Raw genomic sequence first — 56051 nt, 5'->3', positions numbered from 1 at the left:
CGCACCGCTGGCTCTATGCCCGCCCGGCCGGCAACCATGAATGGGGCGCCCTGGCCGATGCCGACCTGGGCCTGTATGCCTGTGGCGACTGGTGCTTGTCCGGCCGCGTCGAAGGCGCCTGGCTCAGTGGCCAGGAAGCCGCCAGGCGGCTGCTGGAGCATCTGGAGTGAACGCGCCTTTACAGGCCTGAGCCAAGCACCGCAGCGGCGGTGCTCGCGCTCGAATGGCCAGTCACGGCGCGCCCTGCCTAAAAATCGCTTGCATAACCCCGCTGCTGTGTTGAAATCGACTTGTACAAAAAAATACACATGTACAGGTTTTATGGATGCAGCGATGAAGGATGCAGACAACCAAGCCATCACCCCCTTCCAAGCCCAGGCACATGCGCAATGGCAGCACCTGCTTGCCGAAGGCCTGAGCCGTGGCGCACTGGTGCGCTTCCACTCCCGCTACAAGTACCTGGTAATGGCCTGCAGCCCCAAGGCCTACCGTGAACTGGGGCGCCTACTGGGCAGCATGTCCGGTGATGACGATCCGCAGCGGGTCGGCGCGAATTATTTCAGCCAGTTGCAGCAAGCCCTGCAGCACACGCCCAGCCGAGGCACCCACACCAATGTGCTGCAGCACCTGAGTGGTTACCTGCGCCCCGTGCTGGCACAGCACGAGCGCAGCCAATTGCAGGAAACCATCCGCCACTACCAACAAGGCAGTGTGGCGCTGACGGTTCCCCTGGCACTGCTCAGGCACTACTTGCAGGAACATCCTGACCCTTACCTGCTGCAGCAGGTCTATCTGCAACCCGCCCTCCATTCCCCAGCTGCCGCATAACCCGACGAGGCGCTTCACCATGCAATTGATCTGGCTGCGCACCGACCTGCGCGTCGAGGACAACCACGCGTTGAGCGCCGCCTGCGCGCACGGGCCAACCATCGCCTTGTGGCTGGCCAGCCCCGGCCAATGGCAGGCCCATGACGATGCCGCCTGCAAGGTCGACTTCTGGCTGCGTAATTTGCAGGCCTTGCGCCAGTCGCTGGAGCGGCTCGACATACCGCTATTGATCCGTCAGGTCGACACCTGGCAGCAAGCGCCCCAGGCGGTGCTGGAGGTATGCCGGCACTATAAGGTGCAAGGCGTGCACTGGAACGAGGAATATGGCGTCAACGAACAGCAGCGCGACGCACGCACCCAGGCGTTGCTAAACGAGGCCGGCATCGCAGCCCAGGGCTATCTCGACCAACTGTTGCTGCGCCCAGGCGCGGTACTGACCCGCAGTGGCCATTACTTCCAGGTGTTCGGCCAGTTTCGCAAGGCATGCCTGGAACACCTGCGCCTGAGCCTGCCGCCCCTGGCCCCGCGCGTGAGGAGGCAGGCGCCGACCGGCATCGCCAGCGATCCGATCCCCCAAGGGTTCCCCGGCTTTGCCGCTCCAATGCGAAGCCTGCGCGAGCATTGGCCGGCGGGTGAAAACGAAGCGCAGCGCCGCCTCACCCGTTTCATCGATGAAACCGTCGAGGACTATCCGCGCCTGCGCGACCTGCCCGCCAGAACCGGTACCAGCCAACTCTCGCCTTATCTCGCCGCCGGCGTGATCTCGCCACGCCACTGCCTGCACGCAGCCCTGCTCAGCAACCAGGGCGAGCTGGACAGCGGCAACGCCGGCATACAAACCTGGATCAATGAGCTGCTCTGGCGGGAGTTCTACAAGCACATCCTGGTGGGTTATCCACAGGTCGCCCGGCATCGGGCGTTCCGCGCCCACACCGAGGCCTTACCCTGGCGAGACGCCCCCGAGGACCTGGAGGCCTGGAAGGCCGGGCGTACCGGCTTTCCGCTGATCGACGCGGCCATGCGCCAGCTGCTGCATACCGGCTGGATGCACAACCGCCTGCGCATGGTGGTCGCCATGTTCCTGAGCAAGAACCTGCTGATCGACTGGCGCCTGGGCGAGCGCCACTTCATGCGCCACCTGATCGACGGCGACCTGGCCGCCAACAACGGCGGCTGGCAGTGGAGCGCGTCCACCGGGACCGATGCGGTGCCGTACTTCCGGATCTTCAACCCGATCAGCCAGTCGCGTCGCTTCGATCCACAAGGGCAGTTCATCCGGCACTGGCTGCCGGAGCTGGAGGGGTTGGATGACAAGGCGGTGCATGAGCCCGGAGGCAGCGGCGACCTGTTCGCGGCGCCCTACCCGCGGCCGATCGTCGACTTGGGCAACAGCCGGGCGCGGGCCTTGGCGGCGTTTCAGGCCCTGAAAGGTTGAGCCAGGCGCGCAAGGCCGCATTCCTGTAGGAGCGGCCTTGTGCCGCGAAAGGGCAGCACAGCAGCCCCTTCACCGAGGGAAAGAATGAACCGGCCCGGCCCCACCCCAGAGCAGCGGCAGCACTGTGCCCAATGACTGCGGCTGCGCGCTGGTCCAGAATACGGCCCCGCGCGCCGGCCCCTCGGCCAACAGGTTTCGCGCGGCCAGCAGGCGCTGCAGCTGTCGCGCCACGGCTGCGCCGGTATCGATGATCGCCACGTCCGAGGGCACCAGCTGCGCCAGCAGCGGGCGCAGGAAGGGATAGTGGGTACAACCGAGGATGACGGTATCGCACCCGGCCGCCAGCAAAGGCTGCACATAGCCCAAGAGCAGCTGGCGCAGCTCGGGGCTGTCGAGGTCGCCGGCTTCGATACGTTCGACCAGCCCAGGGCACGGCTGGGTCACCACCTGCACATCACTGGCGAAACGGTCGAGCAAGGCCGCGAACTTGGCACTCTGCAAGGTGCCAGTGGTGGCCAGGACACCGACCACGCCCGAACGGGTGGCCAACGCCGCCGGCTTGACCGCCGGCTCCATGCCCACCAGGGGCCAATCTGGGTACAGCTCGCGCAGGTCGGCAACCGCGGCCACCGTGGCGGTGTTGCAGGCCAGCACCATGGCCTTGGCGCCCTGCTCGCGGAAGAACTCGGCAATGTGACGCAGGCGCTGGCGGATGTAGTCCGGGGACTTCTCGCCGTAGGGCACGTGGCCGCTGTCGGCGACATACAGCAGCGACTCGTTGGGCAGCAGGCGCTGGATCTCGGCGAGCACCGACAGGCCGCCGACTCCCGAGTCCATCACGCCTACCGGCGCCGAGCGCTCAGCCATGCCGGCTGCCACACACCGGGCACGCCGGGTCGCGCTTGACCCGCAGTTCGCGCATGCGCGTGCCGAGGGCATCGATCAGCAGCAGGCGGCCGACCAGGGGGTCACCGAAACCGGCCAGCAGCTTCATCGCCTCCAGGGCCTGCAAGCTGCCGACCAGGCCAACCAACGGCCCGAGCACGCCGGCTTCGCTGCAGGTCAGCTCGGCTTCGCTGCCATGGCCGTAGAGGCAGTGGTAGCAAGGGCTGTGGTCCCGACGCGGGTCGAACACCGACAACTGCCCTTCCAGGCGAATCGCCGCGCCACTGACCAGCGGCTTGCCGGCAGCGAAGCACGCGGCGTTGACCGCCTCGCGGGTGGAAAAGTTGTCGGAGCAGTCCAGCACTACATCGACCGCTGCTACGGCCGCGGCGAGCGAATCTTCGTCCAGTGCCTGGCGATGGGCGACCAGGGTGATCTCGGGGTTGATCGCCTGCAGGCGCTTGAGTGCCGAGTCGACCTTGCTCATGCCCACGCTGTCGCTGTCATGGATGACCTGGCGCTGCAGGTTGGTCAGGTCGACGGTGTCGAAATCGGCCAGGTGCAGCTCACCCACGCCGGCAGCGGCCAGGTACAAGGCCACCGGCGAGCCGAGCCCACCCAGGCCGACCACCAGCGCCTTGCTGCGCTTGAGCCGCAACTGGCCGTCGATGTCCACCTGGGCCAGCAGAATCTGCCGGCTGTAACGCAACAGTTCCTGATCGCTCAGCATGGCAGTCGCCCCATGGTAATACGTTCGTGGTCGGCCAGGTCGCGCTGGCTGGCCACCTCGCCAAAGCCGTGGCTGGCCAGCAGTTCGCGCACCGCCGCCGCCTGGTCATAGCCGTGCTCGAGCAACAGCCAGCCGCCGGGCAGCAGGTGCTCGGGCGCCTGGGCGATGATCACGCGCAGGTCGTCCAGCCCGTCGGCGCCCGCCACCAGCGCGCTGCTGGGCTCGAAACGCACATCGCCGGCCACCAGGTGCGGGTCGTCTGTCGCGATATAAGGCGGGTTGCTGAGGATCAGGTCGAAGCGCTCGCCGGCCACGGCGTCGTACCAGTTGCTCAGGCGCACCTGGACATTGCCCAGGCCAAGGCGCTCACGGTTGCGTTCGGCCAAGGCCACGGCCTCCGGGACGCGGTCCAGCGCCGTCACCTGCCAGGCCGGGCATTCACTGGCCAAGGCCAGGGCGATGGCGCCGGTGCCGGTGCCAAGGTCGAGCACACGCGCAGGGCGAGCCGGTACTCGGGCCAGGGCCGCTTCCACTAGCAGTTCGGTCTCCGGGCGCGGGATCAATGTGTGCGGTGCCACTTCCAGGTCCAGCTTCCAGAAGCCTTGCTGGCCGAGGATATAGGCCACCGGCTCACCGGCACGGCGACGCGCCAGGTAGCCGGCGAACGTCTCGGCCGCCTCGCTGTCGACGATGCGCTCAGGCCAGGTGTGCAGGTAGCTGCGCGACTTGCCCAGGGCCGCGGCGAGCAACAGCTCGGCATCCAGGCGCGCGGTCGGGGAATCCGGCAGCTGCGCATTGTGCAGCAGGCTGGCGATGATGGTCATTCAATCCCCCAGGGCGGCCAGCTGGTCGGCCTGGTACTCGGCCAGCAGGGGCTCGATCACGGCATCGACACCGCCGGCCAGGATATCGTCGAGCGAATACAGGGTCAGGTTGATGCGGTGGTCGGTCACCCGGCCCTGTGGATAATTGTAGGTGCGGATGCGCTCGGAGCGGTCGCCCGAGCCCACCAGCAGCTTGCGCTCGCTGGCGATGGCATTCTGCGCGGCGCTGGTCTGCATGTCGTTGAGCTTGGCCGACAACCACGACATGGCCCGGGCGCGGTTCTTGTGCTGGGACCGCTCCTCCTGGCACTCGACCACGATACCGGTGGGCAAGTGAGTGATGCGGATCGCCGAGTCGGTCTTGTTGACGTGCTGACCACCGGCACCGGAGGCGCGGTAGGTGTCGACCCGCAGGTCGGCCGGGTTGATCTCGATGGCGACCTGCTCGTCCGGCTCGGGCAGCACGGCCACGGTGCACGCGGAGGTGTGGATACGGCCCTGGGATTCGGTCTCCGGCACCCGCTGCACGCGGTGCGCGCCGGACTCGAACTTGAGCTTGCCGTACACGCTCTCGCCCTCGACCCGGGCGATGATTTCCTTGTAGCCGCCGTGCTCGCCTTCGTTCTCCGAGAGAATCTCCAGGCGCCAACCACGTTTCTCGGCATAGCGCGAATACATACGGAACAGGTCGCCAGAGAAAATCGCCGCCTCGTCGCCGCCGGTACCGGCGCGGATTTCGAGGAACACGTTGCGACCGTCGTTGGGGTCCTTGGGCAGCAGCATACGCTGCAGCTGCGACTCCAGGCCGACCAACTGTTCCTTGGCCTCGCGGACCTCCTCGACGGCCATCTCGCGCAGGTCTGGGTCACTGTCCTTGAGCAGCGCCTGGGCACCTTCCAGATCGTCCTGGACCTTGCGCCACTCTTTATAGGCGTCGATCACCGGCTCGACTTCGGCGTACTCGCGCGAATAGGCGCGAAAACGCGTCTGGTCGGTGATGACTTCAGCATCGCCCAGCAGGGCGGTGAGTTCCTCGAAGCGGTCCTGGAGCGTGTCCAGTTTATTGAGCAGCGACGCTTTCATTGCGGGGTCTTGTCCGTCGAGCCCTCGTTGAGGGCAAAGAGTTCCTGGGCCATGGCCAGCGCATCGAGGCGGCCTTCGGCGGAGAGCTTTTTCAGTTGCACGCTGGGCGCATGCAGGAGTTTGTTGGTCAACCCACGCGCCAGCTGGGCCAGCACCTCTTCGGGGTTGCCGCCATTGGCCAGCAGGCGCTGGGCCTTTTGCAGTTCTTCGTCGCGCAGGCGCTCGCTTTGCTGGCGGTAGGCCTTGAGCACATCCACGGCAGCCAGCTCGCGCAGGCGCACCATGAAGTCCTCGGCGCCCACCGACACCAGTTCCTCGGCGGCCTGGGCTGCGCCCTGGCGGCTCTTGAGGTTTTCCGCGACCACTTCGTGCAGGTCGTCGACGGTATAGAGGTAGACGTCGTCCAGCTCGCCGACCTGCGGCTCGATATCCCGCGGCACGGCGATGTCGACCATGAAGATCGGCTTGTGCCGACGCTGCTTCAGCGCGCTTTCCACTGCGCCCTTGCCGAGGATCGGCAATTGGCTTGCCGTGGAGCTGATGACGATGTCGCTGTTGGCGAGCTCCTGGGGAATGTCGGACAACAGCACCGCATGGGCCCCGAACTGCTCGGCCAGTGTGCTGGCCCGTTCGAGGGTGCGATTGGCCACGACGATCCGGCGCACCCCCTGCTCGTGCAAGTGGCGGGCGACCAGGGTGATGGTCTCGCCGGCACCGATCAACAGCGCCTGGCTGCGCCCCAGGTCGCTGAAGATCTGCTTGGCCAGGCTGACGGCGGCGAAGGCCACCGAAACCGGGTTTTCGCCGATGGCGGTGTCAGTGCGCACTTGCTTGGCGGCACTGAAGGTGGCCTGGAACAGGCGCCCCAGCAGCGGGCCGATGGTGCCGGCTTCGCGGGCGACAGCGTAGGCGGACTTCATCTGACCGAGAATCTGTGGCTCGCCGAGCACCAGGGAATCCAGGCCGGAAGCGACGCGCATCATGTGCTTGACAGCATCGTGCTCCTCATGGATGTAGGCGCTGGCGCGCAGCTCGTCGAGGCTCAGCTGGTGGTACTCGGCCAGCCATTGCAGCACCGCGTCGGCGGCCAGGTGGTCCTGCTCTATATAGAGCTCGCTGCGGTTGCAGGTCGACAGGATCGCGGCCTCGCGGCTGGCGGTCAGTCGGCAGAGCTGCTGCAGGGCATCGACCAGCTGCTCTGGCGTAAACGCCACGCGCTCGCGTACGTCTACCGAGGCAGTCTTATGGTTGATACCAAGTGCAAGAAAGGCCATGCAAGGTCGCTGGTTGTGACGAGAAGCCGATAATTGTCCTACTTCGCAGGTTCCAGAACAACCACCGTTCGCTATTGTCGTGATAGCAGGGGTGCATGCCTGGGGATGGCTGCATGAGGACAGCTATCGCGGAACCCTCCTCCCCCCAGAAGGTCGCAGTTAACCAGACACCGCACTGGTGGGTTTGCCCTCGCGCTTGTGTCATCATGCTCCGACCGCCGGTAAGTCCTTCTTAAGCCCCTTTATATGAACAGACCTTACGCATTGCTGCTTGCCTTCGCCCTGCTCCAGGGCTGCCAGAGCCTGGCCCCGCAAACGGCCGAGCCACCCGTGGCCGAGGCCGGCAAAGGCGAACCGGAAAAGCCCGTGGTGTATGGATCGTTCAAGCAGGAAACGCTGTACAGCCTGCTGGTGGCCGAACTCGCCGGCCAGCGCAACCGCTTCGACATCGCCCTGGCCAATTATGTCGACCAGGCCGAGAAGACCCAGGACCCAGCGGTCTCCGAGCGCGCCTACCGCATCGCCGAGTACCTGGGTGCCGACGAGCCGTCCCTGGATACCGCCCTGATCTGGGCCCGCAACGATGCGCAAAACCTCGACGCCCAACGCGCCGCCGCCATCCAGTTGGCCCGCGCCGGGCGCTACGACGAATCCATGACCTACATGGAAAAAGTCCTCCAGGGCAAAGGCGACACCCATTTCGACTTCCTCGCCCTGTCGGCCGCCGAAACCGACCAGAACACCCGCGACGGCCTGCTGCAAAGCTTCGACCGCCTGCTGGTCAAGCACCCGGACAACGGCCAGCTGGTATTCGGCAAGGCCCTGCTGCTCAACCAGGACGGCAAGACCCAGCAAGCCCTCGACCTGCTCGAGGCGCACCCTCCACAGAACGGCGAAGTGGCCCCGGTGCTGTTGCGCGCACGCCTGCTCCAGGCCCTGGACCGCGGCCCGGAAGCCCTGCCGCTGCTGCGCGGGGCCATACGCGACAACCCCGACGACAAGCGCCTGCGCCTGACCTATGCCCGCACCCTGGTCGAACAGGACCGCATGGCCGATGCCAAGGCCGAGTTCGAAAGCCTGCTGCAGCAGTACCCCGAGGATGACGAGCTGCGCTATTCGCTCGCCCTGGTGTGCATGGAGAACAAAAGCTGGGACGAAGCCGAAGGCTACCTGCAGGAACTGGTCGAGCGCGACAGCAATGTCGATGCCGCGCACCTGAACCTGGGCCGCATCCGCGAGGAGCGCAGCGACCCTGAAGCTGCCCTGCGCGAGTACGCCCTGGTCGGCCCGGGCCCCGACTACCTGCCGGCGCAGCTGCGCCAGGCCGACATCCTCATCGCCAACGGCCGTGCCACCGAGGCCTCGCGCCTGCTCGCCGAGGCGCGCGAAGCCCAGCCCGACTACGCCATCCAGCTGTACCTGATCGAAGCCGAGAGCTACGGCAATAACAGCAAGGACGCCCAGGCCGAGCAGGTCCTGGCCCAGGCCATCAAGCGTTACCCGGACGACCTCAACCTGCTCTACACCCGCGCCATGTTGGCCGAAAAGCGCGATGACCTGCCGCAGATGGAAAAAGACCTGCGCGCCATCATCGAGCGCGAGCCGGAAAACGCCATGGCCCTGAACGCCCTCGGCTATACCCTGGCCGACCGCACCACCCGCTACGCCGAAGCCAAGGCGCTGATCGAAAAAGCCCACCAGCTCACTCCGGACGACCCGGCAGTGCTCGACAGCCTGGGCTGGGTGAATTATCGCCTGGGCAACCTCGACGAGGCCGAACGCCTGCTGCGCCAGGCCTTGGAACGCTTCCCCGACCACGAAGTGGCCGCCCACCTGGGCGAAGTCCTCTGGGCCAACGGCAAGCGCCGTGAAGCCCGCCAGGTCTGGGCCAAAGCCTTCGAAGGCCAGCCCGACAGTCCCATCCTGCGCAAGACCCTCCTGCGCCTGACCGGATCAGAGACCCTGTAGATATGTTCCTGCGTCATTGCATTACCTTCACCCTGATCGCCCTGCTCGCCGGCTGCGCCGGTTTCACCAGCCGCGAAGCCTTGCACGGTCAAGGCGACCCGCAGCAGTGGCGTGCCCATAAAACGCAGTTGAGCACCCTCGACGGTTGGCAAATCAATGGCAAGGTCGGTATCCGCGCCCCACGCGACTCCGGCAGCGGCACCCTGTTCTGGCTGCAACGCCAGGACTACTACGACATTCGCCTGGCCGGCCCCTTGGGCCGTGGCGCCGCCCGCCTGACCGGACGCCCCGGCGGCGTGGTACTGGAGGTGGCCAACCAGGGCCGCTACGAAGCGCCAAGCCCTGAAGCCCTGCTCGAAGAGCAGCTCGGCTGGCAGTTGCCGGTCTCGCACCTGGTGTGGTGGGTTCGCGGCCTGCCCGCGCCCGACAGCAAGAGCCAGCTGACCCTGGACGGCGACAGCCGCCTGGCCAGCCTGAAGCAGGACGGCTGGCAGGTCGAGTACCTGAGCTACACCCAGCAGAACGGCTATTGGCTGCCCGAGCGCCTGAAGCTGCACGGCCAGGACCTGGACGTCACCCTGGTGGTCAAGGACTGGCAACCCCGCCAGCTGGGGCGCTGATCCATGGGCACGCTGACCCTGCCGGCCCCGGCCAAGCTCAACCTGTGGCTGCACATCACCGGCCGCCGCCCGGACGGCTATCACGAGCTGGAAACCGTGTTCCAGTTCCTCGACCACGGCGACGAGCTCAGCTTCGCCCTGCGTGACGACGGCCAGATCCGCCTACACACCGAGATCGAAGCGGTCCCCCACGACAGCAACCTGATCGTGCGCGCAGCCCGCATGCTGCAGGCACAATCCGGCACCTCGCTGGGCGCCGACATCTGGCTGGACAAAGTCCTGCCCATGGGTGGCGGCATCGGTGGCGGCAGCTCCGATGCCGCCACCACCCTGCTGGCGCTGGCACACCTGTGGCAACTGGACTGGGACGAAGACCGCCTGGCCGCCCTGGGCCTAGCCCTCGGCGCCGACGTGCCGGTGTTCGTGCGTGGCCATGCCGCCTTCGCCCAGGGGGTGGGCGAGCAACTGACCCCGGTCGACCCCGAAGAGCCCTGGTACGTCGTGCTGGTGCCGCAAGTGTCTGTCAGCACAGCGGAAATTTTTTCGCATCCAGAGTTGACACGTGATTCCCTCCCCCTTAAGATGCGCCCCGTTCCCGAGGGAAACAGTCGAAATGACTGCCAACCGGTGGTCGAGCAACGTTATCCAGAAGTTCGCAATGCGTTGAATTCCCTGGGTAAATATACGGAAGCTCGAATGACCGGCACTGGAAGTTGCGTGTTTGGGGCCTTCCCAAGCAAAGCCGAAGCTGATAAAGTTCTGGCCCTTCTTTCAGAGACCCAAACAGGGTTTGTGGCAAAGGGAAGCAATATTTCGATGTTGCATCGCAAGCTGCAAAGTCTGATCAAGAAGTCGAGTGCCTAGCGCTCGCAGCAACAGATACAGGGGCGTCGCCAAGCGGTAAGGCAGCAGGTTTTGATCCTGCCATGCGTTGGTTCGAATCCAGCCGCCCCTGCCATTTTCCTTATACTCATCCAGGTTACCCTCAGCCTTCAGGTACTGCGCGTGTCCAAGATGATGGTCTTCACGGGGAATGCCAACCCCGATCTGGCTCGGCGTGTTGTACGTCAGCTGCATATTCCACTGGGTGATGTTTCTGTCGGTAAATTCTCCGACGGCGAAATCAGTGCTGAGATCAATGAAAATGTTCGTGGTAAGGACGTCTTCATCATCCAGCCAACCTGTGCTCCTACCAATGACAATCTGATGGAACTGGTGGTGATGGCCGACGCCTTCCGCCGCTCCTCAGCGTCTCGAATCACCGCCGTGATTCCCTACTTCGGATACGCCCGCCAGGACCGTCGTCCGCGTTCGGCACGTGTAGCCATCAGCGCCAAAGTCGTCGCTGACATGCTCACTGTCGTGGGTATCGACCGTGTACTCACCGTCGACCTGCACGCTGACCAGATCCAGGGCTTCTTCGATATCCCCGTCGACAACATCTACGGCTCGCCCGTACTGGTCGACGATATCGAAGACCAGCGTTTCGAGAACCTGATGATCGTCTCCCCGGACATCGGTGGCGTGGTACGTGCGCGTGCCGTGGCCAAGTCCCTGGGCGTCGACCTCGGGATCATCGACAAACGCCGCGAAAAGGCCAACCATTCCGAGGTCATGCACATCATCGGCGATGTCGAGGGGCGCACTTGCATCCTGGTAGACGACATGGTCGATACCGCCGGCACCCTGTGCCACGCGGCCAAGGCCCTGAAAGAACACGGTGCTGCCAAGGTTTACGCCTACTGCACACACCCTGTCCTGTCGGGCCGTGCGATCGAGAACATCGAGAAGTCGGTACTGGACGAGCTGGTGGTGACCAACACCGTCCCGCTGTCCGCCGCTGCTCAAGCCTGTGACCGTATCCGCCAGCTGGATATCGCACCGGTTGTCGCTGAAGCGGTACGTCGCATCAGCAACGAAGAATCGATCAGCGCGATGTTCCGCTAAGCGGAACAGACGCTGACGAAAAGCGCCCCGCCCCGACACTGGTTGTCGGGGCGGGGCTTTTTTGCCATCCCCGTTGGCGCTGGTCGCAAACGCCCTCGGGAGGCTATTTTGGAGAAACAAAATGACTGACTTCACCCTGAACGCCCAAGCGCGTACTGACCTGGGGAAAGGTGCGAGCCGCCGCCTGCGTCATTCCGCCAGCATCCCTGCCGTTGTTTACGGTGGTGATAAAGAAGCCCAATCCCTGACCATCGTGGCCAAGGAAATCGCCAAGCTGTTCGAAAACGAGGCTGCCTTCAGCCACGTTCTGGAACTGAATGTCGACGGCGCCAAGCAGAACGTCGTGGTCAAGGCCCTGCAGCGTCACCCGGCCAAAGGCTTCATCATGCACGCCGACTTCGTTCGCGTCGTTGCTGGCCAGAAGCTGACTGCCAAGGTACCGGTTCACTTCATCAACGAAGAAGCCCCGGTCAAGAAAGGCGGCGAGATCTCCCACGTCGAGTCCGAGATCGAAGTGTCCTGCGAAGCCAAGGACCTGCCTGAATTCATCGAGGTCGACCTGGCCAACGCTGAAATCGGCACCATCATCCACCTGTCGGACCTGAAAGCTCCGAAAGGCGTAGAGTTCGTCGCTCTGGCCCACGGTGATGACAAAGCTGTTGCCAACGTCCACGCCCCGCGCGTTGCCGCTGAAGCTGCTGAAGGCGCTGCCGAGTAATCCACTCGCGCGCCGGCGTTGATCGGGTTACAGTGCCGCGCGCACCGTAACCCACCAACTCCAAGGAAGAGCCCCTGACGTGACCGCCATCCAGTTGATCGTCGGCCTGGGTAACCCCGGCCCCGAATACGAACAGACCCGGCATAACGCAGGGGCTCTTTTCGTAGAACGCCTTGCCAGCGCCCAGCGCGTTTCGCTGTCCGCTGACAAAAAATATTTCGGCCTGACGGCGAAGTTCAGCCATCAGGGCAACGATGTTCGCCTGCTGATCCCCACCACCTACATGAATCGCAGCGGCCAGTCCGTAGCGGCCTTGGCCAATTTCTTCCGCATCAAGCCGGAAGCGATCCTGGTGGCGCATGACGAACTCGACCTGCCTCCGGGCGTCGCCAAACTCAAGAAGGGCGGCGGCCATGGTGGGCACAACGGCCTGCGCGACATCATCGCGCAGCTCGGCAACCAGAACGACTTCCACCGCCTGCGGCTTGGCATCGGCCACCCGGGCGACGCCAAACTGGTCTCCAACTTCGTCCTGGGCCGCGCACCGCGCGCCGAGCAGGAGAAGCTCGACGCCAGCATCGATTTTGCCCTCGGCGTGATGCCGGACGTCCTCGCCGGCGACTTCGCCAAGGCGATGCGCGAACTGCACAGCCAGAAGGCCTGATTTCCTAGAGAGGGGAATACCCATGGGTTTCAATTGCGGCATCGTCGGCCTGCCCAACGTCGGCAAGTCCACCCTGTTCAACGCCCTGACCAAGTCCGGCATCGCGGCAGAGAACTTCCCCTTCTGCACCATCGAGCCGAACAGCGGCATCGTGCCGATGCCCGACGCACGCCTGGACGCCCTGGCCGCGATCGTCAAGCCTGAACGCGTGCTGCCCACCACCATGGAATTCGTCGACATCGCCGGCCTGGTCGCTGGCGCTTCGAAAGGTGAAGGCCTGGGCAACAAGTTCCTCGCCAACATCCGCGAGACCGACGCCATCGCCCATGTGGTGCGCTGCTTCGAAGACGAGAACGTGATCCACGTCTCCAACAGCGTCGACCCCAAGCGTGACATCGAGATCATCGACCTGGAACTGATCTTCGCCGACCTCGACAGCTGCGAGAAGCAACTGCAGAAGGTCGCGCGCAACGCCAAGGGCGGCGACAAGGACGCCTTGGCACAGAAGGCTCTGCTGGAAAAACTCATCGCCCACTTCACCGACGGCAAGCCGGCCCGCAGCCTGATGAAGGACATGAGCGCCGAAGAGAAGGCCGTTATCCGCGGCTTCCACCTGCTGACCAGCAAGCCGGTGATGTACATCGCCAACGTTGCCGAGGACGGCTTCGAGAACAACCCGCACCTGGACGTGGTCAAGGCCATCGCCGAGGAAGAAGGCGCGATCGTGGTGCCGGTGTGCAACAAGATCGAAGCCGAGATCGCCGAGCTGGAAGAAGGTGAAGAGAAGGACATGTTCCTCGAGGCCCTGGGCCTGGAAGAGCCTGGCCTGAACCGCGTGATCCGCGCCGGTTACAGCCTGCTCAACCTGCAGACCTACTTCACCGCCGGCGTGAAGGAAGTCCGCGCCTGGACCGTACGCGTCGGCGCCACCGCCCCGCAAGCCGCTGCCGTTATCCACACCGACTTCGAGAAAGGCTTCATCCGCGCCGAAGTGGTGGCCTACGACGACTTCATCCAGTTCAAGGGTGAGGGCGGCGCCAAGGAAGCCGGCAAATGGCGCCTGGAAGGCAAGGACTACATCGTCAAGGACGGCGATGTGATGCACTTCCGCTTCAACGTGTGATAACCATACGTTAGAAAAAACCCCTTGAGGACAGGCGCCTCAAGGGGTTTTTCTTTTGGCGCCTGCCCTTGTAGGAGCGACGGTGCGGCGGTCCGACTTGTCCCGCGATCAAGAGCGAAGCCCTTGCCAGGCGACGGTGATATGACAAGCCCGCTCCTTGTGACTGGTGCTGCTGGCCAGGCGAACCAGGCAGCGACGGCCCACTCAAACACTATTCAAGAATGGTGACCGTCGCGGTAGTGCCCGCGCGCAGTGGTGGCGCATCGGCCGCGCGCTCCAGGCGCAGACGCACCGGGATGCGCTGGGCCAGCTTGACCCAGGTGTAGCTCGGGTTGACGTTGGCCAGCAGGCGGTTGCCCGGCTGGTTCTCCCGGTCGGTGATCGCATAGGCGATGCTTTCCACGGTGCCTTGCAGCCGCTCGCCGCTCATCAATTCGATGCGTGCCCGGCTGCCGATCTTGATCTTCGGCAGCTTGGTTTCCTCGAAGTAACCGCTGACATGGAACGACTCGCTGTCCACCAGGGCCAGCAGCGGCGCGCCGGGCTGGGCGAAGTCGCCCTGACGGGTCAGCAAGTTGGTCACGTAGCCATTGACCGGGGCGCTCACGCGGGTGTGTTCAAGATCCAGGCGCGCCTGCTTGAGCGTGGCTTCGGCGAGTTTCACATTGGCCTGCGCCAGCCCCAGGTTGGATTGCTCGCGCAGCAGGTCCGCCTGGGCCACGGCGACATCGGTGCCGGACTTTTCCCATTCTTCGGCAGAAATCGCCGACATCGATTGCAGCTTGCGGCGCCGTTGCTCCTCGCTGCGCCGCTGCTTGAGCAACGCCTCGCTGGCGACGATGGCGGCCTGTGATTGCCCCAGGGTGGCTCGGGCCACCTCGACTGCGCGCTCGGCATGCAGCACGGCCAGTTCGTAGCGGGCAGGGTCGATCTGCAACAGCAAGTCGCCGCGGTGGACGAACTGGTTGTCCTGCACAGGTAGCGCGATGATGCGCCCGGCGACTTCCGCCGACAAGGTCACCACATCCGCGCGTACCCGCGCATCGCGGGTCCAGGGCGCGCGGGTGTAGTAGTCCCAGGCGAGCCAGACCAGGCCGACGGCAATTGCCAACACCACCAAGGTCAAGGCCTTGGCCACAACAGGTTTCAACGCAGGCATTTCAGACGCTCGCTCCCATCGACAATACGAGGGCCGCGCAGATCGCGGCATACAGGGCTCCCTGGAACAGCGCCGGGTGCCAGACCCGCGCCAACACGCCAACCCGACGCAGCACGGCATCGGCGATCAGGAACAATGGCAGCCCCAACAGCAGGGCCTGGGCAATGGGCGGCAGGTAGACACCGCCAAATTCGAAATCAATGGGCATGGGCGCCCTCCTGTTCAGGTAGCGGCGGAGGCCCCGCCAGGACCGACCGATAGCGCTGCAGCAACTGACTGGCAACCGCGAGCGCCACGCGCAGGATGAACAAGCGCCGCAGCGCTTCCCGATCAGCGTCCAGGTGCGCCTCGTGCAACGCATCCAGGGCCTGGCCGACCCGTTCGGCCTCCTGCAACAGCCCGTCGATGTCCACCGGGCGTTGCCCGCCGATGACCTCGGCCATCCCCTGCAACACTAGGCCTAAACGAGCTTTCGTGCCTTCTGGCAGCGCCACGCTGGTCACGCACTGGGTACGCGCCTGGCCCAGGGCAATGGCCAATGCCGGGCAAACCAGGCTGCAATCGAACAGCGCCCGGGAACGCGGGTCGGTCGCCGCCGGCAGCAAGCCGATCATCGCGGACAGGCGGTCGAGCGTACGGCTTTCGAAGTCGAACTGGTGGGTCAACCCGTTGCCCTCGGTCACCTGCCGGTACACATCGTCACGGGTCAGGCGGAACAGCCGGGCCATGCGTTTTGGCGCATTGAATGGAAAGACCAAGGCGAACACCACCATGGCCAGCACCCCGGCGACCACGTAGCCACCCGCGAACTCGAACCACTGGATGGCACTGTTGTGGTAGGCGCCGACGTTCTGCGGCCCGATCATCAACAGGCTGATCAGGCCGATGCCCATGCCGATGCCGGCGGTCATCGGGTTTGCCAGGCCAACGGCTGCCAGGTAGAGCAACGGCGCCAGGCACAGGGCAAGCATTTCGAAATCGGTGAAGATCGGCAGCAGCGCAAACTGGTACAACGCCGACAGCACCAGCGCCACCAGCAGGCCGCGGTTGTAGTTCTGGCTCGCCAGCAAGGGCCTTGGCAGGGTCGCCATCAGCGAACACATCACGCCGATCAGGATCACCCCGGAGCGCGCGCCGTCCCAGGCCGTTTCGATCCATAGCCAGCCGGCCAGGAACAAGGCCAGGAATGCCCGCACGGCATTCATGCCAGCCAGGCGAAAATCCAGGTGCAGGGCACTGAACCGCCCCTGGTCATGAGGGCAGCTGGCCGCCCTGCCCTGCTGGATCGCCTCGTTGAGCTCGATCAGCTCATCGAGTTGCTGCAACAGGCGCGCCTGCTCCCAGCGCAGGGCCCAGGCCAGCGAACGCATGCGCGGCGGCAAGGGCTCGTTGAGAAACTCGGCGCGGTCGGCAGCCTGGTCGAAGCCCTGGTGCAGGCTGCGGATCGCCTTGCGCCCGCTCGCCGACAACGCCACACCGTCGCGGGCCAGCGCGTCCAGGCTGTCCAGCTCGGCCAGGCGCAGCAGCTGAATGTCGGCCGGCAGCGGCCCTTGCCAATGCTGCTTGATCAGCTCGCGTTGCTGGCGCAGCACCAACAGACGCGACACCAGCAGCACCAACTGGTTGGCCAGCAGTTGCACCAGCCCGTCGGCGCTGCGCAGGTGCGGCGCATCGAAATACAGATGCCGGCGCAGGCCTTCCAGCGCGCTGATCTCAGCGATCAGCTGCGCCTGGCGTTGACTGAACGCCGCCTCGTCTTCTTCGGTACGGACCACTTCGGCCGCGTGACGGGCGATCAGCTTGACCAGACTATCGACCTTGCTGAAATACCCCTGCGCCACCGCCTGGGGGCGAGCGGTCAACAGGCTGACCACGGCCACGCAGACCACGGCCAGCAGGGTTTCGGTCAGCCGGGTGATGGCCAGCAGGAAAATACCGTCCGGCTCCGGGACCGCCAGCATCGCCACCACCACGGCAGTGAACCCACTCAGGACGAAGGCGTGGGAATCGGTGTAGCGCAACAAGGTCCCCCCGGCCGTGCAGAAGGCCAGCCAGAGGGACAGGCAGACGATGAAAGGCATCGGCGCCTGGGGGAACAGCGCCATGATCGCCACCGCCACGGCTGCGCCCGCCGCTGTGCCGAGCACCTGGGCGAAGCTGCGCTTGAGGGTCATGCCGGCCAGCGGCAGGCTGATGATGATCACGGTCATCAGCGCCCACTTCGGTTGTTCCAGGTCGAAGATGAACGCCAGGTACAGGCACAGGAGGCCTGCGACGAGGGTGCGCAGCGCGAACAACAGCACCCCGCGCCCGGGGTTCAAGGCCAGCTTGAAATAGGCAATCAGTGGACCCATTCGGTACCTCGAGACACGGACGGGGAACCCTGCGCCAAGGCATGGCTTCCCGAGCCAGGTTATTTCATCAGCAGGTTGCAGCTGGTACAGACACAACGTTAGTTCGATAAACGGCCTGTCGGTAGAGGCCGAATTCGCCCCCCTGCGTTCCATTTGGTGAACGCTTTTGCCTGAGTGCCAGCACTGATCCTGTAGGGTGCGTGCGGACATGGAATTGGTTCACAAATTTCTGAACTGATTATTTATCCCCAGCGATTTTTCCCTCCGTCGCCCCTCACCAGAATCGCTTCACCAACAATCACAATAATCGTGAGGCCACGCCCGTGGACCAGACCCTCCAGGTAAGGCAAGCCGCCGCCGACCTCGTCGACGCCTTCGCCAGCAACGACACCGCCCGCTACTTCGCCTGCTTCAGCGAAGACGCCACGTTCCTCTTCCACACCTTGCCGCACCCGCTGCTCTCGCGCCGTGCCTATGAAACGCTGTGGGCGCAATGGCAGGCCGAAGGCTTTGCCGTGCTGGCATGCCAGTCCAGCAACGCGCAGGTGAGCTTGCAAGGTGAGGTGGCGATCTTCATGCACGACGTGGCCACGCACATTCGCATCGCAGGCCAAGAGCACCGGCTGGCCGAGCGCGAGACCATCGTCTTCAAGCGCCAGGGCGAACGTTGGCTGGCCTGCCACGAACACCTGTCGGTCGTCTCCGACACCTGATGTTTCGCGGCCCTGCCGCACTGCCAACGCACCACAAGAAAATCCGCGCATCGCGCCGACTCACAACAACCGCGCTGGAGCCTTGCCATGAGCCACTCGACCGGTATCGAGACCAATGGCGTCGAACAGATCCCCGATGATCAACGCGACGCGACCCCACTGGACCTGTTCCGCCTGATCTTCGGCGGTGCCAACACCTTCGCCACCGCCGTGCTGGGCAGCTTCCCGGTGCTGTTCGGCCTGTCGTTCCAGGCCGGGCTATGGGCCATCCTGCTCGGCGTCGGGGTGGGCGCCTTGATCCTCGCCCCCATGGGCCTGTTCGGTGCGCTCAATGGCACCAACAATGCGGTATCGTCCGGCGCGCACTTCGGCGTGCATGGGCGCATCGTCGGTTCGTTCTTGTCGTTGCTCACCGCCGTGGCGTTCTTCTCGCTGTCGGTTTGGAGTTCAGGCGACGCCCTGGTCGGTGGCGCCAAACGCCTGGCCGGGCTTCCGGAAACCGACCTGACCCTGGGCCTGGCCTACGGCCTGTTCGCGGTGCTGGTGCTGGTGGTGTGCATCTTTGGCTTCCGCTTCATGCTGTGGGTCAACAAGATCGCGGTATGGGCCTCGAGCCTGCTGTTCCTGCTGGGCATCCTGGCCTTCGCCGGCCCCTTCGACGTGCACTTCGCCGGTAGCGTCAACCTCGGCCAACCCGGTTTCTGGGCCGCCTTCGTCGGTGCGGCGATCCTGGCCATGAGCAACCCGGTCTCGTTCGGCGCATTCCTCGGCGACTGGTCGCGCTACATCCCGCGTCAGACGCCCAAGGCACGCATCATGCTGGCTGTGATCGCCGCCCAGGCGGCGACCCTGATCCCGTTCCTGTTCGGCCTGTGCACCGCGACCCTGGTGGCCACCCAGGCCCCGGACTACATCGCGGCCAACAACTACGTCGGCGGCCTGCTGGCGATCTCGCCGGGCTGGTTCTTCCTACCGGTGTGTCTGATCGCGGTGATCGGCGGCATGTCCACCGGCACCACCTCGCTGTATGGCACCGGCCTGGACATGTCCAGCGTGTTCCCGCGCCTGCTCAGCCGCGCCGGCGCGACCCTGCTGATCGGCGTCGCCGCCATCGCCTTCATCTTCATCGGCCGCTTCACCTTCAACCTGGTGCAGAGCGTGTCCACCTTCGCCGTGCTGATCATCACCTGCACCAGCCCCTGGATGGTGATCATGATCCTCGGCCTGGTCACCCGTCGCGGCTTCTACCATGCCGACGACCTGCAGGTGTTCACCCGTGGCCAGCGTGGCGGGCACTATTGGTTCACCCATGGCTGGAACTGGCGCGGCATGGGCGCCTGGATTCCCAGCGCGGCGGTGGGCCTGTGCTTCGTCAACCTGCCGGGGCAGTTCGTCGGCCCGCTGGGCGAGCTGGCCGGCGGAATCGACCTGAGCCTGCCGGTCACCCTGGGCATGGCTGGCCTGCTGTATATCGCCCTGCTCAATCTGTTCCCTGAACCCGCCAGCGTCTATGGCCCCCAGGGCCCGCGTTGGGTGCGCTGCAAAAGCGCCCCGCGCACGCCGGTGACCACCGCCGAATCCGCCTGACTGGAACCCGACCATGACCAACCCCCACTACATCGACGGCCGCTGGGTCGAAGGCCAAGGCAACGATTGCATCACCGTGCATGACCCCGCATTGGGCCAGCCATTCGCCGAGCTGATGTCCGCCAGCACTGCCCAGGTCGACCAAGCCGTGGCCGCCGCCCGTCGTGCCCTTCCCGCCTGGAAAGCCACTGCCCCGGGCGAGCGTGCCGCGCTGCTGCGTGGCTTCGCCGAACAACTTGGCCAGCGCCGCGAAGCCCTGATCACCCTGCAAATGCGCAACAACGGCAAGCCCCGCCACGAAGCCGAGATCGACCTGGACGATGCCGTGGCCACGTTCGGCTACTACGCCGACCTTGCCGAGCAGTTGCCTGGCAAGAATGCCGAGGTCCCCCTGGCCGCCCCCGGCTTCACAGCCCGTACGCGCCTAGAGCCGGTGGGCGTGGTCGGCTTGATCGTGCCGTGGAACTTCCCCCTGGTGACCAGCGCGTGGAAGCTCGCCCCGGCCCTGGCCGCCGGTTGCACCGTGGTGCTCAAGCCTTCGGAGGTCACCCCGCTGATTGAACAGGCCTACGGCCAGATCGCCGAGGCGCTGAACCTTCCCGCCGGGGTGCTGAACATCGTCAACGGCAAGGCCGAGACCGGCGCCGCCCTGAGCAGCCACAACGGCCTGGACAAGCTGTCGTTCACCGGCAGCAACGGCGTAGGCAGCCAGGTCATGCGCGCTGCTGCAGCCCAGTGCCGCCCCGTGACCCTGGAGCTCGGTGGCAAATCGGCGATCGTGGTGTTCGATGACTGCGACGTGGACCAGGCCGTGGAATGGATCGTCGCCGGCATCACCTGGAACGCCGGGCAGATGTGCTCGGCCACCTCGCGCCTGCTGGTCCAGGACGGCATCGCCGACGCGCTGCTGCCACGCCTGAAGGCGGCCCTGGAACAGATGCAGGTGGGCAACCCGCTGGTCGAGGACGTGGCCATGGGCCCGCTGACCAGCCAGGCGCAATGGCTCAAGGTCGCCAGCTACTTCGCCATTGCTCGCGAAGAAGGCCTGCACTGCCTCACCGGTGGCCAGGTGCTGGACCGCGACGGCTGGTTCGTCAGCCCCACCGTTTACGTGGATGTGCCCGAGGGTAGCCGCCTGTGGAACGAGGAGATTTTCGGCCCCGTCTTGTGCGCCCGCCGCTTCGCCACCGAGGCGCAGGCCATCGCCCAGGCCAACGACAGCCGCTTCGGCCTGGTCGCCACCGTGTGCAGCGCCGATCTGGAGCGCGCCGAGCGTGTGGCCGACGCCCTGGAAGTCGGCCATGTGTGGATCAACTCGGTGCAGGCGGTATTCGTCGAGACCTCCTGGGGCGGGACCAAGGGCAGCGGCATCGGCCGCGAGCTCGGGCCATGGGGGCTGTCAGCGTACCAGTCGGTCAAGCATGTGACGCGTTGCCTGGGCTGATATCCGCTTGGGGGCGCCATGCGCCCCTTTTGCGGCACAAGGCCGCGCCTACAGAAAGCCGCCTCACACATAAAAGCCCGTGTCTCTGGTGACTTTTACCCCTCGCCGCAAAGTCCCACCCCTGGTAGCCCAACAATCACAACACCAGGCCAGACCTCCCATGCACCCGCAACGCACCGCCCTGCATAACGAGCTGCACGCCCGCCCGTCGCTGTACTTCGACGAGCCTGCCCATGTCCACCACCTGGCCCTGCTGGGCAATGACACCGCCTGCCTGGCCTTGCTGCAACGCTGCTGCCCGGACGCCGTCGACATGGAGGCCGCCCAGGGCATCACCCGGCTGGACGGCAACCCCTTCAAATGGGAGCGCCACGCCGAGTTCTTCACGCTGACCCTGGTAGTGCCCTGCGCCACCCACGATGCCGGCTGGCAGGCGCTGCCCCAGGTCCTGGCCGACGCCATCGCTCCCCAGGCAGACCAAGTGATCAATGCCGTGCAGGTGCTGGTGCGTGGCGAGCAGGACCTGGACCTGACCCGCTACGGCTTCAAGGACCCTTGTGGTTCCTGCGTCGGCGGCGGCGACGCGGTGGTGTGGAGCGATTTTCGCCTGACCGAAGACGGCACCAACCGCCTGCTGTTCGTCAATCGGCGCCTCAACGCTTACCGCCAGGGCCGAATGATCCGCCGTCTGCTGGAAATCGAGACCTACCGCATGATGGCCTCGCTGGCCCTGGCCACAGCCAAGACCCTGAGCCAGGAGCTGGACGCCTTCGACCGGACTCTGGTGAGCCTCTCTGAGCGCAGTGCCAGCGTCGACGGCCATGACTCCAAGGCCCTGCTCGAAGCCATCGCCCACCTCTCGCGCCAGGTGGTCAGCCGCACGGTGAAGACCCGCCACCGTTTTGGCGCCACCCAGGCCTATGCGCAGCTGGTGTTCGAACGTCTGGGCGAGCTGCGCGAAAGCCACGTGGGCGATTGCCAGCGCCTGGGGGTGTTCATCGAGCGACGCTTCAAGCCGACCGTGCGCTATTGCGCCGCCACCGAGCAGCGCCTGGAGCAACTGGCCAAGAATGTGGCCAACCTGGGCGACCTGCTGCAGGCGCGCGTGCAGGTGGAGATGGAAGAACAGAACGCCGGCATCCTGCGCAGCCTCAATGCCCGGGCCGATACCCAAGTGAAGATCCAGAAGGCCGTGGAAGGGCTGTCGATCATCGCCATCACCTACTACCTGCTGAACCTGTTCAAGCTGCTGTATGGCGGCCTGAATGTACTGGGTGCCGGGCTGACGGCGCGCGAGGCCTTGGTGGGGATGGCAGTGCCGGTGATGGTGGTGCTGGGAATGATCCTGCTACGCATCAGACGGGCGAAGCAGCACTGAACCAGGCACAAGGCACTCCCCCTGTAGGAGCGGCCTTGTGCCGCGAAAGGGCTGCACAGCAGCCCCAGGCCTTACCGCGCTTCGTCAGCCGGCCGTGCGCTGTCCTGCAACAACACCATGCTCTGCGGCGAAGACAGCGCGATACCTTCGTCACGCAACCGCCCCAGTACCGTGAACAGCAGGTCGCTGCGCGCACCCGACACCTGCCGTGGGCTGCTCACGTAACCGCTGACGTTGATCACCATCCCGCTGGCAGTGAGGTCCTTGAAGGTCACCGACGAGGCTGGCGCATCGAGGATCGACTCATGCTCGCGAAACGCCGCCAGCAGCAGCTCGCGCACTTTGTTCGCATCGGTGTCCAACGGCAGGGTCAGGGTGATGCCGACCACGCCCAGGGCATTGCCCATGGTCACGTTGCGCACGTTCTGGGAAATGAACTGCGAGTTGGGCACGATCACTGTGGAACGGTCGGACATCTGGATTTCCGTGGCACGCACGTTGATCCGGCGGATGTCGCCCTCCACCCCGGCCAGGCTCACCCAGTCGCCCACCTTGACCGGGCGCTCGGTGAGCAGGATCAGGCCGGAGATGAAGTTCTGCACGATCTGCTGCAGGCCGAAACCGATACCCACCGACAGCGCACTGACCACCCAGGTCAGGCTGGTGAGGTTGATGCGCAGGGTCGACATCACCAGCATGGCCAGGAACAGGAAGCCCAGGTAGCCGACCAGGGTCACCAGGGAGGCACGCATGCCGGCATCCATGTCGGTCTCCGGCAGCAGGCGCTCGCTCAGCCAACGCTTGACCACGCGGATGGCGAACAGCCCACCGAGGAACATGGCCATGGCCAGGAAGATGTCCTGCGGCACGATGTTCAGGTTGCCGAGCACCTTGCCGCCACTGCCGTCCCATTCCGCCAGGCTCAGCAGCAGCTCGCCGGGGCTGGTGCCCGAGGGCATGAGCACCAGCAGGCCGGCGACGAACAGCAGCACCGTGCGCCCGATACCGGCCAGTATGGTACTGGCCTGGGCCTGGTGGCGCGGCTGCAGCCCAAGCGCCGAGGACAATGCCAGGCCACTGGGCTGACGCGGCGACAACAGGGTTTCGCACAGGTCACCGAACACCGTGATGAGCAGGTAGGCGCAGGTTGCCACCACGCTGATCCACAGCAGCTTGGCGGTGAGGAAGTAGGCCAGGGTCAGGTAGCCGGTGAGCAGGGCCAACAGGATCAGCCCCACCCAGACCACGATCACGAACGGTATCAGCCCGGCCAACCCAGGCGGGCGCTCCAGCTGGTGCCGTGTGCGCGCGCGGCGGTAACAGACCAGGGCCGCAACGAAGATCAGCGACACCACCAGGGCGGTCAGGCCGTTGGTGGCCACGGTCAGCGCCAGGCTGGTGCCGATCACGCTGTTGATGCGTTCCTGGGTCAGCAGCACCATCAGCGCCAGGGCCAGAACCTGGGGGAACCAGCCCAGGGCGCTGGCCACTTCGTCCGGGATCGGCGGCAGGCGCCAGGAGGGGCGCTGCAGCATCAGCATGGCGCGGCCAAGGCCGGCGATGAAAGCGCTGAACACCACCAGGGTGAGGATATGGTTGGTCAGGCTGGCGATGTCGCTGCCCAGCTCGGCGCTGTTCTCCAAGCCCCAGCGCACCAGCGACACCGAGCCGCCGATGGTGCTCAGGGTCGCCAGGCTGACGCTCAAGGCCAAGGCACTGCGCCGCAGGCGGCCTTCGGGCAGCCAGCGGATCATGGCATCGGCCAGAAGCCGTTCGAGCACCTTGCGCACCAGCGTCCAGACCAGCAAGGCGGCCACCAGGCTGCTGACGAACAACCAGCGGTGCTCGGCGCTGAAGGCACTGGCCACGGCATCGGCCGCCTCGCCGCGCAAGTCGCGCAGGCGTGCCACGTCTTCGTCGGTCGGGCGGATCAGGCTCGACCAGAACGCCGGGCTCAGTGGGCTGGCGGCGCGGGTGGTGACCTGCGAATTGAATTGGCTGCGGCGCAGGTTGACGATCTGCGTGGCCAGGTCACGGGCCGACTGGGTCAGCTTCACCGCCTGCTGTTGTTCGGCCAGTACCGATTTCTTTTCATCGCTCAACTGCTTGCGCTGGCGGGTGATGCTGTCGGCTTCGTCGGGCAGCACCGGGCCGAGCACCTTGAGCTGGTCGTCCAGGCGCTCCACGTCGGAGGTGCGTTGCGTGCCCAGGGCGTCAGCCTGGCGTTGCACCTGCAAGGCGGCCTGACGCAGCTGGGACAGCAAGTCATCGTTGGCCTCGCTGGTAAGCCCCTGGCGGACCTGGTCCAGGCGGTCACTCAACTGCTCCAGGCTGGCGTTCTCGTCCAGCGTGGGCAGCTCACCCGCGCTCAACGGCCCGACCTGTGCCGACCAGGCCGGCGTGGCTACCCACAACAGCAGGGCAAGCGTTGCTACACAAAAACGGTAAAGGCTCAGGCGCCTCATCGAATTCCCCTATTTACACGCTCGATTGGGCGGGGATTCTACGCTGCTCGCGGCGCTCAGGTGAGTGCCGTTTCTCGCGTGAGCAATTGCCGTTTACGCTCCACGCCCCAACGGTAGCCGCTGAGGTCGCCATCACGGCGTACCACCCGGTGGCAGGGGATGGCCACGGCGAGGCAGTTGGCGGCGCAGGCCTGGGCGACGGCGCGCACGGCCTTGGGTGCACCGACGCGTTCGGCGATGTCGGTGTAGCTGACCGTGCTGCCCGCGGGAACCTCGCGCAGCGCCTGCCAGACGCGCTCCTGGAAGGCCGTGCCTTGCACGTCCAACGGCAACGCCAGCCCCAGGGCCGGTTGCTCGACGAAGCCCACCACCTCGGCGACCAGGCGTTCGAAACCGGCGTCGCCGCCGATCAGCCGAGCCTTGCTGAACTGGTCCTGCAGCTCCTCGAGCAAGCGCTCGGGGTCCTCGCCCAACAGGATGGCGCAGATGCCCCGTTCGCTCTGCGCCACCAGGATCGCGCCGAGCGAGCATTGGCCGATGGCGAAGTGAATGGTCGAGCCCGCGCCCTTGGCCCGATACTCCCTCGGGCGCATCCCCAAGCGTTGGCCGGCGCTCTCGTAGAAGCGGCTGTTGGAGTTGTAGCCGGCGTCATAGATGGCCTCGGTCACCGAGCTGGCGCGGTCGTCGAGCCGCTCACGCAGGCGCCGGGCGCGGTAGGCCGAGGCATAGGCCTTGGGCGTGAGCCCGGTCTCGGCCTTGAACACGCGGTGCAGGTGGAAGGGGCTGACGGCCAGCTGGGCACCGAGCTGGTCGAGGTTAGGCGCCGTCTCGCTGGCCTCGATCAACCGGCAGGCGCGGGCCACCAGCTCGGTGCGGCGCATCGACTGCAGGGCCTTGCCCTCGGTGCAGCGGCGACAGGCACGGTAACCGGCCGCTTCGGCGGCGTCGGCGTCGTCGAAGAACTCGACGTTCTCGCGCTTGGCCAGGCGCGACTTGCAGCCAGGCTGGCAGTAGACGCCCGTGGTGCGTACGGCGTAGACGAAATGACCACTGGCCGCCGTGTCGCGGCTTTGCACGGCAAACCAGCGGTCGGCGTCGGTGGCGTAGGCGGTGGCAGGCTTCATGAATTCTCTCCTGGCGGCTGATGGTTGCAAGCCTGACAGGCCGGGTTGGAACGGGCACTCCGTTTATTGCAGGGTAATCTGTGGTGCATTCATCGCCGGCAAGCCGGCTCCCACCTGTCCCGCGCTGTTTTCAGAGGCACCGCCGTACCAGCCGGCCGCCGATGAGACAGCGCCATACGTTCAGGCGCGCCACAGGTACCAGGACGCCACGGTCCGATACGGGCTCCAGCCGCCTCCCAGCGAACGCATCTGCGCCGGCGTCGGTGCCTTGTCCATGCCCTTGAGCCGACGATACCCCTCGCGCACGCCGAAGTCGTCCACCGGCAGGATATCGGAGCGCTCCAGGCAATAGATCAACAGCATCTCCACGGTCCAGCGCCCGACGCCACGCAGGCTCACCAGGCGCTCGATCAGCACATCGTCATGCAATGCCAGCGCTTGCTCGCGGCTGGGGACGATGCCGTCCAGACGCGCCTGGGCGATCCCCTGCACCGTTGCCAGCTTGCTCGCGGAAAAGCCACAGCCGCGCAGCATCTCGGGCGGCGTGGCCAGCAGTTGCTCGGGGCTTGGGAACGCGGCCCCCGGGTACAACGCCAGCAGACGCGCCAGGATCGCTTCGGCCGCCCGGGCGTGCAGCTGTTGGTAGGCCACCGCCCGCACCAGCGCTTCGAAGGGCTCGCGCTCAGGCACAGCGCTGTGCTGGCAGGGGCCGATGGCCGCGATGTGCCGGGCCCAGTCTGGGTCGAGCGCCGCGAGAAAGTCCGTGGCCTGGCGATAGGCCGAGGGCGAGAGGTCGGCGTGGATCATGCGCGATAGCCTCCGATGATCGGAAAAGGACCAGCTTAGACCAACCCTTGAACGACCGAACGACGGTTCTTGCGCAGGTAATTGCCGCGCCTCAGTCCGTAACGGCTCGCAGCTTCCCTGCCCGCCGGTACGACTGCCGGGCAAAGCACACGAACAACCCTGCCATCACGGCCAGCGCCATGGGCAGCCCGTGCGGTGCCACGTCCATCGCTGCCCCGCTGACCAGCGGCCCGACCAGGCTGCCGACGCCCCACAGCAAGCCCACGCTGGCATTGGCCGTCACCAGGTCCTGGCCCTTGAAGCGCTGGCCGATCAACACCAACGCCAGGGTATAGATACCGCCAGCCACGGCGCCCAGCACCACCAGCAGTGGCCACAGCAGCCAGCTCATCTGCAGCAGCCACGGCAGGCCGATGCCGATCGCCATGGCGACCACACCGCATACCAGGTGCAACCCGGTACGCTCGACCCGGTCGGCCAGCCAGCCCAGGGGCAGCTGGAAGATCATGTCGCCTGCGAACACCACGGTCACCATCAACGCCGCTGCACCCACTGCGAAACCATGGCTGGTGGCATATACCGGCAACAGCGACAGCACCACGGCATCGAAGAAAGAGAAGAACAACACCGCCACGCACAGCGCCGGCGCGACCCGGAAGAATCCGGCCAGGCCAAAGCTCTTCTCGCCTTCCTCGTGCTCGACATGGTCATTGGGAACGGTCAACAGGATGCACAGCAACGCCAGGCCGTAGCAGGCGGTGACCACACCGATGACCCACGGGCTGTTGGCGCCAAGCACCGCCAACATGGCCGGGCCCAGCACCTGGAAGCCGGTGAAGCTGGTAGCGTAGAGCGCCATGATCTTGCCGCGGTTGTGCTCCGGGCACAGCTCGTTGACCCACGACTCGCCAAGGATGATGGCGATGCCCATGCCGACACCCAGCGCCAGACGCAGCACCGCCAAGTACCAGATCGAGGTGAAGGCGCCTTCGAGCAACGCGATGCTCAGGGTGCACAAGCTGAAGCACAGCAAATAGATGGTGCGCCGGGTCAAGTGGCGGCAGCAGGCATCGACCATGAACGCCGAAAGCATCATGCCCGCCGCGGGGATGGCCGAGAGGATACCGATCTCAAGGGTGCCAGCCCCCGCCTCGTGCAGACGCAACGACACCAGCGGCAGACTCGCGCCCAGGCTGAACCCCACCACCGACACGGCGAACAACAGGCCCGCCAGCAAACGCATGTTCATTACCACTCCTTGCTCGCCGCCCGAAGGCACCCTGGGCCGGGGCGGCTGGAAAAACCACTGGAAAGATGTGCGAACGCAGCCGCCCGCAGCCACGCCGGCAGGCGGGCACGCAGGGGCGCAAGGATCAGTTCAGGGCAAGGTGTGGCGAGAAGGTGAAGGCGAACAGCACGCTGCGCCGACGCTTGAGCACCGTGTCGCTCGGCCACGCACGACGCACCGCCTGGACGACAGGCTGGTGGACAAGGCGAAGGCTCTGGGAACGGCGCATTGCATCGACTACGTGAATTGAAAGGAGGCGGCACTCTAGGCCAGAGGCCGGTGTTACGTCAATTGCGACACTGGCCGGTTCAGCGGGCCCGTAAAAGCGCTGGGACCGCGTCGCGCTCCAATCGCGGGGCAAGCCCGCTCTCATAGAACAACGCATAACTATTTGTTTTTGCGGGCCCTTTGTGGGAGCGGGCTTGTCCCGCGATTGGAGCGCAACGCGGTCCCAATACCGATCAACGCTTGCCGGTGGAAGGCAGGAATACTGCCAGCAAGCCAAACAGCGGCAGGAACGAGCACAACCCATATACGTATTCGATCCCTCGCAGGTCGGCCAGGTAGCCCAGCAGCGCCGCACCGATGCCACCGAAACCGAACATCAGGCCGAAGAAGATCCCGGCGATCATGCCCACGCTGCCCGGTACCAGCTCCTGGGCATAGACCACGATGGCCGAGAACGCCGAGGCCAGGATGAAGCCGATCACTACGCTGAGCACGCTGGTCCAGAACAGGTCGGCGTACGGCAGGGCCAGGGTGAACGGTGCCACGCCCAGGATCGAGAACCAGATCACCGCCTTGCGCCCGATTCGGTCACCGATCGGCCCGCCGAAGAAGGTGCCGGCTGCCACCGCGCCCAGGAACAGGAACAGGTGCAGCTGGGAGCTAGCCACCGAAACGCCAAACTTCTCGATCAGGTAGAAGGTGAAATAGCTGGTGAAGCTGGCCATGTAGAAATACTTGGAGAACACCAGCAGGCCCAGCACCACCAACGCCAGGATCACCCGCTGGCGCGAGATGCCATGGCTGGCCTGCACAGCCTTGCGGGCCTTGAACTGGTTGAGGTGGCCCTTGTACCAACCGCGCAGCAACAAGGTCACGGCGAAGAAGAACAGCCCGGCCAGGCCGAACCAGGCCACATGGCTCTGGCCGAAGGGAATGACGATGGCCGCCGCCAGCAGCGGACCGAGGGCGGAGCCGGCGTTGCCGCCAACCTGGAAGGTCGACTGGGCCAGGCCGAAGCGTCCTCCCGATGCCAGGCGGGCAATGCGCGAGGTCTCGGGGTGGAAGGTCGAGGAGCCGATGCCCACCAGCGCCGATGCCAACAGAATCATCGGGAAGCTGCCGACGAACGCCAGCATCACGATCCCCACCAGCGTGCACAACGTGCCCAGCGGCAACAGGTTCGGCGCCGGACGCCGGTCGGTGAAGAAACCGACCCAGGGTTGCAGCAGCGAGGCCGTGATCTGGAACGTCAGGGTGATCAGGCCGATCTGGGCGAAGCTCAGGTTGTAGTTGGCCTTGAGCATCGGGTAGATGGCCGGCAGCACTGCCTGGATCAAGTCATTGATCAGGTGTGCCAGGGCACAGAAGCCGATGATGCGCATCACCAGTGGGCTGGCCTGTGCAGCGGTGCTGGTGCCGGTGGAGGTCTGGGCGCTGGTGATGGCCATGGCTGTGTCCTTTCCGCGAATTTGGGATCCGATTATCAGGAAAGAACTAGATACTTAGCTACCTTTTTATGCGATCCGCCGCCCCGCGGCTCGACGGGCCAGGCCTGCATAGCGCGTTGTTTGCAGTTTGGAGTGTGCAGTGAGCGACTCCCCCAGCTAAGCGTTTGAAAGGCCGGAAATTTTTTTTACAACGAGTGTTGACAGAGCCGCGATTCGAGCTAATAATGCGCGCCAAGTCGGCTACATAGCTCAGTTGGTTAGAGCATAGCATTCATAATGCTGGGGTCCGGGGTTCAAGTCCCTGTGTAGCCACCACCTTCAAAAAAGGGCTTATCGAAAGATAAGCCCTTTTTTATTGCCTCGAAAAAACCGTCAACGCACGCCCGCCACTACCACGACCAGGCCCAGCCCGATCAAGGCCACGCCGATCACCCGGTTGACCACCCCTTGCCGCTCGATCATCGCCTGGCGCAGCGCGGCGCTCGAAAAGAACACCGCCACCAGGCTGAACCAGGCCCAATGGGCAAACGACATGAACACCCCATAGGCGAAGTCCAGCGCCAGCGGGCTGCCTGGCTGCACCACCTGGGTATAGGCACTGACCACGAACAGCATGGTCTTGGGGTTCAGCGCATTGGTCAGGAAACCCGTGCGCAGGCCTTGGAGCACGCCAGCCCGAGGGCTCTGACCGATGCCATCGAGCGAGATCCGCGAGGTGTTGGTCAACGACTTGTAGCCCAGGTAGACCAGATAACCGGCCCCCACCACCTTCATGGCCAGGAACAGCACCGGGCTCTGGCTGATGATCACGGCGATGCCGAGCACGGTGTACAACACATGTACCTGCACGCCCAGGGCGATCCCCAGGGCTGCGGCCAGGCCCGCCTTGCGCCCCTGGGCATAACTGTTGCGGGTGACCATGGCGAAATCGGCGCCCGGGCTGATGACGGCCAGCACGGTGAACAGGGCGACGGCGATCAGTTCATTCACGAAAAACTCCTCGATTGGCGATGAAAATGCACAGAGCGCTGATTATCGAGGGCTTATTCGTGGGGAAAAATCGATTTATAGTGCTGCAAACCTGCTAGTTTTTTTCACCGATAGACGAAAGCCTTGCTGGCCCAACCACGGGGCAAGCACGCTCCCCTATGGCTACACGGGTTCTCCCTTGTGGGAGCAGGCTTGCCCCGCGATGCGCCGGCACAGACGACACACGACCATGAAACTGCCCCCACTCACCGCCCTGCGTTATTTCGATGTCGCCGCGCGGACCGAAAGCTTCGTGCGCGCCGCCGAGCAGCTGCACGTGACCCACGGCGCTGTCAGCCGCCAGGTGCGTCTGCTGGAGGAAAGCCTGGGCCTGGAGCTGTTCGAGCGGCGCAACCGGGCTCTGTTCCTGACCCCGGCCGGTCGCAGCCTGCATGGCACCACCCAGTCGATCTTCGAACAACTCGAAGGCGCAGTGCAGCGCCTGCAAGCGCAGACGCAAGGCAATGTGCTGGTGGTGTCGTGCGAGCCGACCATCGCCATGCGCTGGCTGATCCCGCGCCTGCCCCGCTTCCATGCCACCCATCCAGACCTGCAGCTGCACCTTGTGGCAGCGGGCGGGCCGCTGGACTTCAGCCGTGCCGGGGTGGACCTGGCGCTGCGGCGCGACGACTTCCACTGGGACCGCACACTGCACAGCTTGAAGATTTGCGAGGAGTGGATCGGCCCGGTCGGCCAGCGAGGCCATGCTGCCAACCTCGACGGCCAGCGCCTGCTCCACAGCGCCACCCGGCCTGACGCCTGGAACACCTGGCAGCGCCTGGCCGGAGAGAAGGTACGCCACACCGAGCGCAGCGACTTCGAGCATTTCTACCTGTCGATCCAGGCCGCCAACGCGGGGCTTGGGCTGGCCATCGCGTCAGCGTTGATGGTCCGTGACGAACTGGACAGCGGGCAGCTGGTAGCACCCTTTGGCTTCCTGCGAGACGGCTCTGCCTACCACCTGCTCAGCCCCCTGCCCCTGGAGGACGGCGGCAAGCGCCAGCGCTTCGCCGAGTGGGTGATGGGCGAATGCCAGACGTGCCTCGCTCACCTGGGCCTGGTGCAGAACGACGAGCCCGAGCGGCCGTCGCCACCCCAGGTGCGATAGCCAGCCGTATCGAGGTGGATGCGCCCGGAAGGATAACGCCCCAGGCCCATGTTCCAGGCCTGGCCATGCTGCTGCCAGAACCGGCACAGCGGGTTGGGGTCGGCCCAGTCGGGCAGCAGCACGTCGACCGCGAAAGCCCGGGTATGGGCGCTGCCCACCGCACCGCCGGCACAGGCATTCAGGCGTGGGTCGCGGTAGGCCGAGACCACTTCGAACTGACGCAGGATGCCTTGTTCGTCGAGTGTCTTGAGCAACATCAAGGTGGCACGCACCTGTGGCCAATGAGTGGCCGGCGGCACGGCAAAGGGTGAGGCCCGGCACAGGCGCCAGTCCGAGGCCGAGCGCAGCAGCTGATGGATCGGTACCACGCCATAGAGACGGGCATCCACCAGCATCTGGCGAAAGGCACGGGTCGGGTGGTCGCCTGCCCATTGGGCGAACATCCAGACATCACGCTCATCGGCGTGGGCCATGCTTGCCAGGAACCCTGCCACGCATGCCAGCAGCTTCATGCCTTTCATTCTTCACTCCTGTGTAGCTACTACAGCGAGTAAAGCACGGGGCCGCTGCGCCGCCCAATCGCGGGACAAGCCCGCTCCCACAGGGGACCGGCGCTTGCCCCGCGATTGGGCTGCAGGGCAGCCGCGAAAACCTACTCCAAAGGCCGCAGGCGATACTGCGGCGGCAACTGGGCAAACCCGCTGATGGTGGTGTCCAGGCTCTTCCAGCGGCCATCCTTGATGCCATAGATGCAACCATGGATCGACAGTTCCTGGCCGCGATGCCAGGCATTCTGCACGATGCTGGTGTGGGCCACGTTGGCCACCTGCTGGATCACGTTCAGCTCGCACAGGCGGTCGACCTTGGCTTCTTCGGTATCGAGCTTGGCCAGCTCGCCGCGCTTTTCGTAGTACAGGTCGCGAATCGAACGCAGCCAGCCGTCGATCAGGCCCAGCTGGCGGTCCTGCATCGCGGCGCGCACACCACCGCAACCATAGTGGCCAGTGACCAGAATGTGCTTGACCTTGAGCACCTCCACCGCGTACTGGATCACCGACAGGCAGTTCAGGTCGGTGTGCAGCACCACATTGGCCACGTTGCGGTGCACGAACAGGTCGCCCGGCAGCATGCCGACGATCTCGTTGGCCGGCACGCGGGCATCGGAACAGCCGATCCAGAGGAATTCCGGGGTCTGCTGGCGAGCCAGCTTGGCGAAGAAGTCCGGGTCGCGCTGCTTGATCGCATCGGCCCAGCGTTCATTGTTGTCGATCAGTTCCTGCAGGTCATGCATGGTCGTTGCCTCATCAGGGTATGCCTGTGTGACTCGACCAGCCCCTGCGAGGTCACTCTTCGAACAGGGTGCAGGCCATCACCAGGGCATCTTCGCGTCCGCCGGCGACTGGGTAGTAGTCGCGCCGGCGGCCGATTTCGTTGAATCCGTAGCGCTCGTACAGGCGGTAGGCCGACTGGTTGCTGGCACGCACCTCCAGGAAGCACTCCCGGCCGTTGAGCTGGTAGGCACGGGCCATCAGGTGCTGCAACAGGCGCAGGCCCAGGCCGCGGCCCTGGTTCTCCGGCTTGACGGTGATATTGAGCAGGTGGGCCTCGTCGATGATCACATTGATCACGCCATGGCCGACCTGCTGCTGGCCGTCGAACATCAGCCAGACCTCATAGGACTTGAGCGCATCCTGGAAGATTCCGCGAGTCCACGGATGGCTGAACGCGGCATATTCGATTTTAAGCACGGCATCCAGATCCGCCTCGGTCATCGGGCGGAAACTGATCGAGTCACTCATTCAACGCTCTTCCAGCGCGCCATCAGCCGGCGCATCGCTTGCCAGACGTCCGCCTTGCGCTGCGGCTCGTCCATCAACAGTTCAAGGCCCGGCAAGGCCCAGGCGTCGCCAAGGCCCTCGACCTTCAGTTCTTGGTAGTAGGCCTGGTCATCGGCCTGGCCTGCGAAGCGCACGGCGGGCAGGCCGACCAGCCACAGGCAGGTGCAGGGCGCCTCTTCCAGGCGCGCTGCGATGAAGCCCTGAACGAAGTCGCGCGCCGCCTCCGGCCCCTGATCCATGTTGCCGCGCACCAGCAATGGCCAGCGCACCGGCTCGCCGATGATCTGCGGCGCGTCGGGCAAGCCGGCGGCGCGCAGCATGTCCTTGAGCAGCAGGTAGGAGGGATCACGGCTCTGGAACGGTTGCCCGGTGGCCAGCTCGACCAGCACCAGGCACCGACCTGCGCGCAGCAACTGCAGTGCGAAACGTGGCGGCGGTACCGGCGCCGGACGGGGCGCCGGGGCCTGCTCCTCGGCCTCGACCGGCTTGCTGGCGGGCTTGGGTGCGCTGCCCGGTCGGGGAATCTCGATCTTCGGGCGCTCGACGGTGCGAGCCTGGACGGCGGGGGTTTCGGCAGGTGCTGGCGCGCTCGGGCGCACCTCGACGGCAATGTCCTCGACCGGCGCCAATGGCAGCAGCAGTTCCGGGCGCGACGGTGCGGCGAACGGCAGTTCGGCGCGCGGCAGCCAGTGCACCACTTGCATGGCGGAAAGGTAGGCGCGGCGGCGGGGCTCGGTCAGCAAGGCACGGGGTCCGGGGTGAGGATTGGCGGGTATTCTAGCGCGTACGCCTTGGGTTTTGCAGGGGTTGTGAGACCGAGCGCCGCTCGCGATGCGCCGCGCGGGCGGCGCGCGATCTCATTACAGACCAAGGGGTGAAATCCTCCCCCCCGGATGCAGTACAATCGCCCCTTTTATTTGGCAACGAGTCGACCCGCCAATGATCGAACCCAAGCGCGTCCTGCGCGCCCTAGCCGAACACTGGGCCTTGATCGAGCCGCTGTGCGAGCGCTTCGACCAAGGCACCCTGAGCCTGGTCGAGCTGCGCCAGCAACTGGCCCGACAACAGGTGGAAAGCACGCCGCAGGACATCACCCAGCTGCTCGACGTGTGGATCCGCCTGGACATTCTGGTGCCGGTGGCCAAGAGCCCGAACCGCTTCGAGCTCAACGCCCAGATCCACGACTTCCTCGCCTACCTGCGCCGTGAGCACCGCCTGGGCCTGTGCCTGGAGATCGAGGCCTACCTGCGCCACCTGGAGCGCCTGGCCGGGCACATCCAGGACGCTTTCGACAACCGCGACAGCGACGACCTGGCGCGCCAGCTGCGTCTGCTCGACATGCGCGTGCGCGATGTCCTCAAGAAGCTCGACAACGATGAACAGGCGCTGGTCGCCGTGGCCGAACGGGCCAAGACCAGCAACCGCCAGATCCCCCTGCGCCAGCGCTACGCCGAAGTCCTGGCGACCTGGGACGAGTACGTCGAACCGATGATCCAGCTGGTCAATGCCGACGGCGCCTTCGAGCAAGGCGTGCGCAAGGTCGAGACCGTGCTGCTGCGCCTGCTGGGCGAGCAGGCGCGCCTGGGTCACCTGGTCGACGACGACATGCTGCTGCGCACCCATGCGCGCATCCTCGAGATGCAGACCAGCGCCCAGCTCACCCTGCGCCATGCCCGTGAACTGCTGCTGCCGCTGCGCGAAGAAGCACGCCGGCACAACGCCGTGACCCGCGGCGCCGCCCTGGCCCTGTCGGTGATCCGCAAGAAGGGCATCGATGCGGTGCCGCAAGCGGCCATGCCGATGTTCACCCGCCCGCAGAGCACCTTCCTCGGCAGTGCCAGCCAGGTCGAGGCGTACGTCTACGCCCTGGCCCGTTTCGAACCCAAGCCGGCGCGCTTCCCCAAGGCGCACAAGTCGCAGAAAGGCCCACTGCCCCGCGCCCCGCGCACGGTCAAGGAAATGCTCGAGCGCTGCGAAGACGCCCTGCCCCTGCCGGACCTGATGGTCTGGCTGCTGGAGCAAGAGCCCGAAGGCGCCACCGACGAACTGCTGTACTGGTTCTCGCGCCTGTCGCGGGAGAAGCGCTTCAGCCGCGAGCGCCTCGAACGCCAGGAATACACCACCCGCGAACACCTGGTCAGCCTGCGCTCCTTCGCCCTGACGTCCAGCCGCGAAGCCACGCCAACGACCACGTCCGACTCCAACGCGAGCCCAGCCAATGCATCTTGATCTTTCCGAACTGTCCCAGCTCGCGCCGATCTTCCGCGAGCTGTTCAAGGGCTTCCACATCAGCCGCCGCGACCCTGAGCTGTACGCCCAGCTGTCGAACTTCCAGGACCAATACCGCACCCTGTTCAAGGCCCTGGGCTTCGAGCTGGTGTGCGATACCCGCGGTTTCTACTACTTCGTGCCCGAGCAGGCCGCCGCTCAGGTCAACAAGACCGCGCAGCGCCTGTCGCTGTTCACCTTCATCCTGGTCGAGCACCTGGCCGACCAGGGCCGCGACCCGATGGCCGTGCTCGATGGCGGCAGCGTCGGCCGCGACGAGCTGCCGTCCTTGCTGGAAAAGTACCGTGACCTGTTCATCCAGGCCGAAGTGCAGACCGTGGAGGAACTGGAAGAGAAAATCCTGCGCCGCATGACCCAGCTGGGCTTTGCCCATGAAGAAGGCGGGATCTACCGCTTCCTGCCGCCGATGCACCGTTTCCTCGACGTGTGCCTGTCGGTCCAGCAGGACCGTGACCTGGCCGCCAGCCTGCACAGCGACCTGCCGCTGCCAACGCCGGTTCTGGTCGAGGAAGAGAGCCCGGAAGCCCTCAACCGCACCGACGACCCACTCGACCTCACTCCGTTCGACGACGAGGAAAGCGAGGAAGAAGCCCTGGCCCGGGCCATCCGCGAAGAGCAACAGGAGATTGACGCATGAGCCAGGAACGCTACGGTATTCGCCGCTTCGCACTGCTCAACACCGCCGGCTACAGCCTGGGCCTGTTCCCCCTGGAACACCCGCTGTCGGTCTACGGCGCCAACAACCTGGGCAAGTCCGCCTCGATCAACGCCCTGCAGTTCCCGATCCTGGCGCGCATGTCCGACATGAGCTTCGGCAAGTACAGCCTGGAGCAGTCGCGCCGGTTCTACTTCGCCAGCGACACCAGCTACATCCTCTGCGAACTGAACCTGCCCCACGGCCCTCACGTGATCGGCGTGGTCGGGCGCGGCCCGGGCGGCGGCTTCGGCCACCAGTTCTTCGCCTACCAGGGCCAGCTGGACCTGGCGCACTACCAGAAGAACGACACCTGCCTGCGCCAGAAGGAGCTGTTCACCAACCTCGAGCAGCACGGCCTGAAAGCCTATGAGCTAAAGCCCGACGAACTGCGTCGGCTGCTGGTCGGCGGCCACACCTCGGTGCCGCTGGACCTGACCCTGATCCCGCTGCGCTCGACCAGCGAGCAGAGCCTCAAGACCTTCCGCGCACTGTTCATCAACCTGCTGCACATGCGCGAGATCACCGCGGCCAAGCTCAAGCAGCTGTTCCTCGATGCCTTCGAACACAGCCTGCGCTCGGGCAGCGTCGACTACATCGCCGCCTGCGAAGAAGCTTTCCGTGACGTACGCCGCATGGAACAGGACTACAACGCCCTGGTCGCCGCCGGCCCCCTCGTCGAGGCCCTGGCCGGCGGAGTGGCCCAGCGCGACATCCTGCGCGGCAAGCTGCACCGCATCTCACCGTTGCTCGATAACCTGCTGGGCACCTGGCAGGAATACGCCATGGCGCGCAAGGAAGAGCTGGTCATCCAGTCCGAGCACTACCGCAGCGAGCAGGACCGCCTGCAGAACGACCAGCGCGGCGGTACCCAGGAGCTGATGCGCCTGGAGCGTGAGATCACCGGCATCCAGCGCTGGCTGGGCGAGCTGTCGGTGCTCAAGCACCGCTTTGCCCTGGTCAACGACGTGAAGACCCTGGAGCAGCAATTGCTGGCCGCCAAGGACGCCCACGACGAACTGGCCGGCGCCCTGGCCCAGTCGCGGCAGTTCTCGGCCGAGGACCTGGACGAGCGCGTTCGCGACCTGGAAAAACGCCTCAAGCAGGTCAAGCAGCAACTCGACCACGCCGACAACAACAGCTACGCCCGCCTGCGCGAGGAGTTCTCACAGCAGGACGTCGACCGCCTGATGCGCCTGTTCAACGGCGCACTGTTCAGCCTGCCGCTGGGCAACCGGGGCATCGAGCTGGACGACAGCGATGTCTGGGTGAAAACCCTGGAAGCCGTGCTCGACAGCTTCAAAGGCGAGCGTTTCGAGGCCCCGGGCCTGTCCATCGACCTGTCGCACATCGACCCGCCGGCGCTCCAGGCCCTGGCTGACCGCGCCGCCCTGCGCGACCAATCGGCGCGTCTGGAAAAGGAGCTCAAGCAGCTCAAGACCCAGCAGGCCGTCGCCGCCGACCGCACCGCCTCCAAGGCGCAGACCGAAGCCCTTTACCAACAGGTGCTCGATGCCCAGAAGGCCCTGGAAGACTATCGCCGCACCGAGACCCTGAGTGCCGAGGAGCCGGAGAAGCTGGAACAGCTCGCCCAGCTCGAAGCTGCCCAGGACGAACTCAAGCGCTCCAGCGACGCCTTCACCGAGCGCGTCCAGCAACTGTCGGCCAAATTGCAGCTGGTGGGCCGGCAGATCGCCGACCTGGAAGCCAAGCAGCGCACCCTGGAAGACGCCCTGCGCCGACGCCAGCTGCTGCCGGCCGACCTGCCGTTCGGCACGCCGTTCATGGAAGCGATCGACGATTCCATGGACAACCTGCTGCCGCTGCTCAACGACTATCAGGACAGCTGGCAGGCCCTGCAGCGCGTGGACAACCAGATCGAGGCGCTGTACGCCCAAGTGCGCCTCAAGGGTGTGGCCAAGTTCGACAGCGAAGACGACATGGAGCGCCGCCTGCAGCTGCTGATCAACGCCTACTCGCACCGCACCGAGGAAGCCCTGACCCTGGCCAAGGCACGTCGCGCGGCGGTCACCGACATCGCCCGCACCTTGCGCAACATCCGCAGCGACTACGACAGCCTCGAGCACCAGCTGGCCTTGTTCAACCGCGAGATCAACAAGCGCCAGGTGTCCAACCTGGAAAGCTTCCGCGTGGTCCTGGCACCGAACAAGGAAGCGCTCAAGCACATCGACCAGATCATCCACAGCGCCGGCCAGTACGAGGAAGGCGAGACCCTGTCGGTGTTCGACCTGACCCAGAGCGCCGAGCAGGACCACAAGAACGAAGAGGCCAAGGAGTACCTGGCACGGCTGGTGGCGGCCAACCACAACCAGCTGGGCCTGAAGGACCTGTTCGAGCTGGCCTTCGAGATCACCAAGATCAACGGCCAGCCGGTGATCCATGCCGACATCGACGGCGCCGCCTCCAACGGCACCACCATGACCATCAAGGCGCTGACCAACATGTACTTGTTGCTGCACCTGATGGACCGCGACCTGGCCGGGCGCATTCGTCTGCCCTACTACCTCGACGAGGCAGCGGACATCGACGAACGCAACCAGGCGGCATTGCTGGAGACCAGCCAGCAGCTGGGCTTCGTGCCGATCCTGGCGAGCGTGAAGCCGCAGGTGTCGGCGCGGGTGGCGATCGACCTGGAAGGCGGCAGTGGGCCGAACGGCATCTACATCGACGAGGCAGACTGGAAGTACATCAGCCGGATCGATGAGGTGAAGGCGATCGTGCGTGAGGATGAGACAGAGGAACTGGCCTGAGGTAATTGGGGCCGCTTTGCGCCCCATCGCCGGCAAGCCGGCTCCCACTGGGACTGCGCGACTCGTGAGGCCTGCGCTGTACCTGTAGGAGCCGGCTTGCCGGCGATGGGCTGCGTAGCAGCCCCATTAGCCAAATTCAGGAAGTTATTGCTGTGCCCAGGGCAGGATCGGAATCGCCGTCACCGCATTCTGCGGGCTGCCTTCGATCAGCCGGTCGCTGTATACCAGGTACACCAGCGTATTGCGCTTCTCGTCCAAAAAGCGCACCACCTGCATGGTCTTGAATACCAGCGAGGTGCGTTCCTTGAACACCTCCTCGCCGTCCTTCAATTCACCCTTGAAGTGGATCGGCCCCACCTGGCGGCAGGCGATCGACGCCTCGGCCCGGTCCTCGGCCAAGCCCAACCCACCCTTCACCCCGCCAGTCTTGGCCCGCGACAGGTAGCAGGTCACGCCCTCGACCTTGGGGTCATCGAACGCCTCGACCACGATGCGATCATTCGGCCCGAGGAACTTGAACACGGTGGAAACCTGGCCGATCTCCTCGGCCCCGGCCAGCATCGGCAGCACCAGCGCCGCCATGGCAATCATCCTTTTCAACACGTTCATTCCCTCAGACCAGCACCAGGTTGTCGCGGTGCACCAGCTCCGGCTCGGCGCTGTAACCCAGCAGGCTCTCGATGGCATCGGACGGCTGGCCGATGATCTTCTGCGCCTCCAGGGCACTGTAGTTGGCCAGGCCACGGGCCACCTCAAGGCCGTCCGGGCCGACGCACACCACCATCTCGCCACGGCGGAAGCTGCCCTGCACGGTCTTCACGCCCACCGGCAACAGGCTCTTGTTGGCCTGGCGCAAGGCCTGCACGGCGCCCGCGTCGAGCACCAGGGTGCCACGGGTCTGCAGGTGGCCGGCCAGCCACTGTTTGCGAGCGGCGAGCATACCGCGCTCCGGCGACAGCAACGTCCCCAGGCGTTCACCGGCCTTGAGTCGATCGAGCACGCGCTCGATACGGCCCCCGATGATGATCGTGTGGGCACCGGAACGGGCCGCCAGGCGCGCGGCGCGCAGCTTGGTCTGCATGCCGCCGCGCCCCAGGGCGCCACCCGTCCCGCCGGCCACGGCGTCCAGGGCCGGGTCGTCGGCGCGGGCTTCGTAGATCAACTGCGCTTCGGGGTTGTTGCGCGGGTCGGCATCGAACATGCCGTCACGGTCGGTGAGGATCACCAGCAGGTCGGCTTCCACCAGGTTGGCCACCAGGGCCGCCAGGGTGTCGTTGTCGCCGAAGCGGATCTCGTCGGTGACCACGGTGTCGTTCTCGTTGATCACCGGCACCACGCCCAGGTCGACCAGGGTGCGTAGGGTGCTGCGGGCGTTGAGGTAACGCTTGCGGTCGGAGAGGTCGTCATGGGTCAGAAGGATCTGCGCGGTGTGCTTGCCATGCTCGCCGAAGCTCGACTCCCAGGCCTGCACCAGGCGCATCTGGCCAAGGGCAGCGGCGGCCTGCAGCTCGTTCATCGCGCTCGGTCGCGAGGTCCAGCCCAGCTGGCTCATGCCTGCGGCCACGGCCCCGGAGGAGACCAGCACCAACTCCACGCCCGCTTCCCGCAGCGCGACCATCTGCTCGACCCAGACAGCCATGGCGCCGCGGTCGAGGCCCTTGCCATCCGCCGTCAGCAGGGCGCTGCCGATCTTCACGACCCAGCGCTTGGCGCCTGTCACCTTGCTTCGCATCTTCTCTTCCAACCTATGTCGAATCTGTAGATACCAAAACGCCGCTCATGGGAGCGGCGTGCCGTGAAAATGGTGGTGCCCTCAATCGCGGAACAAGCCCGCTCCCACAGGATCGCATCGGACCTGTGGGAGCGGGCTTGCCCCGCGATGAATTCAACGCCCAAGCCTGATCAACGGCACACTGCTCGCAGAGCGGCGTTTAGTGTACTGCAACCGATCAGTCGCGCACGTAAATGATTTCCGGACCGTCTTCATCGTCCTCGAAATCATCCCAGTCGTCATCATCGCCGATGTCGTGCACGCTCTTGACCCCGGTGCGACGCAGGGTACGGGCATCGTCCAGCGCCTGCAGCTGGGCACGGGCCTCGTCTTCGATGCGCTGGTCGAGCTCGGCCAGTTCCTCGGCGTAAGCCGGGTCGTTGGCCAGGCGGTCGGCACGGTCTTCGAGGTAGCGCATCAGGTCGTGGCTCAGCTGCTCGGTACCCTGCTTGGCGATGGCCGAGATCACGTACACCGGGCCGTCCCAGTTCAGGCGCTCGACCACTTCCTTGACGCGCTCGTCGCGCTCCTCGTCCATGATCATGTCGGCCTTGTTCAGCACCAGCCAGCGCTCACGGTCGACCAGTGCCGGGCTGAACTGGGCCAGCTCGTTGATGATCACCTCGGCGGCATCGGCCGGGCTGCTGCCGTCCAGCGGCGCCAGGTCGACCAAGTGCAGCAGTACGCGGGTACGCGCCAGGTGCTTGAGGAAGCGGATACCCAGGCCCGCCCCTTCGGAGGCGCCTTCGATCAGCCCGGGGATGTCGGCGATGACGAAGCTCTTCCAGCGGTCGACGCTGACCACGCCCAGGTTCGGCACCAGCGTGGTGAACGGGTAATCGGCGACCTTCGGCTTGGCGGCCGAGACCGAGCGGATGAAGGTGCTCTTGCCGGCATTCGGCAAGCCCAGCAAGCCGACATCGGCCAGCACCTTCAGCTCCATCTTCAGGTCGCGCTGCTCGCCTGGCTTGCCTGGCGTGGTCTGGCGCGGCGCGCGGTTGGTGCTGGACTTGAAGCGGGTGTTGCCCAGGCCGTGCCAGCCGCCCTGGGCAACCATCAGCTTCTGGCCAGGGGTGACCAGGTCACCGATCACTTCCTGGGTCGAGGCGTCGATCACGGTGGTGCCGACCGGCACGCGCAGGAACAGGTCTTCACCCTTCTTGCCGGTGCAATCGGTGCTGCCGCCGTTCTGGCCACGCTGGGCTTCGTGGTGACGGGTGTAGCGGTAGTCGACCAGGGTATTGAGGTTTTCGTCGGCCACCATGTACACCGAGCCACCGTCACCACCGTCACCACCGTTGGGGCCGCCGTTCTCGATGAACTTCTCGCGGCGGAAGCTCATGCAACCATTGCCGCCATCACCGGCCTTGACCCGGATCGATACTTCGTCAACAAACTTCATAAAAACCGCCTCTCGCCTTCCGGCGAGCTGAATAACTTGAACACATGAGGCTCTTGCAAAAATGAGCGCGGCGGCCCCGTACGACCGTAGAAACCCACGCCGGCAGCCCATACAAACAGCTTTGCAAGAGGCTCACCACAAACGAAAAAGCCCCGTCGCATGACGGGGCTTCTGGAGCGACGTCGCGATTAGGCTGCGACGATGCTCACGTAACGGCGGTTGAACTCGCCTTTCTTCTCGAACTTGATCACGCCTTCGATCTTGGCGAACAAGGTGTGGTCCTTGCCCATGCCAACGCCGTAGCCAGCGTGGAATTCGGTGCCGCGCTGACGGACGATGATGTTGCCCGGCTTGATAACCTGGCCGCCATACATCTTCACGCCAAGGCGTTTCGATTCTGAGTCGCGACCGTTACGAGTACTACCACCAGCCTTCTTGTGAGCCATGGTTCAATTCTCCAAATAAATTCAGGGGACCTAGGCGATTAAGCCTGGATACCGGTGATTTTGATCTCGGTGAACCACTGGCGGTGGCCCATGCGCTTCATGTGGTGCTTACGACGACGGAACTTGATGATGCGAACCTTGTCGTGACGACCTTGCGAAACGACTTCAGCCACAACCTTGGCACCCGCGACGACTGGAGCGCCGATGGTGACGTCGTCGCCGTTGGCGACCAGCAGAACGCGATCGAAGGTCACGGATTCGCCAGTGGCGACTTCCAGTTTCTCGATCTTGAGGAATTCACCTTCAGCGACTTTGTACTGCTTGCCGCCGGTAACGATTACTGCGTAAGACATGGTATTTCTCCGATAATCCTGCTCACCCAGCGCTTTATATGATGAGTATTGGCTGGCATGGCTGCACTGGGCTGGAACGGCCCGGTGCAATTGCGTAAGGCAGGTGCTGCCCAGGAAGTTAGGGTGCGCGATTGTACGCAACCCGATAAATGCTTGCAAGTGGCGGCCCCGGGCCACGGGCAGCGCGCCTTGACACACCGGGACCCGCGACCTAGCATGCCGCGCAACCTCAATGGAGCAGCCGATGCAACCCCAATCCTTCTACCGCGCGGTAGCTGACGATTTCAGCGCCGTCGACGAGATCATCAAGAAGCAGCTGACCTCGCGCGTGCCGCTGGTATCGAAGATCGGCGACTATATCACGTCCGCTGGCGGCAAGCGCCTGCGCCCGCTGCTGGTGCTGCTGTGCGGCAAGGCCCTGGGCCGCGAAGGCGACGACCTGCGCCTGCTGGCGGCGACCATCGAGTTCCTGCACACCGCCACCCTGCTGCACGACGACGTGGTCGACATGTCCGGCATGCGCCGTGGCCGCTCCACCGCCAACGCCCTGTGGGGCAACGCGCCGAGCGTGCTGGTGGGCGACTTCCTGTATTCGCGCTCGTTCGAGATGATGGTCGAGCTCGGCTCGATGCCGGTCATGCAGATCCTCTCCAAGGCCACCCGGGTGATCGCCGAGGGCGAAGTGCTGCAACTGTCGCGGGTACGCGACGCCAGCACCACCGAAGAGGTGTACATGGACGTGATCCGCGGCAAGACCGCGATGCTGTTCGAAGCCTCGACCCACAGCGCCGCCGCGCTGGCCGGTGCCAGCGACGAACAGCGCGAGGCCCTGCGCACCTTCGGCGACCACCTGGGCGTAGCCTTCCAGCTGGTCGACGACCTGCTGGACTACAAGGGCGACTCGCAGACCCTGGGCAAGAACGTCGGCGACGACCTGGCCGAAGGCAAGCCGACCCTGCCGCTGATCTACACCATGCGCGAAGGCACCGCCGAACAGGCCGCCCTGGTGCGCCAGGCGATCCAGAAAGGTGGCCTGGAGGACTTGGAACAGATCCGCGTCGCCGTGGAAGCCTCCGGCGCCCTGGACTACACCGCCCAGCTGGCCCGCGACTACGTCAAGCGCGCCATCGAATGCCTGGAAGTGCTGCCCGCCAGCGAATACCGCGATGCACTGGTAGAGCTGAGCGAGTTTTCGGTCGCCCGTACCCACTGATTTCGCGTCGCCCCAATCGCGGGACAAGCCCGCTCCCACAGGTCCGTTGCACATAGGATCTAGTGAGAGCGAGCTTGTCCCGCGATTGCATTTGCACAGCAAGCCCCATCTATCGGGCAAAACCTTATACAATGTGGGCTTTATTTCTCCTGTCTTGAGGAAACTCCGTGAGCACTTTGCCACCTTGCCCAAAATGCAACTCCGAATACACCTATGAGGATGGCACCCAACTGATCTGCCCCGAATGCGCCCACGAGTGGTCGCCCAACGCCGAAGCCGAGGCTGCCAGCGACGACGTGGTGAAGAAGGATTCGGTCGGCAACGTCCTGCAGGACGGCGACACCGTTACCGTGATCAAGGACCTCAAGGTCAAGGGCTCATCCTTGGTGGTGAAGGTCGGCACCAAGGTCAAGAACATTCGCCTGTGCGACGGTGACCACGACATCGACTGCAAGATCGACGGCATCGGCGCCATGAAGCTGAAGTCGGAGTTCGTCCGCAAGGTCTGACGACCAGCCGCTCGGGGTTGCCGCCCAGGCAGCCTCGACAGATCCTGCAACAAGGTCCCTACCCCGCCTGGAAGAAAATAGCCAATAGGGCCTTGCTATTCTGATAATAAGAATTATTCTCATTGGAACCCGCTTTCCAAGGAGAACAGCCATGACCTATCTGATCGATGCCTGGCTCGACCGGCCCCACCCTTACCTGAGAATCCTGCACCGGGACACCGGCGAAGTGTGCGCCGTGCTCGAGGAAGACGCGCTTGACGAACTGCGCGACCAGGGCGACCTGGACTTCAATGGTTTGAATTCGAGTGAGCCTGGAGTGCTCAAGGAGGTGGTGCGCAATCTGTTCCTGTTCTGCTACGCGCGGGCGTTGCGCCCTGGGGGAACGGACTGGAATTGAAGCCTGCAGGCCCGGCCTCATCGCCGGCAAGCCGGCCCCCACAGGCTTACACCACCTTTGTGGGAGCCGGCTTGCCGGCGATTGGGCCGCAAAGCGGCCCCAACGGCATTACAGAACGTCGAGCAGCTCGACGTCGAACACCAGCACGCTGTGCGGCGGGATGCTGCCGACGCCCTGGGCACCGTAGGCCAGTTCGCTCGGTACGTACAGGCGCCACTTGCTGCCGGCGTTCATCAGCTGCAGGGCTTCGGTCCAGCCAGCGATCACACCACCGACCGGGAATTCAGCCGGCTGGCCACGCTCGTAGGAGCTGTCGAACACGGTGCCGTCGATCAGGGTGCCATGGTAGTGGGTACGCACGTTGTCTTCACGGCTTGGCTTGGCGCCTTCGCCTGCGGTCAGGACTTCGTACTGCAGGCCCGAGGCCAGGGTGGTGATGCCGTCACGCTTGGCATTCTCGACCAGGAAGGCCTTGCCGGCAGCAGCGGCAGCTTCGGCCTTGGCAGCGGCTTCGGCTTGCATCACTTCACGGATGACCTTGAAGCTGGCCGACAGGTCGGCCTCGCTGACGCGGCTGTCAGCGCCGTTGAAGGCGTCGGTCAGGCCGGCCAGGATGGCTTCCAGGCTTACGCCAGGTGGCGGGTTGTCGCGCAGCTGGCCGCCCAGCTGACGGCCAATGCCGTAGCTGACGCGCGATTCGTCGGTGGTCAGGTTGAGTTCGGACATTTCACTCTCCGCTTGAGGGCGAAGGTAATCCGCCCTACATGAAAAAGGGCGAGAAGCCTAGCACACAGCGGCGCGGTGATCAGCTATCGGAACTACCAGGCCGAACGTTGGGAAATCGGCACCTTCAGGTCTTCTTCCGGGTGAGTGCCCATCCCGCACATCTCGTCCTGGACGGACCAGTGCACCAAGTTCATGGACAACAACGGCACGGCGCTGAGCAGTTTGCGTGCGTCCTCCACCGAATGCACCCGCAGCCGTTCGCCACGAACATCGGCCAGCGGATGGGCATGCCCCTTGACCCGGGCCTCGAGCAAATAGTCGCCGCCTTCGATGGCGATGAGGTTGAGTTCATCGACATGACCGGCCCTGGCCTCGACGTTGAGCTGATGCAGGTTCATGAGAGTACCTCGCAACGGGAACCACGCATGACTGCTCATTTTTCGTACAGCCCAGACAAAACCACAAGCCATGAACGCGACCGCCCGTCCGTTTTCCAACGGACGGGCGGCGGGTACAACCGGCAGCAGCGCTGTCAGTGCTTGGTGACTTTGTCCAGGTAACCCATGACGAAGGCCGAGATGACGAACGTCATGTGGATGATCACGTACCACATCAGGTAGTCGGTGGAGATGTTCTGGGCATCCATGAACACCCGCAACAGGTGGATGGAGGAAATCGCCACGATCGACGCAGCAACCTTCATCTTCAGCGAGGAAGAGTCCATCTTGCCCAGCCAGTTGAGCTTCTCCTTGCTGTCGTCGATGTCCAGCTGCGAGACGAAGTTCTCGTAGCCAGAGATCATCACCATGACCAGCAGGCCACCGACCAGCGACATGTCGATCAGCGAAAGGATCACCAGGATCAGGTCAGCTTCGCTCAGGGAGAAGACATTGGGCAGGACGTGGACGACTTCCTGGAAGAATTTCAGCGCCAGGGCCAACAGGCCCAGGGACAGGCCAAAGTAGATCGGAGCGAGCAGCCAGCGCGAGGCATACATCGCGTTTTCGAGGAAACGTTCCATGGGAGGTAGAGACTCGTGAGATGACGAAAAAGCGAGGCGCGAGTATAGCCATCCACGTCCCGACAGCAAAAGCCTGGCAGGGTCGAGGTGGGTTTGCGACCCAATCGCCGGCAAGCCGGCTCCCACCTGTCCTGCGTTATTTTCAGAGCCTGTGGGAGAGCCTGTGGGAGCCGGCTTGCCGGCGATTGGGCCAGGGCAAGCAACTCAAGACAGTTGCTCACCTGTTCTGCGCTGTTTTCAGAATAGCGACCGTGCCAACGCCCCCTCGGCCTCAGGTTTCGGGATGGAACTGGAAATCCCCGAGGTTGCGGCAACGCTCGCCGTTGATCCTGCGCAGTTGCGCCTGCAGGTGCAGGCACCAGATCTGTGGATCATCGGCAACCTGGTAGCCGTGCAGGGTCAGGCTGTCGACAATGGCATTGAGTACCGACTCCGCCACCATCGGCCCATGGAAAGGCCCTTGGGCCTTGATGGCCGAAGGCTGTTCCCCCGCCATGCCGGCGGCGAACAGCAAGGTCCACATGCCGGTATCGCCAGCCAGCGGGCGAATGCTGCATTCGATGCGGGTCACCAGGCCCAGGCACTGGCGGGTGAGGCTGAGGTTGCGCATGGCGGCGTCCCCTCTGTGAAGCCTTGTTCAGCCCGGAACCTCAAGGCTGTTTCCATCCTGAACGCTGCTGCCGTCCTTAATTTCCAGCATAGAAGACGCGCGGAAAAAGATGGAAAACCGGCGCTAAACGGTAGCCACTGGCCGCCAGCGCCGGTTAATTGACTCAGGCCGGATTGGCCTGGGCCACCGCCTCCTCCAGGCGCTCCTTCTCGGCTTCCTTGACGTCTTCCTCGCTGATCATCTCGGCGATCACCCGCAGGCGCTCCACCACCCGAGCGTTGACGCTACCCTCGGGGAATTGGCCCTTCTCGTCCGGTGCACCGGCTTCCTCGCCTACCAGCAGGCTCAAGGCTTCATCGGCCTGGCTGACGGCGTAGACATGGAAGCGCCCGGCCTCGACGGCCTGCAGCACACGCTCGTCGAGCATCAGCGTGGCGACGTTGGCCCGAGGGATGATCACGCCCTGCTCGCCGGTCAGGCCGCGCGCTTCGCAAAGCCGGAAGAAGCCTTCGATCTTCTCGTTGACTCCACCGACCGCCTGCACTTCGCCGAACTGGTTGATCGACCCAGTAATGGCGAAGCACTGCTTGAGCGGCGTGCGCGACAGCGCCGAGATCAGCGTGCAGACCTCGCCGAGCGAGGCGCTGTCGCCATCGACGTAGCCATAGGACTGCTCCAGGGCGATGCTGGCCGAGATCGCCAGCGGGAACTCCTGGGCATAGCGGCTGCCCAGGTAACCGGTGAGGATCATCACGCCCTTGGAGTGGATCGGCTGGCCCAGGTTGACCTCGCGCTCGATGTCGACGATACCGCTGCCGCCCGGGTAGACGGTGGCGGAGATACGTGCCGGCATACCGAACGCCGAATCGCCCACCTCGAGCACGGTCAGGCCATTGCATTTGCCGATGGCCGCGCCTTCGGTGTCGATCAGGATGATCCCGGCGAGCATGTCGTCGAGCACCCGCTGGGAAACGCGCCCGGTACGGGTGGCCTTGGCCTTGAGGGCGCGCTCGATGTGCCCGGCGTCGGTCATCTCCTCATTGGCCAGCTGGCGGATGAAGTCCGCCTCGCTGACCAGCTGGAACAGGTCGCCGATACGTGCCGACAGGCGCGACTGGTTTTCCGCCAGGCGGGCGCTATAGGTGGCCAGGCGCGCCACCGCGTCGCCGGTCAAAGGCGCCATGCCTTCCTCGTTGGTACGCGTGCGCAGCAACTGGGCGAACTGCTCGAGGTTCTCGTCGACCAGCGGCATGTCCTCGTCGAAGTCCACCAGCACCCGGAACATCTCCTGGAAGTCCGGGTCATGGTCCTGCAGGGCGTAGTAGAGCTGGCGCGAGCCGATGATCACCAGCTTGACGTTGAGCGGGATCATCTGCGGCGTGAGGGTCACCGTCGCGACCCGGCCCAGCTCGCCCAGGGGCGATTCCATCTTCAGCTTGCGCGACTGCAGGGCCCGCTTGAGGGCATCCCAGACGAACGGCTCGCCGAGCATCTTCTCCGCTTCCAGGATCAAAAAGCCGCCGTTGGCGCGGTGCAGCGCGCCTGGGCGCAGCTGGCGATAGGAGGTGTAGAGCGCGCCTTGGTCGGTGCTGTATTCGATGCGTCCGAACAGGTTGTCGTAGGTCGGGTGCGGCTCGAAGACCATCGGCGCACCGCCGCTGGCGTGGTGGCCGACCACCAGGCTCGGCGCGTACTGCTCCTCGAGCATCTTGCGCGCCACGGCATCGGGCTTGCTGTCGTCGACCAGTTGCTCGACCACGGTGCGCAGCAGGTTCAACTGCATGGACTGCAGGTAGGCGCAGACCGCGGCGTTCTCGGCGTATTTCTCCGAAAGCGGCGCCAGCAGCGGCTGCAGCGCCAAGGTGATGGTTTCCTCGTTGAGCTGGCGCAGCTGGTTGTTCGACTCACGCTTCCATTGCGGCAGGCTGGCCAGTTCCTCGTTCAGGCGCTCCTCCAGCTCGGCGATGTCCTCGTGGAAGCGCTCGCGCACCTCCTCGGGCAGTTGGGCGAATTCGGCTTCGTCCAAGGCCTTGCCGTCGCTCATGGGGGTGAAGGCGACATTGCTGGCGTCGCGGTACAGGGCCACGTCCTTTTCCAGCGAAGCCCGCTCGATCACGTCCAGGGCGCGGTCGTAGCGCTGGTTGAAGGCGCGGTCGATGGCGCCCTTCTTCTGCTGGTAGGACGGGTGTTCGAACACCGCCGGGAAGGTCGACAGCAGGTTGTCGATCAGGCCGTTCATGTCGGCGATGAATTCGCTGGCGCTGCCGGCCGGCAGTTCCAGGGCCCGGGGCTCGCGGGTTTCGTCGAAGTTGTTGACGTAGACCCAGTCAGCGGGGGTTTGCTGGCGCTTGCCCTCGGCCTTGAGGTAGCGCTTGACGAACGAGAAGCGGCCGGTGCCGGGCTCGCCCATCACATACACGTTGTAGCCAGGGCGCGGCATGGCCACGCCGAATTGCAGGGCCTCGACGGCACGTTCCTGGCCCAGGACGCCTCGGAACGGCTCCAGATCGTCAGTGGTGGCAAAGGCAAACTGTTCAGCGGAGAAACGCCGGGTCAGGGCTTCGGGCGCGAGACGCAGGCGCGAGGCGACAGGATCGGGCATTGGGTTTCCTTACTTCGGCGGGGCGGGATGACAGGCATTCTGGCGCTGCCTGCGCGCAGCTTGCAAGGCTTGCCCGGACTTTATGTCGCAGGGGCACAGGTCCGTCTACCCATGCAATTTTTCGCAATAAATAACGCAACCTTTGGATCGTGCCTAAACTCCAACCTGCGCGGGTGGGCGTATTTGCTTTCCCGACCTGGCAACCGCGTTGCCAGAACCCCTGACCATTGGTACGTCTACGAAAGAGAACAAAGCTATGAAACGGATTCTTCTGGGTACTCTGTTCGCCGCTGTCTCGATCAATGCCATGGCTGAAGCGCCGGGTGGCCCGAACTGCGGCTGGGGCAACATGCTCTTCGAGGGCCAGCGTGGCACGCCGGCCCACTTCCTGGCCTCCACCACCAACGGCACCTCCGGCAACGCGACGTTCGGCATGACCTCGGGCACCAACGGCTGCTCGACCAAGGCCTCCCTGACCTATGGCGGCAAGTCGTGGTTCGCCATGAACGGCATGATGAACGAACTCTCCGAAGACATGGCCCAGGGCCAGGGCGAAGCCTTGACCACCTATGCCGTGGTCCTCGGCGTGGCACCTGAAGACCGCGCGCACTTCGCCGCTGTCACCCACCAGCACTTCAGCGAGATCTTCAGCAGCGCCGACGTCACTGCCGAAACCGTCCACAGCAACACCCTGGCTGTGCTCAAGAGCGACCCACGCCTGGCCAAGTACGCCACCGAGGCCTGAGTCCTGCCCTTCCCGCCCCGGCTTCGGGGCGGGTTCGGTCACTTCCACCTTCGGCATCATCCAGACGTAGTTGCCCGATATGCTCAAACGCCTCGCTTGCCTGGCGCTGGTCGCCAGTGCCCCGCTTCATGCCGCACCACAACTGGACCCGGCCCGTATCCGACAACTGGCCTCGACGCCCTACTGGATCGCCCTCGGTCATTACGAGACGGCCAAGCTCGGTGGCTGGCGCAGCTATGTGGACGACGCTGCCTTCTTCCTCGCCGAAGACGGCGCCCACCATCCCGAGCAGGAACTGCAGGCTACGGTCCAAGCGCTGTATGCCCCTGCCAGCCTGGGTGACAAGCATGCCCAGTGCGTGTTCCCGGCGCGCACCCGCTGGCTGCGCGAGCAACTGCAGCTCACCGATTTGCCGCAACCCGATTGCCAGGAATTCGCGACCTGGTACCAGTCGATCGACCCGCACAGTGCCGTGCTGGTATTCCCGGCGGCCTACCTGAACAGCCCCTCGTCGATGTTCGGCCACACCCTGCTGCGCATCGACCAGTCGAAAACCCGCAGCGACGACACGGCGCTGCTGAGCTACGCGATCAACTTCGGCGCTTACATCGAAGGCAGCGACAACAGTATCCTCTATGCCTGGAAAGGCCTGATGGGCGGCTACCCCGGCCTGTTCGCACTGATGCCCTACCAGGAAAAGCTCTCCGAGTACCGCAGCCTGGAAAACCGCGACCTGTGGGAGTACCAGCTGGACCTCACCCCGGAGGAAACCGGGCGCATGGTCGAGCATGTGTGGGAGCTCAAGCAGATCCAGTTCGACTACTTCTTCTTCGACGAGAACTGCTCCTACCGCCTGCTGGAACTGCTGCAAGTGGCGCGCCCGAGCCTGGACCTGACCTCGCAGTTCCCGCTGACGGCCATCCCCACCGACACCGTCAAGGCAGTCAAGCAATCGGGCCTGGTGGCCAGCGTCCACTACCGGCCTTCACGCGAACGCGAGCTGCTGGCCCGCGCTGAGCCGCTGGACCATGATGAAAAACAACAGGTGCTGGCCGTCAGCGCCGATACCGACCAATTGCAGTCACCGGCCTTCACCGCCCTGCCCCGTGAACGCCAGGCCCTGGTACAGGACGCGGCCTACCGGCTGGAACGCTACCGCGCCAACGGCCAGCAACGCGACCCGGCCCAGGCCAGGCGCAGCTTCGAATTGTTGCGGGCGATCAACCGCAACCCACCGCCGCCCCTGGAGATCGAGCGCCCAGGCCTGCCCGAGGACGGCCACCAGTCGCGCACCTGGCAACTGGGTGTCGGCACCCGAGAAGACCGCGCCTACGCCGAATATGGCCTGCGCATGGCCTACCACGACCTCAACGACAACGCCTATGGCTTCCCCCTGGGCGCGCAGATCGAGATTCTCCAGCTCAAGCTGCGCCAGTACGAAGGCAACGACTGGCAGGTGCAGCGCCTGGACCTGGCGACCATCCGCTCCCTGACCCCGCGCAATGACTTGCTACAACCCTGGTCGTGGCAAGTGGCAGGCGGGCTGGAGCGGGTTCCGGGCAAGCATGACGACGAGGTGCTGGTCAGCCACGTCAACGGCGGGGCCGGTGGCACCTGGCAACTGGCCGACGGCCTGCTGGGCTTTGCCCTGGGCACGCTGCGGGTCGAGCATCACAACGATTTCGCTCAGTTCATCGCTCCGGCCGCCGGCTTCAACGGTGGCCTGCTGTGGCGCAACGGGCTTGGCAACCTGACCTTGGAAGCCAAGGGGGATTACTTCGCCAATGGCGAGGTGCGCCGCAGCCTGAGCCTCAACCAGCAATGGGAGATCAGCCAGAACCTGGGGCTGCGCCTGAGCGCCAGCCGCGAGTTCAGCCACCTGGCCACGGCACAGAACGAAGTGACGCTCGAATTGAAGTGGTACCACTACTGATATAGGCCCGCTCCTACAGACAGAGACGACATCGAGCCTTTGACACCGTTTTGACAGCCCCCCGACAAATCGCCACCTAGACTTTCAGCTATCGGTTGGAGGTTGCGGATATGTGGCGGTACGGGTTCGGCTTGTGGATAACGTTGCTCCTGGTGGGCTGCCAGTCGGCCCATGAACAGATGATCGACCAGGGTTACCCGCCCGCCTATGCCGACGGTTTCGGCGATGGCTGCAGCAGCGGCCGCCAGGCTGCAGGGCTGATGGTCGGGGATTTTCGCAAGAACGTGCCGCGCTACCTGCACGAGCGTCAGTACGCCAGCGGCTGGGACGACGGTTTCCGCCAATGCCACGCCATGCAGAACAACGAGGACCTGCGCCAGTATCGCGAACGCTACTGGGACGAACGTGACCGGGATTGGCAGCAGGAGAAGGATCGCGGCGCCGCGCGCGCCTATCGCCGCCAATGAGTCGCAAACGGACAACCGTTGAAACCCACCCCCTGCCACCATGGTCTCCTGCACAAGGAGGCCTTTCATGAGCCGAGCATTCGTCAACGAAGACCAGGCCGCCGCCCAGGCCAGCCAACCGGTGGAGCGGCGGGTGAGTGACCAACCCAACTACGTGACCGCCAGTGGCCTGCGCCAGCTGCAAGATCGTGTGACCGAGCTGAATGCCCTGCGCAGCGAGCTGTTGGCACGCGGCGAGCATGGCGACAAACAGCAGTTGGCAGATACCGAGCGGGACCTGCGCTACTTCAGCATGCGAGTGCAGAGCGCCCAGGTGGTACCTGCGGCGACGTCGCATAGCAAGGTGCAGATTGGTAGCCGGGTAAGGTTCATCGATGCGCAGGACCAGGAGCATGTGGTGCGGCTGGTGGGCGAGGATGAGGCGGATGCGGGGCGCGGGCTGATCAACTGGGGGTCGCCATTGGGGCGGGCATTGCTGGGCGCGGGGCCTGGAGATGAGGTGCTCTGGCGGCGGCCGGTGGGGGAATTGATGATTGAAGTGGTCGAGATCGAGGGTGAGCCCTGAAAGGGCCGCTGTGCGGCCCATCGCCGGCAAGCCGGCTCCCACAGGTACACCACAGATCCCGAGGACCGTGATCTCCCTGTGGGAGCCGGCTTGCCGGCGATGGGCTGCAAAGCAGCCCCAAAGACCTCACATCAGACCACGCCCTGGGCCAGCATGGCGTCGGCGACCTTCACGAAGCCCGCGATATTGGCGCCCTTGACGTAGTTGATGGTGCCGTCGGCCTCTTCGCCATAGTGCACGCACGCGTGGTGGATCGACTGCATGATGTTGTGCAGCTTGCTGTCCACTTCACCGGCCGTCCACAGCAGGCGCATGGCGTTCTGCGACATTTCCAGGCCCGACACGGCCACGCCACCAGCGTTGGAGGCCTTGCCTGGGGCATACAGGATCCCGGCTTCCAGGAAGATATCCACAGCCTCGAGGGTGGTCGGCATGTTGGCGCCTTCGGCCACGCAGATGCAACCGTTGGCCAGCAAGGTACGGGCGTCTTCGGCGTTGAGCTCGTTCTGGGTGGCGCATGGCAGAGCGATGTCGCACGGCAGGCTCCACGGAGTCTGGCCCTTGCGGAACTCCAGGCCGTACAGGCTGGCCAGCTCGCTGATGCGGCCGCGCTTGACGTTCTTGAGCTCCATCAGCGCATCCCACTGCTCGTCGGTCAGGCCGGCTTCGCAGAACAGCGTACCTTCGGAGTCGGACAGCGAGATCACCTTGCCGCCCAGGTCCATGACCTTGCGTGCAGCGTACTGGGCCACGTTGCCGGAGCCGGAAATGGCCACGCGGCGGCCATCGATGCGCAGGTCGCGGCGCTTGAGCATTTCTTCGGCGAAGTACACGCAGCCGTAGCCGGTGGCTTCCGGACGGATCAGGCTGCCGCCGTAGGTCATGCCCTTGCCGGTCAGCACCGAGGTGAACTGGTTGGCCAGGCGTTTGTACTGGCCGAACATGTAGCCGATTTCGCGGGCGCCGACACCGATGTCACCGGCCGGCACGTCCAGGTCGGCACCGATGTGGCGGTACAGCTCGCTCATGAAGGCCTGGCAGAAACGCATGACCTCGGCGTCGCTCTTGCCCTTCGGATCGAAGTCAGAACCACCCTTGCCGCCGCCCATGGGCAGCGAGGTCAGCGAGTTCTTGAACACCTGCTCGAAGGCCAGGAACTTCAGCACACCAAGGTTCACCGACGGGTGGAAACGCAGGCCACCCTTGTACGGGCCGATGGCGCTGCTCATCTGGATGCGGTAGCCGCGGTTGACCTGCACCTTGCCTTGGTCGTCGACCCACGACACGCGGAACAGCACGGCACGCTCCGGCTCGACCATGCGCTCGAGGATGCCGGCCTTCAGGTAACGAGGGTTGGCTTCAAGGAAAGGCCAGAGGCTGCGCAGCACTTCTTCCACGGCCTGGTGAAACTCAGGCTGGGCCGGGTCGCGCTGCTTGAGGCGGGCCAGGAAATCGTCGACGGATTCGA

The 56051-nt window shown here is 64.8% G+C and carries 54 protein-coding genes, 2 tRNA genes and 1 pseudogene (2 of these 57 running past the window's edge); 27 read left to right on the top strand and 30 right to left on the bottom strand.

Features of this window, described 5'->3' with window-relative positions; genetic code table 11:
* The 3 genes and pseudogenes from ACNFG0_RS12555 to phrB form a co-directional block, all read left to right on the top strand.
* Positions 1-170 carry the end of an NAD(P)/FAD-dependent oxidoreductase gene (locus ACNFG0_RS12555; protein ID WP_084858583.1) on the top strand. 817 nt of this gene lie to the left of the window's left edge, so 170 of the gene's 987 nt are visible here — the last part of the coding sequence; the start codon falls outside the window, past its left edge; the stop codon is at positions 168-170.
* 208 nt (positions 171-378) lie between these two features.
* Positions 379-828, top strand: a pseudogene (locus ACNFG0_RS12550) (YbgA family protein); the annotation flags it as partial.
* Positions 829-847: 19 nt separating this feature from the next.
* Positions 848-2263, top strand: coding sequence for a deoxyribodipyrimidine photo-lyase (phrB, locus tag ACNFG0_RS12545; RefSeq protein ID WP_416765043.1), 1416 nt, complete (start codon positions 848-850; stop codon positions 2261-2263).
* A 69-nt stretch (positions 2264-2332) separates the two neighbouring features.
* Here phrB and murI read toward each other — a convergent pair whose 3' ends face one another.
* From murI to hemA, 5 genes are read right to left on the bottom strand one after another with little or no spacing between them, the layout of a single operon-like run.
* Positions 2333-3130, bottom strand: coding sequence for a glutamate racemase (gene murI, locus ACNFG0_RS12540; protein ID WP_416765041.1), 798 nt, complete (start codon positions 3128-3130; stop codon positions 2333-2335).
* Entirely contained in the window at positions 3123-3878 is a 756-nt protein-coding gene (locus ACNFG0_RS12535) for a molybdopterin-synthase adenylyltransferase MoeB (protein WP_416765039.1), read from the bottom strand. The genes murI and ACNFG0_RS12535 overlap by 8 nt, the downstream gene beginning before the upstream one ends.
* Complete coding sequence (prmC, locus tag ACNFG0_RS12530; RefSeq protein ID WP_196143736.1) at positions 3872-4702, bottom strand: peptide chain release factor N(5)-glutamine methyltransferase; 831 nt, start codon at positions 4700-4702, stop codon at positions 3872-3874. The genes ACNFG0_RS12535 and prmC overlap by 7 nt, the downstream gene beginning before the upstream one ends.
* Positions 4703-5785 (bottom strand): peptide chain release factor 1, encoded by a 1083-nt coding sequence (prfA, locus tag ACNFG0_RS12525; RefSeq protein ID WP_196143737.1) that lies wholly within the window; start codon positions 5783-5785, stop codon positions 4703-4705.
* Positions 5782-7059: a glutamyl-tRNA reductase gene (gene hemA / locus ACNFG0_RS12520; RefSeq protein WP_196143738.1), complete on the bottom strand. Its 1278-nt coding sequence runs from the start codon at positions 7057-7059 to the stop codon at positions 5782-5784. The genes prfA and hemA overlap by 4 nt, the downstream gene beginning before the upstream one ends.
* Positions 7060-7305: 246 nt before the next feature.
* On the opposite strand from hemA, the gene ACNFG0_RS12515 reads away from it, so the two are divergent.
* From ACNFG0_RS12515 to ychF, 8 genes are all read left to right on the top strand, one after another.
* Complete coding sequence (locus ACNFG0_RS12515) at positions 7306-9027, top strand: tetratricopeptide repeat protein (RefSeq protein ID WP_196143739.1); 1722 nt, start codon at positions 7306-7308, stop codon at positions 9025-9027.
* 2 nt (positions 9028-9029) lie between these two features.
* Positions 9030-9647: a lipoprotein insertase outer membrane protein LolB gene (lolB, locus tag ACNFG0_RS12510; RefSeq protein ID WP_416765037.1), complete on the top strand. Its 618-nt coding sequence runs from the start codon at positions 9030-9032 to the stop codon at positions 9645-9647.
* Between the two features lie 3 nt (positions 9648-9650).
* A complete protein-coding gene (gene ispE, locus ACNFG0_RS12505; RefSeq protein WP_196154605.1) occupies positions 9651-10511 on the top strand; it encodes a 4-(cytidine 5'-diphospho)-2-C-methyl-D-erythritol kinase in 861 nt (286 codons plus the stop codon).
* Positions 10512-10530: 19 nt separating this feature from the next.
* Positions 10531-10605 (top strand) — tRNA-Gln (locus ACNFG0_RS12500).
* Between the two features lie 47 nt (positions 10606-10652).
* The gene (locus ACNFG0_RS12495) at positions 10653-11594 is read left to right on the top strand and encodes a ribose-phosphate pyrophosphokinase (RefSeq protein ID WP_016391678.1); all 942 of its coding nucleotides are present in this window, start codon (positions 10653-10655) and stop codon (positions 11592-11594) included.
* 121 nt (positions 11595-11715) lie between these two features.
* Entirely contained in the window at positions 11716-12312 is a 597-nt protein-coding gene (locus ACNFG0_RS12490; RefSeq protein ID WP_196143742.1) for a 50S ribosomal protein L25/general stress protein Ctc, read from the top strand.
* A 79-nt stretch (positions 12313-12391) separates the two neighbouring features.
* Positions 12392-12976: an aminoacyl-tRNA hydrolase gene (pth, locus tag ACNFG0_RS12485; RefSeq protein ID WP_050703727.1), complete on the top strand. Its 585-nt coding sequence runs from the start codon at positions 12392-12394 to the stop codon at positions 12974-12976.
* Between the two features lie 22 nt (positions 12977-12998).
* Positions 12999-14099: a redox-regulated ATPase YchF gene (gene ychF / locus ACNFG0_RS12480; RefSeq protein WP_196143743.1), complete on the top strand. Its 1101-nt coding sequence runs from the start codon at positions 12999-13001 to the stop codon at positions 14097-14099.
* 211 nt (positions 14100-14310) lie between these two features.
* Here ychF and ACNFG0_RS12475 read toward each other — a convergent pair whose 3' ends face one another.
* From ACNFG0_RS12475 to ACNFG0_RS12465, 3 genes are read right to left on the bottom strand one after another with little or no spacing between them, the layout of a single operon-like run.
* On the bottom strand, positions 14311-15258 hold the full coding sequence (locus ACNFG0_RS12475; protein ID WP_416765033.1) for an HlyD family efflux transporter periplasmic adaptor subunit: 948 nt from the start codon (positions 15256-15258) through the stop codon (positions 14311-14313).
* Between the two features lies 1 nt (position 15259).
* Positions 15260-15466, bottom strand: coding sequence for a DUF1656 domain-containing protein (locus ACNFG0_RS12470; RefSeq protein ID WP_196143744.1), 207 nt, complete (start codon positions 15464-15466; stop codon positions 15260-15262).
* Entirely contained in the window at positions 15456-17612 is a 2157-nt protein-coding gene (locus tag ACNFG0_RS12465) for an FUSC family protein (protein ID WP_416765031.1), read from the bottom strand. Before ACNFG0_RS12465 ends, ACNFG0_RS12470 begins: the two co-directional genes overlap by 11 nt.
* Before the next feature lie 323 nt (positions 17613-17935).
* Between ACNFG0_RS12465 and ACNFG0_RS12460 the strand changes: the two genes are divergently transcribed.
* The 4 genes from ACNFG0_RS12460 to ACNFG0_RS12445 all read left to right on the top strand — a co-directional run bounded on the left by ACNFG0_RS12460 (position 17936) and on the right by ACNFG0_RS12445 (position 22734).
* Positions 17936-18325, top strand: a complete 390-nt coding sequence (locus ACNFG0_RS12460) for a nuclear transport factor 2 family protein (protein WP_196166070.1) — start codon at positions 17936-17938, stop codon at positions 18323-18325.
* A gap of 87 nt (positions 18326-18412) precedes the next feature.
* On the top strand, positions 18413-19912 hold the full coding sequence (locus ACNFG0_RS12455; RefSeq protein WP_416765029.1) for a purine-cytosine permease family protein: 1500 nt from the start codon (positions 18413-18415) through the stop codon (positions 19910-19912).
* A 13-nt stretch (positions 19913-19925) separates the two neighbouring features.
* Positions 19926-21356, top strand: a complete 1431-nt coding sequence (locus tag ACNFG0_RS12450; RefSeq protein WP_416765027.1) for an aldehyde dehydrogenase family protein — start codon at positions 19926-19928, stop codon at positions 21354-21356.
* Positions 21357-21516: 160 nt separating this feature from the next.
* On the top strand, positions 21517-22734 hold the full coding sequence (locus ACNFG0_RS12445; RefSeq protein WP_196154610.1) for a DUF3422 domain-containing protein: 1218 nt from the start codon (positions 21517-21519) through the stop codon (positions 22732-22734).
* Positions 22735-22805: 71 nt separating this feature from the next.
* On the opposite strand, the gene ACNFG0_RS12440 is transcribed toward ACNFG0_RS12445, so the two are convergent.
* The 6 genes from ACNFG0_RS12440 to ACNFG0_RS12415 form a co-directional block, all read right to left on the bottom strand.
* Positions 22806-25199, bottom strand: a complete 2394-nt coding sequence (locus ACNFG0_RS12440) for a DUF3772 domain-containing protein (protein ID WP_416765025.1) — start codon at positions 25197-25199, stop codon at positions 22806-22808.
* Between the two features lie 56 nt (positions 25200-25255).
* Positions 25256-26323, bottom strand: coding sequence for a bifunctional DNA-binding transcriptional regulator/O6-methylguanine-DNA methyltransferase Ada (gene ada, locus ACNFG0_RS12435; protein ID WP_416765023.1), 1068 nt, complete (start codon positions 26321-26323; stop codon positions 25256-25258).
* Positions 26324-26503: 180 nt separating this feature from the next.
* Positions 26504-27130 carry a DNA-3-methyladenine glycosylase family protein gene (locus ACNFG0_RS12430; protein WP_196143752.1) on the bottom strand — a complete coding sequence of 209 codons (627 nt, stop codon included), beginning with the start codon at positions 27128-27130 and terminating at the stop codon, positions 26504-26506.
* Positions 27131-27221: 91 nt separating this feature from the next.
* Positions 27222-28379, bottom strand: a complete 1158-nt coding sequence (locus ACNFG0_RS12425) for an MFS transporter (RefSeq protein ID WP_196143753.1) — start codon at positions 28377-28379, stop codon at positions 27222-27224.
* Between the two features lie 124 nt (positions 28380-28503).
* Complete coding sequence (locus tag ACNFG0_RS12420; protein WP_196143754.1) at positions 28504-28647, bottom strand: hypothetical protein; 144 nt, start codon at positions 28645-28647, stop codon at positions 28504-28506.
* A gap of 232 nt (positions 28648-28879) precedes the next feature.
* Positions 28880-30094 carry an MFS transporter gene (locus ACNFG0_RS12415; RefSeq protein WP_196154614.1) on the bottom strand — a complete coding sequence of 405 codons (1215 nt, stop codon included), beginning with the start codon at positions 30092-30094 and terminating at the stop codon, positions 28880-28882.
* Between the two features lie 238 nt (positions 30095-30332).
* Between ACNFG0_RS12415 and ACNFG0_RS12410 the strand changes: the two genes are divergently transcribed.
* Positions 30333-30409 (top strand) — tRNA-Met (locus tag ACNFG0_RS12410).
* A 57-nt stretch (positions 30410-30466) separates the two neighbouring features.
* Here the strand turns inward: ACNFG0_RS12410 and ACNFG0_RS12405 are convergent.
* The gene (locus tag ACNFG0_RS12405; protein WP_416765020.1) at positions 30467-31084 is read right to left on the bottom strand and encodes a LysE family translocator; all 618 of its coding nucleotides are present in this window, start codon (positions 31082-31084) and stop codon (positions 30467-30469) included.
* A gap of 229 nt (positions 31085-31313) precedes the next feature.
* Here ACNFG0_RS12405 and ACNFG0_RS12400 point away from each other — a divergent pair, with 229 nt between their 5' ends.
* Entirely contained in the window at positions 31314-32231 is a 918-nt protein-coding gene (locus tag ACNFG0_RS12400) for a LysR substrate-binding domain-containing protein (protein ID WP_196154615.1), read from the top strand.
* On the opposite strand, the gene ACNFG0_RS12395 is transcribed toward ACNFG0_RS12400, so the two are convergent.
* From ACNFG0_RS12395 to ACNFG0_RS12380, 4 genes are all read right to left on the bottom strand, one after another.
* Positions 32171-32743 (bottom strand): D-Ala-D-Ala carboxypeptidase family metallohydrolase, encoded by a 573-nt coding sequence (locus ACNFG0_RS12395; RefSeq protein ID WP_196154631.1) that lies wholly within the window; start codon positions 32741-32743, stop codon positions 32171-32173. The genes ACNFG0_RS12400 and ACNFG0_RS12395 overlap by 61 nt on opposite strands.
* Positions 32744-32883: 140 nt before the next feature.
* Positions 32884-33522, bottom strand: a complete 639-nt coding sequence (gene can / locus ACNFG0_RS12390) for a carbonate dehydratase (protein WP_084858612.1) — start codon at positions 33520-33522, stop codon at positions 32884-32886.
* A 52-nt stretch (positions 33523-33574) separates the two neighbouring features.
* On the bottom strand, positions 33575-34030 hold the full coding sequence (rimI, locus tag ACNFG0_RS12385; RefSeq protein ID WP_196143758.1) for a ribosomal protein S18-alanine N-acetyltransferase: 456 nt from the start codon (positions 34028-34030) through the stop codon (positions 33575-33577).
* Positions 34027-34812 (bottom strand): energy transducer TonB, encoded by a 786-nt coding sequence (locus ACNFG0_RS12380; RefSeq protein ID WP_196154616.1) that lies wholly within the window; start codon positions 34810-34812, stop codon positions 34027-34029. Before ACNFG0_RS12380 ends, rimI begins: the two co-directional genes overlap by 4 nt.
* A 196-nt stretch (positions 34813-35008) precedes the next feature.
* On the opposite strand from ACNFG0_RS12380, the gene mksB reads away from it, so the two are divergent.
* Genes mksB through mksF form a run of 3 tightly spaced genes read left to right on the top strand, consistent with a single transcriptional unit; the run spans position 35009 to position 39823 of the window.
* Entirely contained in the window at positions 35009-36298 is a 1290-nt protein-coding gene (gene mksB, locus ACNFG0_RS12375; RefSeq protein ID WP_196143760.1) for an Mks condensin complex protein MksB, read from the top strand.
* Complete coding sequence (gene mksE / locus ACNFG0_RS12370) at positions 36288-36995, top strand: Mks condensin complex protein MksE (RefSeq protein WP_196143761.1); 708 nt, start codon at positions 36288-36290, stop codon at positions 36993-36995. Before mksB ends, mksE begins: the two co-directional genes overlap by 11 nt.
* Positions 36992-39823 carry an Mks condensin complex protein MksF gene (gene mksF / locus ACNFG0_RS12365; protein WP_416765017.1) on the top strand — a complete coding sequence of 944 codons (2832 nt, stop codon included), beginning with the start codon at positions 36992-36994 and terminating at the stop codon, positions 39821-39823. The genes mksE and mksF overlap by 4 nt, the downstream gene beginning before the upstream one ends.
* Positions 39824-39967: 144 nt before the next feature.
* Here the strand turns inward: mksF and ACNFG0_RS12360 are convergent, their stop codons facing one another.
* The 5 genes from ACNFG0_RS12360 to rplU all read right to left on the bottom strand — a co-directional run bounded on the left by ACNFG0_RS12360 (position 39968) and on the right by rplU (position 43795).
* Positions 39968-40432, bottom strand: a complete 465-nt coding sequence (locus ACNFG0_RS12360; RefSeq protein WP_416765015.1) for a CreA family protein — start codon at positions 40430-40432, stop codon at positions 39968-39970.
* Between the two features lie 4 nt (positions 40433-40436).
* Positions 40437-41555 carry a glutamate 5-kinase gene (gene proB / locus ACNFG0_RS12355; RefSeq protein WP_196143764.1) on the bottom strand — a complete coding sequence of 373 codons (1119 nt, stop codon included), beginning with the start codon at positions 41553-41555 and terminating at the stop codon, positions 40437-40439.
* 217 nt (positions 41556-41772) lie between these two features.
* Entirely contained in the window at positions 41773-42996 is a 1224-nt protein-coding gene (gene cgtA / locus ACNFG0_RS12350) for an Obg family GTPase CgtA (protein WP_196143765.1), read from the bottom strand.
* Positions 42997-43184: 188 nt separating this feature from the next.
* On the bottom strand, positions 43185-43442 hold the full coding sequence (gene rpmA / locus ACNFG0_RS12345; RefSeq protein ID WP_070092741.1) for a 50S ribosomal protein L27: 258 nt from the start codon (positions 43440-43442) through the stop codon (positions 43185-43187).
* 38 nt (positions 43443-43480) lie between these two features.
* Positions 43481-43795: a 50S ribosomal protein L21 gene (gene rplU, locus ACNFG0_RS12340; protein ID WP_011532169.1), complete on the bottom strand. Its 315-nt coding sequence runs from the start codon at positions 43793-43795 to the stop codon at positions 43481-43483.
* Positions 43796-44039: 244 nt separating this feature from the next.
* On the opposite strand from rplU, the gene ACNFG0_RS12335 reads away from it, so the two are divergent.
* The 3 genes from ACNFG0_RS12335 (at position 44040) to ACNFG0_RS12325 (ending at position 45914) form a co-directional block, all read left to right on the top strand.
* Positions 44040-45008 (top strand): polyprenyl synthetase family protein, encoded by a 969-nt coding sequence (locus tag ACNFG0_RS12335; protein WP_084858621.1) that lies wholly within the window; start codon positions 44040-44042, stop codon positions 45006-45008.
* A 167-nt stretch (positions 45009-45175) separates the two neighbouring features.
* Positions 45176-45517, top strand: a complete 342-nt coding sequence (locus tag ACNFG0_RS12330; RefSeq protein WP_196143766.1) for a zinc ribbon domain-containing protein YjdM — start codon at positions 45176-45178, stop codon at positions 45515-45517.
* A gap of 151 nt (positions 45518-45668) precedes the next feature.
* Positions 45669-45914: a hypothetical protein gene (locus tag ACNFG0_RS12325; protein ID WP_196143767.1), complete on the top strand. Its 246-nt coding sequence runs from the start codon at positions 45669-45671 to the stop codon at positions 45912-45914.
* Between the two features lie 108 nt (positions 45915-46022).
* Here ACNFG0_RS12325 and ACNFG0_RS12320 read toward each other — a convergent pair whose 3' ends face one another.
* From ACNFG0_RS12320 to ACNFG0_RS12300, 5 genes are all read right to left on the bottom strand, one after another.
* Positions 46023-46640 (bottom strand): FKBP-type peptidyl-prolyl cis-trans isomerase, encoded by a 618-nt coding sequence (locus ACNFG0_RS12320; protein ID WP_196154618.1) that lies wholly within the window; start codon positions 46638-46640, stop codon positions 46023-46025.
* 92 nt (positions 46641-46732) lie between these two features.
* A complete protein-coding gene (locus ACNFG0_RS12315; protein ID WP_196143769.1) occupies positions 46733-47038 on the bottom strand; it encodes a DUF6482 family protein in 306 nt (101 codons plus the stop codon).
* A 134-nt stretch (positions 47039-47172) separates the two neighbouring features.
* Positions 47173-47661 (bottom strand): TIGR00645 family protein, encoded by a 489-nt coding sequence (locus ACNFG0_RS12310; protein ID WP_084858626.1) that lies wholly within the window; start codon positions 47659-47661, stop codon positions 47173-47175.
* Positions 47662-47932: 271 nt separating this feature from the next.
* On the bottom strand, positions 47933-48271 hold the full coding sequence (locus tag ACNFG0_RS12305; RefSeq protein ID WP_084858627.1) for a hypothetical protein: 339 nt from the start codon (positions 48269-48271) through the stop codon (positions 47933-47935).
* A 163-nt stretch (positions 48272-48434) separates the two neighbouring features.
* The gene (locus ACNFG0_RS12300; RefSeq protein WP_196154619.1) at positions 48435-50873 is read right to left on the bottom strand and encodes a Lon protease family protein; all 2439 of its coding nucleotides are present in this window, start codon (positions 50871-50873) and stop codon (positions 48435-48437) included.
* A gap of 256 nt (positions 50874-51129) precedes the next feature.
* Here ACNFG0_RS12300 and ACNFG0_RS12295 point away from each other — a divergent pair, with 256 nt between their 5' ends.
* The 4 genes from ACNFG0_RS12295 (at position 51130) to ACNFG0_RS12280 (ending at position 54583) form a co-directional block, all read left to right on the top strand.
* Positions 51130-51618 (top strand): DUF3015 domain-containing protein, encoded by a 489-nt coding sequence (locus tag ACNFG0_RS12295; protein WP_084858629.1) that lies wholly within the window; start codon positions 51130-51132, stop codon positions 51616-51618.
* A 79-nt stretch (positions 51619-51697) separates the two neighbouring features.
* Positions 51698-53551: a DUF4105 domain-containing protein gene (locus ACNFG0_RS12290; protein WP_416765010.1), complete on the top strand. Its 1854-nt coding sequence runs from the start codon at positions 51698-51700 to the stop codon at positions 53549-53551.
* 110 nt (positions 53552-53661) lie between these two features.
* On the top strand, positions 53662-54018 hold the full coding sequence (locus ACNFG0_RS12285; protein WP_196143772.1) for a hypothetical protein: 357 nt from the start codon (positions 53662-53664) through the stop codon (positions 54016-54018).
* Between the two features lie 67 nt (positions 54019-54085).
* Entirely contained in the window at positions 54086-54583 is a 498-nt protein-coding gene (locus tag ACNFG0_RS12280) for a GreA/GreB family elongation factor (protein WP_416765009.1), read from the top strand.
* 131 nt (positions 54584-54714) lie between these two features.
* On the opposite strand, the gene gdhA is transcribed toward ACNFG0_RS12280, so the two are convergent.
* Positions 54715-56051, bottom strand: partial view of an NADP-specific glutamate dehydrogenase gene (gdhA, locus tag ACNFG0_RS12275; RefSeq protein ID WP_196154622.1) — the 3' portion only. 4 nt of this gene lie beyond the right edge of the window; 1337 of the gene's 1341 nt are visible here — the last part of the coding sequence; the start codon falls outside the window, past its right edge — the gene reads right to left on this strand; its stop codon occupies positions 54715-54717.

Origin of the sequence: Pseudomonas sp. NY15372 (assembly GCF_048068215.1) — a bacterium.
GTDB lineage: Bacteria > Pseudomonadota > Gammaproteobacteria > Pseudomonadales > Pseudomonadaceae > Aquipseudomonas > Aquipseudomonas guariconensis_A.
This window is presented reverse-complemented; position numbering and strand designations above follow the sequence as displayed.

Bases quoted from the DNA above. Each gene is read 5' to 3' on its own strand.
- phrB (WP_416765043.1), top strand. From the start codon at position 848: ATGCAATTGATCTGGCTGCGCACCGACCTGCGCGTCGAGGACAACCAC.
- murI (WP_416765041.1), bottom strand. From the start codon at position 3,130: ATGGCTGAGCGCTCGGCGCCGGTAGGCGTGATGGACTCGGGAGTCGGC.
- ACNFG0_RS12535 (WP_416765039.1), bottom strand. From the start codon at position 3,878: ATGCTGAGCGATCAGGAACTGTTGCGTTACAGCCGGCAGATTCTGCTG.
- prmC (WP_196143736.1), bottom strand. From the start codon at position 4,702: ATGACCATCATCGCCAGCCTGCTGCACAATGCGCAGCTGCCGGATTCC.
- prfA (WP_196143737.1), bottom strand. From the start codon at position 5,785: ATGAAAGCGTCGCTGCTCAATAAACTGGACACGCTCCAGGACCGCTTC.
- hemA (WP_196143738.1), bottom strand. From the start codon at position 7,059: ATGGCCTTTCTTGCACTTGGTATCAACCATAAGACTGCCTCGGTAGAC.
- ACNFG0_RS12515 (WP_196143739.1), top strand. From the start codon at position 7,306: ATGAACAGACCTTACGCATTGCTGCTTGCCTTCGCCCTGCTCCAGGGC.
- lolB (WP_416765037.1), top strand. From the start codon at position 9,030: ATGTTCCTGCGTCATTGCATTACCTTCACCCTGATCGCCCTGCTCGCC.
- ispE (WP_196154605.1), top strand. From the start codon at position 9,651: ATGGGCACGCTGACCCTGCCGGCCCCGGCCAAGCTCAACCTGTGGCTG.
- ACNFG0_RS12490 (WP_196143742.1), top strand. From the start codon at position 11,716: ATGACTGACTTCACCCTGAACGCCCAAGCGCGTACTGACCTGGGGAAA.
- ychF (WP_196143743.1), top strand. From the start codon at position 12,999: ATGGGTTTCAATTGCGGCATCGTCGGCCTGCCCAACGTCGGCAAGTCC.
- ACNFG0_RS12475 (WP_416765033.1), bottom strand. From the start codon at position 15,258: ATGCCTGCGTTGAAACCTGTTGTGGCCAAGGCCTTGACCTTGGTGGTG.
- ACNFG0_RS12470 (WP_196143744.1), bottom strand. From the start codon at position 15,466: ATGCCCATTGATTTCGAATTTGGCGGTGTCTACCTGCCGCCCATTGCC.
- ACNFG0_RS12465 (WP_416765031.1), bottom strand. From the start codon at position 17,612: ATGGGTCCACTGATTGCCTATTTCAAGCTGGCCTTGAACCCCGGGCGC.
- ACNFG0_RS12455 (WP_416765029.1), top strand. From the start codon at position 18,413: ATGAGCCACTCGACCGGTATCGAGACCAATGGCGTCGAACAGATCCCC.
- ACNFG0_RS12450 (WP_416765027.1), top strand. From the start codon at position 19,926: ATGACCAACCCCCACTACATCGACGGCCGCTGGGTCGAAGGCCAAGGC.
- ACNFG0_RS12445 (WP_196154610.1), top strand. From the start codon at position 21,517: ATGCACCCGCAACGCACCGCCCTGCATAACGAGCTGCACGCCCGCCCG.
- ACNFG0_RS12440 (WP_416765025.1), bottom strand. From the start codon at position 25,199: ATGAGGCGCCTGAGCCTTTACCGTTTTTGTGTAGCAACGCTTGCCCTG.
- ada (WP_416765023.1), bottom strand. From the start codon at position 26,323: ATGAAGCCTGCCACCGCCTACGCCACCGACGCCGACCGCTGGTTTGCC.
- ACNFG0_RS12430 (WP_196143752.1), bottom strand. From the start codon at position 27,130: ATGATCCACGCCGACCTCTCGCCCTCGGCCTATCGCCAGGCCACGGAC.
- ACNFG0_RS12425 (WP_196143753.1), bottom strand. From the start codon at position 28,379: ATGAACATGCGTTTGCTGGCGGGCCTGTTGTTCGCCGTGTCGGTGGTG.
- ACNFG0_RS12420 (WP_196143754.1), bottom strand. From the start codon at position 28,647: ATGCGCCGTTCCCAGAGCCTTCGCCTTGTCCACCAGCCTGTCGTCCAG.
- ACNFG0_RS12415 (WP_196154614.1), bottom strand. From the start codon at position 30,094: ATGGCCATCACCAGCGCCCAGACCTCCACCGGCACCAGCACCGCTGCA.
- ACNFG0_RS12400 (WP_196154615.1), top strand. From the start codon at position 31,314: ATGAAACTGCCCCCACTCACCGCCCTGCGTTATTTCGATGTCGCCGCG.
- ACNFG0_RS12395 (WP_196154631.1), bottom strand. From the start codon at position 32,743: ATGAAGCTGCTGGCATGCGTGGCAGGGTTCCTGGCAAGCATGGCCCAC.
- can (WP_084858612.1), bottom strand. From the start codon at position 33,522: ATGCATGACCTGCAGGAACTGATCGACAACAATGAACGCTGGGCCGAT.
- rimI (WP_196143758.1), bottom strand. From the start codon at position 34,030: ATGAGTGACTCGATCAGTTTCCGCCCGATGACCGAGGCGGATCTGGAT.
- mksB (WP_196143760.1), top strand. From the start codon at position 35,009: ATGATCGAACCCAAGCGCGTCCTGCGCGCCCTAGCCGAACACTGGGCC.
- mksE (WP_196143761.1), top strand. From the start codon at position 36,288: ATGCATCTTGATCTTTCCGAACTGTCCCAGCTCGCGCCGATCTTCCGC.
- mksF (WP_416765017.1), top strand. From the start codon at position 36,992: ATGAGCCAGGAACGCTACGGTATTCGCCGCTTCGCACTGCTCAACACC.
- ACNFG0_RS12360 (WP_416765015.1), bottom strand. From the start codon at position 40,432: ATGAACGTGTTGAAAAGGATGATTGCCATGGCGGCGCTGGTGCTGCCG.
- proB (WP_196143764.1), bottom strand. From the start codon at position 41,555: ATGCGAAGCAAGGTGACAGGCGCCAAGCGCTGGGTCGTGAAGATCGGC.
- cgtA (WP_196143765.1), bottom strand. From the start codon at position 42,996: ATGAAGTTTGTTGACGAAGTATCGATCCGGGTCAAGGCCGGTGATGGC.
- rpmA (WP_070092741.1), bottom strand. From the start codon at position 43,442: ATGGCTCACAAGAAGGCTGGTGGTAGTACTCGTAACGGTCGCGACTCA.
- rplU (WP_011532169.1), bottom strand. From the start codon at position 43,795: ATGTCTTACGCAGTAATCGTTACCGGCGGCAAGCAGTACAAAGTCGCT.
- ACNFG0_RS12335 (WP_084858621.1), top strand. From the start codon at position 44,040: ATGCAACCCCAATCCTTCTACCGCGCGGTAGCTGACGATTTCAGCGCC.
- ACNFG0_RS12325 (WP_196143767.1), top strand. From the start codon at position 45,669: ATGACCTATCTGATCGATGCCTGGCTCGACCGGCCCCACCCTTACCTG.
- ACNFG0_RS12320 (WP_196154618.1), bottom strand. From the start codon at position 46,640: ATGTCCGAACTCAACCTGACCACCGACGAATCGCGCGTCAGCTACGGC.
- ACNFG0_RS12315 (WP_196143769.1), bottom strand. From the start codon at position 47,038: ATGAACCTGCATCAGCTCAACGTCGAGGCCAGGGCCGGTCATGTCGAT.
- ACNFG0_RS12310 (WP_084858626.1), bottom strand. From the start codon at position 47,661: ATGGAACGTTTCCTCGAAAACGCGATGTATGCCTCGCGCTGGCTGCTC.
- ACNFG0_RS12305 (WP_084858627.1), bottom strand. From the start codon at position 48,271: ATGCGCAACCTCAGCCTCACCCGCCAGTGCCTGGGCCTGGTGACCCGC.
- ACNFG0_RS12300 (WP_196154619.1), bottom strand. From the start codon at position 50,873: ATGCCCGATCCTGTCGCCTCGCGCCTGCGTCTCGCGCCCGAAGCCCTG.
- ACNFG0_RS12295 (WP_084858629.1), top strand. From the start codon at position 51,130: ATGAAACGGATTCTTCTGGGTACTCTGTTCGCCGCTGTCTCGATCAAT.
- ACNFG0_RS12290 (WP_416765010.1), top strand. From the start codon at position 51,698: ATGCTCAAACGCCTCGCTTGCCTGGCGCTGGTCGCCAGTGCCCCGCTT.
- ACNFG0_RS12285 (WP_196143772.1), top strand. From the start codon at position 53,662: ATGTGGCGGTACGGGTTCGGCTTGTGGATAACGTTGCTCCTGGTGGGC.
- ACNFG0_RS12280 (WP_416765009.1), top strand. From the start codon at position 54,086: ATGAGCCGAGCATTCGTCAACGAAGACCAGGCCGCCGCCCAGGCCAGC.